The sequence below is a fragment of the Comamonas odontotermitis genome (assembly GCF_014207855.1).
Taxonomy (GTDB): Bacteria; Pseudomonadota; Gammaproteobacteria; order Burkholderiales; family Burkholderiaceae_C; genus Comamonas; species Comamonas odontotermitis_A.
Genome location: NZ_JACHKZ010000031.1, coordinates 1 through 40,934 on the forward strand (window position 1 = coordinate 1; position 40,934 = coordinate 40,934).

A 40,934-nucleotide genomic window follows, 5' to 3' on the forward strand; every position below is an offset into this window, starting at 1 on the left:
CCGAGCTGGGCACGCCCCAAACGGTGGCCGTGGCATAACTACGTCTGGGGTTTGGGGAGACTCAGTCTCAAACCGATTTATGCAACAAAGCCTCTTTGGGTCACAAGCACATCTACGGACCATCCGTGAAAGTAAGTCGAGAAAAGTAAGTCGAGTGGAGAAGATCAATATGCACTGACCCAAGTCGATGTAACCTGGCACCTCGTCCTCAATTTCCTCCATGCCTGCCTCTGTACGTTCTTACGTGTTTAGCAGATAAATCTGGCGGCGCCGCGCACCAGCATCGACCACCAATTGACCGTACGAGGATCGATACCGTAGCCCTCGGCGTGTACAGCTTGCAGTCCATGAACGTCCAGCCGTCCCAGGCTTTGCCAGGCAGCTCGTCACCGCGGTGCAGGCGGATCAGCCGATACGCGGTGTACGGGATGTCATGCCTGCCGCTTTCCCAGTGATGCAAAGTGCGCTCGCTGACCTGAAAAAACTGCGCAGCCTGGGTGCGAGACATGCCAGCACTGCGGTACATGTCCCGAAATCGGGACGCAATGCGGGTGCGGGTGTCTGGGTCATGGCGGCGCAGGCCGTACTTCTTCTTTAATTGATACGATGTATATTATGTTAAGTTATGTGAAAGCAGAGACTATGCGACTGAGCGACCTTGTCGCCAAAAGGCTTGCCCGCAACGGATCGTATTTGGCGCCTTGCATCCGTGCCTCGACAGGTTTGGTGCAGACCCCCGCGCTGATCCAGGTCAGCCCATCTTGTCGATTCGGGGCGCATTCAGGGTTAACTCTGGGTAATTTGGTATTCCATGAAGAAGTTTTGCATCCACAATTTCCCTTTGGCTTATCCAAGGAGAAATCACACAATGCAAATCCCATCCCATCCTGCTTCTTCCGTATCGCCGCGCTACAGCTTGGTGGCGCTGGCGTCGATTGTATTGCTGTCCCTGGCGGGCTGCGGCAGTTCTGGCGGCAATGACGACAAGCTGGTCAGCACGGCCTGTGAGGCGACAACCAATGACGGCTCGGTGGTGGTGGGATCCGGCCTGCCGGGCGATCCATCCTTCCCCGAGCTTGCTTCCGGGTACCGCACCGGCAAGAAGGCGGTCGAAGGCAACAAGTACATGGTGGTCACCGCCAATCCGCTCGCGTCCAAGGCGGGCTGCGAGGTGCTCAAATCCGGCGGCTCTGCCGTGGATGCCGCCGTTGCCGTGCAGATGGTGCTGGGCTTGGTTGAGCCGCAGTCCAGTGGCATTGGCGGCGGCGCTTTCATGCTGTACTACGATGCTGCCAGCAAGAAAGTGACGGCCTATGATGGCCGCGAAACGGCGCCCGCCGCAGCCACCCCTGATTACCTGCGCTACAACAGCGACAGTGACAAGACCGTGCCCCAGCCCAGCGCCCGTGCCAGCGGCCGCGCTGTGGGAACACCGGGCGCCGTGCGCATGCTCGATCTTGCGCACAAGGACCACGGCAGCAAGCCCTGGAAGGATCTGATCCAGCCCGGTATTGATCTGGCCACCAATGGTTTCAAGATCAGTGGTCGCATGTCGGATGCGCTGGCGGGTGCCAAGACGGCACTGCAGGCCGATGCCGATGCGATTGCGCTGTATTTCAATGCAGATGGCACCACCAAGAGCCTGGGCCAGACGTTTACCAACCCGGCCTACGCTGCAACCTTGACCAAGATTGCCACCGGTGGCGCCGATGCGTTCTACACGGGTGCTGTGGCGCAAGGCATCGTGAACAAGATTGGCGTGACGCAGAACGTGACCACAGGCGCGCCCATTACCCCCGGCGTCACCACCATGGCCGATCTGGCGGGCTACCAGGCCAAGAAGCGCGATGCGGTCTGCACCACCTACCGCGCCAAGTACGTGATCTGCGGCATGCCCCCACCATCGTCCGGCGGCATTGCGGTAGCGCAAGCCATGGGCGTGCTGGAGAATTTTGATCTGGCGCCTCACAAGCCGACCGCGCTGGATCTGGAAGGCGGCAAGCCCACAGCCATGGGTGTGCATCTGGTCAGTGAGGCGGAGCGCCTGGCTTATGCCGACCGCGATGTGTATGTGGCAGACACCGATTTCACCCCCCTGCCCGGTCCCCTGGGCTCTACCCTGCTCGACAAGGGTTACCTCAAGAGCCGCGCGGCACTCGTCTCCACCAAGCAGAGCATGGGCACCGCTACCGCAGGCCAGTTTGGCAATACGCGCCTGGGGGTGAGCAAGGTGGCTGAAAACGGCACCACCCATATGACGATTGTCGATGCCAAGGGCAACGTTGTGAGCATGACGACGACGGTGGAAGCCGGCATGGGGTCGTACCACATCACGCAGGGTTTTGTGCTGAACAACCAGTTGACCGATTTCTCGGCCACGCCCACCTCGGCGGATGGCCTGCCGATTGCCAACAAGCTGGAGGCTGGCAAACGCCCCCGCAGCTCGATGGCGCCGACGCTGGTGTTTGACGCCAATGCAGACGGCACGCCTGGCGCCTTCAAGATGGCAACCGGCTCGCCGGGCGGCAGCACCATTATCCAGTTTGTCACCAAGACTCTGGTGGGCGCGCTGGACTGGGGCCTGGATGCGCAGCAAGCCACCAATCTGGTGAACTTTGGCGCGGCCAACAGCAAGACCACCAACCTGGGCGGCGAGCACCCCAATATCATGGCAGCCAACAATGGCGATGCCGATCCGCTGGTGCAGGCGTTGCGCGCCATGGGCCATACCGTATCGGTGAATGCGCAGTCGAGCGGCGTGGGTACGGTGATCCGCACGGCCTCCAGCGCAGGCGAGGCGCGCCTGACTGGCGGCGCCGATCCCCGCCGCGAAGGTGTGGTTCTGGGCGATACCTACAAGGTCAAGCCCTAAGCCTTCAGCCGCACCAGCCTGTTAACCGCAAAAGCCGCTGCAGACGCGATCTGCAGCGGCTTTTTTGGGGATGAAAACCGAATCCAGCACTTACGCTGCGCGCGCTGGCAGCTCCTGTTTGTGAAGGTGTTCGTTGATCTGGGCAATCACGGGTGGCAGATCGGCCACGCTGTCGATCACAAAATGCGCGCCCGCTTGCTGCAACTGACGGGTGGCAGATGAGCGCACCGCCGCCTGCTCGGCGGGTGGCAGCGCCTGCCATTCGGGCAAAGACAGGCCATTGGCGTTGCCGCTGATGGCGACGCCCACCGTCCAGCAGCCCGCGTTCAGGCCTTCAGCAATGCCGACGCCGGTGTCGTCCACCTTCACCACGGTGGATGCGGGCCACACCCCCAGGTCGGCAAAGCAGCGGTACATCATCAAGGGGCTGGGGCGGCCTGCGGCCAGATCGCCAGCGCAGACGATGTTGTCTGGCGCATAGCCTGCCTTGGCGGCGATGGGCTGCAGTACGTCCATGATCGGGCGGTTGTAGCCGGTGGTGCTGCCGATCTTGATGCCGTCGGCGCGCAGCCGAGCCACCACGTCGAGCGCGCCGGGGATGAAATCGGCAAAATCGCCCACCACGCGGGCATTCATGGGCGTGAATACTTCGTACAGGTGGTCGATATCGCTGGTGGCCACGGGCTTGCCGTATTTGCGCTCCCACTGGGCGGCAACCTCAGGCAGGCTGCACAGCGCATGGATGTGGTCCCACTTGGCAGCGCCCATGGGGCCTCGCGCCTGCGCAATGGTGATATCAATGCCAAAGTCCTTGAACAACTGGACAAAGGCACCCATCGGGGCACGCGAGCCAAAGTCGACAATCGTACCGGCCCAGTCAAAGACAACGGCCTGTACGCGATCAGTATGGTGGAAATTCGTCATTTCAGATATCCAGAGTTTTTCTGCTCAATGCTTTCAGTGCTGGGGCGCTGCAGCAGCGCCGGTGCTTACCAGCGCTCGAAGGTGTCATGCGCCACACCAAAGCCGGTGCTGGCCCCGGTACCGCTGGTGACCACGGCGACGCGGGTGGCGTCGTCCGGGGCTTCGATGAAGCAGTCGGTGCCCGGCGCCGAGGGGTAGATGCCCACCCAGCGCTCGGTGACGGTGTAGTCGCCCAGATGCAGGGCTTCGCGCATATGGCGCAGCATCAGCTGGTCCACCGCGTCCGATGCAAAAGGCGCCACAGAGGCGCCATAGTGGTGCGAATCTCCCACTACCAGGCTGCCGTCGGCGCTTTGCACGGCAATCAGATGGATGCCGTGCGCGAGGCTCTCGCCCTCTTCCTGCTGCAGTTGCGCAAGCAGTGCCTGGGCCTGCGGCAGTTTGCTGTAGCCGTGGTAGCGCACCAGGCTCAGGTCGCCCATGACGGATGCCGTCAGCTTGAAGCCCGCCTGCGGCTGCACGCGCAGCATCTGCAACTGGCACAGCCGCACCTGGTGTTTGGCAAACAGCTGGTTGTAGAGCCCGTGGATGTCGGCATTGGTGCAGACCACCACGCGCTCTGCGTGCAGTGTTGCCTTGGCCGTCACCACCTTGGGCGTCGCCACTTCCAGCACGGCCTCGCCAAAGCGGAAAGTAACGTTGTGCTGCTCGGCCAGCCAGCGCGTGAGCTGGCCAATGGCCTGGCGCGATTCCACGCGCAGATCGATGGGGCTGTGCAGCACGGCCCGGGCGTCGCCCAGCTGCAGCTCGGGCGCGTGCCGTGCGGCCTGTGCGGGGCTCCATAGTTCGCAGCCCACGCTCTGGGCCATGTCGGTTGCCATGAAGGCGTTCAGCACATCCACAGCCTTGTCGCGGGTGGCCACCACATTCAGGCCTTGGTGCACCACCTGGATGCCCGCTTGCGGCGCGATGGCGGCCCACACGTCGCGGGCGTAGCGCGCGCGCCGCCAGGTGTCTCCCGCGCCCTGCCCGGTCACGGTCACAAACCCGAAATTGCGGATGGAGGCACTCACGCAGGCTGCGTCACGCTCCACCACGCACACTTTCAAGCCCTTGCGGGCGGCTTCATACGCATGGGCCAGGCCCACAATGCCAGCACCCACCACGATCACATCAAAACGGCTCACTGTTTTCCCTTTTGTCCAAAAAATCGCTGGCAGGGCGCTACTGAATTTGATAGCACTACCCTCTTTCACCGTGCCCTAACGCCCTGCTGTATTGGCAACTAGCGCCTGCGCCATGCCTGGGTCTTGCGCGTCAGCCACCAGCCTGCCACCTGGTAGAGCACGGTCACTACGCAGCTGATGGCGGCAATCATCACGGCCATGGCGGCGGCGGCGGCCATGTCGCCCGCTTCGTCCAGGTTCAGGATGGCGACGGCGCCCAGGCGCGTGTCTGGCGAGTACAGGAACACCACCGCCGAGATCGTGGTCATCGCCGCAACGAAGAAGTAGCGCGACACCTCCAGGAGTGCAGGCAGGCACATGGGCAAGGTTACCTTGAGCAAGGTGCGGTAGAAAGGCACTTTCAGCGACGCGCTCACGGCTTCGAACTCACCATCAATGGCCTTGAGCGCGGTCACCAGGGTCATGTGGCCGGTGGTGTAGTAGTGCATTACCGTGCACAGCACCATGAGCGGCATGGTCTGGTACAGAACATTGAGCGGATTGCCCGGCGCATTGAAGAAAAAGATATAGCCCAGGCCCAGCACCAGCCCGGGCACGGCCATGGGCACCATGGCCAGAAGGCGCAGCACCGGGCGCACGGCGTTCATGCCCTTGGTCTTTTCCAGCAGGTAGGCGCCGGCAAACACCACAACCGGGCCCACAATCGCAGCGCTTACCGCCATGGTGAGGCTGTTGAAGATGGCGGTGTCGACACCGGCATCTACCAGCCCGCTGGTGTAGTGCGACAAAGTCAGGCCCAGCTGGTACGGCCAGAACTGCACGAGCGATGCAAAGATGGCCATGCCGAACATGGCCAGCATCAGCGCTGCCATACCCCAGGCAAGCACTGCGCAGGTGCGGTCGGTGGCCGCGTGCCTGGTGGGCTGCAGCACCACGGCGCGCGCCGTCAGCACCGAGGTCTGCTTTTTCTGCACCTGGCGGTCAATCAGATAGGTGATGACGGCAGGCAGCAGCAGCAGCAAGGCCACCACGGCACCGCGCTGAAAATCCTGTTGGCCGATCACGAGCTTGAAGACATCGGTAGCCAGCATGTTGAAATTGCCGCCGATCACTTTCGGAATACCGAAATCGGTGATCACCAGGGTGAACACCACCAGCGCCGCCGACACCACGCCATAGCGCGCAGCAGGCAGGGTAACGGTGAAAAACTGGCGCGTGCGGCTCGCCCCCAGAGCGGTGGCGGCCTCGTAGAGGCGCTGGTCGCCCACGGCCAGCGCAGTCACCATGATCATCAGCGCATGGGGAAAGGTGGCAAAACACTGGGCCAGCACAATGCCGGGCGCGCCGTAGATGCTGTCAAAGCCGAGCGTCTGCACCACGCCCTTGAAGACGCCCTGGTTGCCAAACCAGTAGATAAGCGAGATGGCCGAGAGAAGCGAAGGCGCAAGCAGCGGCAGCAGGCTGATGCTGCGCAGCACGCCCTTGCCGCGAATACCCGAGCGCGTGATGGCATAGGCAAATCCAAAAGCCAGCGGAACCACGAACACGGTCACCAGCAGCGACACCCAGACGCTGTTCCACAGGCTGCGCAGCAAGGCTGGAGACTGGAAATAGCGAATAAACCGGGCCAGGCCCGCGCCCTCCCCATTCTGCCCAGGGGCAAATGCGTGGCTGAGCAAGGCTGCCAGCGGTGCCAGCAACCCGACGACCAGCAGCGCCGTGAGAAGGAACAGCCCCAGGTGCGCCATGCGGTCGGCGGGGGCCGTGCGAATACCCGCGCTGCGCATGCCCGAAGGAGCTGCGCCACTGTTCAGGGTGGTGGTGGAAGAAGTCATAGAACTCCGAAAGCCTGCTGTCGCCTGTCACTGGATGGCCTGAGCGCGGGAGGGCCGTGGTTGCTTGCATGCGGCACGATTTCTAGTGAAATCAGGCGCTGGCAACCGTCCATCAAGCACGGGCAGCTATCAATATTTCTGCGCAAAGATTTTCAACTGCGTGGCATTGACCGAAAACTGCAACCAGCGACCGGGTTGCACATCGAGCTGGGCCCACTGGGCGGGCGAGAGTTGCAGCTGAATGCGTTGCTCCGGCAGGCGTGGCACATCGGCATGCACGATGCAGGTGGCGCCAAGAAATTCCAGGTGTTCGACGCGGGCCGTCCACACGGGAGCACCCGTGGCAGGCGGCACGCTCGCAGCCGGGGGCATCGCCGTGCAGTTGTGCACGCTGCAGTCTTCGGGGCGCAGGTACACATCGAGCGCCTGCCCCTTGGCCAGCTGCGGCGCCTGCGGACAGAACAGTTTGTGGCCACCCAGGGTGATGCCGCCGTCGCCCACCGCAATGGCCTGCAACTTGTTGGCCTTGCCAATGAATTCGGCCACAAAGGGTGTGGCGGGCCGCTGGTAGATCTCCATCGGCGTGCCCACCTGCTCCACTACGCCATGGTTCATCACCACCACACGGTCGGCAATCGCCATGGCTTCTTCCTGGTCGTGGGTGACCATGATGGTCGTCACGTACAGGCGCTGCTGCAGGGCACGGATTTCGTTGCGCAGATGCACGCGCACTGTGGCATCCAGTGCTGACAGAGGCTCGTCCAGCAGCAACAGGCCGGGCGACATGGCCAGCGCCCGGGCCAATGCCACGCGCTGCTGCTGTCCGCCCGAGAGCTGCGCCGGGTACTTGGGGCCGCTGCCCGACAGGCCTACCGTCTCCAACAAGGCGTGTACCTTCTGCGCCACCAGGCCCTTGGGTTGGCGCTGGCTGACAAGGCCATAGGCCACGTTGTCCGCCACCGTCAGATTGGGAAACAGCGCATATGACTGGAACACGATGCCATAGTCGCGCTGGGCGGCGGGCAGTTCGGAGATGTTTTTGCCGTCCTGCCAGATCTCGCCACTGGTTTGCGCTTCCAGCCCGGCGATTGCACGCAGCAAGGTGGTCTTTCCGCAGCCAGAAGGCCCCAGAAAGCACACCAACTCGCCGCGCTGGATCTGCAGGCTGACCGATTGCAGCGCCGTAAAGCTGCCGTAGCGCTTGTGCAGATGACGAATGTCAAGGTACGGGACACCCGTATCCTGCGGGCGCACTGTGGGCGCGCCCTGGGGCTCAAACGCATACGAGGTATCGCGCAACGGCAAGGGGACCGTTGCGGAGGCGCTCTGTCCGGTCAGTTCTGCATTCATGGGCACGGCGTGACGTTCGCTCACTTCTTGGCTTCGCTCTTGGCGTCGTAGCGCTTGGTCCACTCGGCCAGCACACGTTCGCGGCTATCGGCCATCTTGCCGAAATCCAGCGGAATCAGGCGCGATTCGTAGTCGGCAGGGATGTTGGCCAGCTTGGGGGCCACACCGGGCATGGCGGTGACGGCAAAGTTCTTGCCATACAGCTCCATGGCATCCTTGCTCACGGCCCAGTCCACCAGCTTCTGGGCGGCCTGCTCATGCTTGGTGCCCTTGTAGATGCTGATGCCTTCCAGATCCCAGCCCAGGCCTTCCTTGGGGAAGACGAGGTCGATCGGCACGCCCTTGGCCTTGTTGGCGTGGCCGCGGTATTCGAACGAGATGCCGGCAACGTACTCGCCCTGGGCCGCCATGTTGCAGGGCTTGGAGCCCGAATGGGTGTACTGGGCAATGTTCTCGTGCAGCGCATCCATGTACTTCCAGCCGCCGCCCTTGCCACTGTCGTCGCCAAACAGCTGCAACCAGGCAGCCACATCAAAGTACCCGGTGCCGCTCGATGCGGGGTTGGGCATCACGATCTGGCCCTTGAATTCGGGCTTGGTCAGGTCCTGCCAGCTGGTGGGCACGGGAATGTTGCGCTTTTTCGCTTCGACCGTGTTGAAGCAGATGGTGGCGCCGAACACGTCCATGCCAACCCAGTGCGGTGGGTTCTTGCTATCGCGGTACTTGGCGGTGATGGCTTCCAGGCCTTTGGGCGCGTAGCCTTGCAGCATGTCGTTCTTGTCGAAAATGGCCAGGCTCGATGCCGCCACGCCCATGATCACGTCGGCCTTGGGGTTGGCTTTTTCGGCCAGCAGCTTGGCAGTGATGACACCCGTCGAATCGCGCACCCACTTGATGGCGATGTCTGGATTGCTCTTGGTGAAGGCGGTTTCGTAGGCCTTGAGCTGGTCGATTTCCAGCGCGGTATAGACCGTCAGCTCGGTCTTTTGGGCATATGCCGCACCTGCGGCCACCATTGCGGCTGCGACCGCCACGAGCTTCTTCCAGTTTTGCATTCCGAACTTTCCTGCGTTGTTGGGGATGGATCGGCAGGCAGTATCTGAATGTTCTGTGACTTGGCCGTGGCATATCGGTGAAGTTTTTATGACTGCGATCTGCCAGCGGGTTGCTCAATCCCTGACGGCAAGGCACAGGAGTGTGCGCATGGCGCGGGCGACCGACTGCTATGCTGTCCCCATGCAATCCAACCTATGGACCGTCCATGTCGACGGCAGCGCCCTGCCCAACCCCGGGCGCATGCGCATTGGCGGTGCGGCCCTGGCGCCAGATGGGCAAAGCCACAGCTTCAGCCTGCCCCTGCCCGGCACGGGCTGCAACAACGAGGCCGAGGCGCGCGCCGCCATCCATGCGCTGCAGTGGCTGTGGCAACTGGGCGCGCGCGAAGTATTGCTCTATACCGACAACAGCATTCTTGCCGAGCAACTGGCACAACCCGCCCCCAAGCCTATCGCACGGCTGGCAGAGATTTATGACAAGGCCCGCGCGGCGCAGTCAGCGTTCGACCGCGTGCAAGTTCAGTGGATTCCCAGACACAGGAATGCTGTGGCGGATAGTTTGGCCAGAGGTGATGGCGGACAGGACGCAGGCTTTAAAGACAGTTAGCGCCTGCGTGTGTGCGAAAGCTCTGGGCAGCTACTAGATGCACTTCTCCCCTGTTGTCATACAGTCCATCATCGACTCAGCGCCTGATGCGGGATGCGCTCCCTCGGGCTTTGCTGCCTAAGCGCGCCGCCCGGGCAGATTGGGCAAGGCTGCGCGAACCGCGTGCGCGCCCTAGCCCACGTTCTTGCACTGCACCTGCTCCAGCGGCCTGTGCACTACCCACCGCGTCTGCGCGGCCCTTGACAGCATCCGTCCGCATGCGCTCAATGTCCCGCTGCAGCAGGCTTTTCTGCGCATTGAACTGCTGCTCCATCAATGCAATCTGGTGCGCATGCTGGCTCATCATGGCCTGCAGGTCTTGCTGCAACTGCTGAGTGCGGGTTTGTGATTGGCTCCATTGCGTCTCAATCTCTGCCACCTGCAACTGCAAGGCCTTGCGCTCGGCGTGCCAGTCCACCTCCAGCTTGGCCAGCTTTTCCTGCTCGGCCCGCTGGGCGGCCATCCACTGCTTGGCTTCCTGCCGGGCGCGGTCAATCTCCTGCAGCGCCCGGTGCTGCTGCGCCTGGGCGGCTGCATTCTGCTCGCGCAGATGCTCCGCATGGGCTCTGTCTGCTTCGTCGCGTGCCTTACGGCTGGCGAACAGCTCCTGCTCCAGCGCCTGCAGGCGCTGCTGCTGCTGGGCGGCAAACTGATCCTTCTGGCGGGCTCCCTGCTCCAGCTCGGCCAGACGCGCGCCCTGCATCTTGATCTGCGCATGGGCCACGGCCAGCGATTGCTCCAGCGATGCCCGTTGCTGCGCCATGGCGGCCTGCTCCTGCACCAAGGCGTTCTTTTCGGCGTCCAGCGTCTGCCGGGCGGCCTGCAACTCTTCACGCTCTTGCGCCAGCTGCGCCTGGGCCGCATCCACCGCCTGGTGCATCGCCGCATCCCATAAGGCCTGCGCAGCTTGCAGAACCGGCGCTGGTGCCGACGTGCCCCTGCCCTCCTCTGCGACCGCCCCCGCGCCGCTGCCCTTGAGTTGCGCCATGCGTGGCCCCAAGGTGGCAAACCATTCTTCCAGCATGGGGCTGACGGTATTGGGCGAGCCGCGCCCAATTTTCTGGCGCACCCGCTCGATGGTCGGGCGTTTGCCTTCCAGCAGCAATGCATCGGCCGCGGCCCAGACATCGTCGCGCTGAATGGCACGCGGGCTACGCAAATTTTCCATGGTTCACCTGCTTTTCTGATTTACTATCGATAAGAGGTATTTATCGATACTTTCTTAGATATGTATTGTAATACATCATACATTAGATGTAATATTTAATCAATATGAAATCCAACATACCACGCCAAGGCGTTTTGCAGCCGCTTTTGGCGACGCTGCCCGCTACCGATGTGCCACCCCTACAGGCCGACGCCTTGTCGCAGGCTGCGCGCGCTGCCCTGGATGCGCTGCGGCTGGAGGCTGAATCTGCCAACACCACGCACAGCTACCAAGGTGCCTTGCGCTATTGGGCTGCGTGGTACTGGCTGCGCTACGGGCAAGCCATCGCCCTGCCCTTGCCAACAACTGTGGTGCTGCAGTTCATTGCCGACCATGGCGAGCGTGTAGCGGAAAGCGGGCTGGTCTGCGATCTGCCCGCCTCCATCGATGCGCAGCTGGTGCAGGCCGGCTTCAAGGGGAAGATGGGCGCCCTGGCGCATTCCACACTGGTGCACCGGATCGCCGTGCTCTCCAAGGCGCACAGCCGAAAGGCACTTCTCAACCCTTGCCACGATGCGCATGTGCGCGAAGCCCTCTCCCATTTGCGCAAGGCCTATGCGCGCCGGGGTGCGCTCGTACAGAAAAAGGCCGCGCTGACACGGCTTCCCTTGGAGCAACTGCTGGCAACCTGTGACGACAGCCTCAAAGGCCTGCGCGACCGCGCCCTGCTGCTGTTTGCCTGGGCAAGCGGCGGCAGGCGCCGGTCAGAAGTGGCGGAGGCCCGCATGGAGTGGCTGCAGGCCTTGGGGCCAGACCAATACCTGTACGACCTGCGCCTGTCCAAGACCAATCAATCCGGGGTGGATCGCCCAGAAAACTTGAAGCCTGTTGTGGGCCCTGCAGGCGCGGCACTGGCACAGTGGCTACAGGCCGCGGGCATCAGCGAGGGGCCCATCTTTCGGCGGGTCTTCAGGAACGGGCGGGTGGGCGATGCGGCGCTGACGCCACTGTCCGTGAACAACATCGTCAAGGAGCGCTGCGCTCTGGCGGGCATTGAAGGCAATTTTTCGGCGCATTCGCTGCGCTCGGGCTTTGTGACCGAAGCTGGTCGCCAGAGCATGGCCCTGGTCGACACGATGGCCATGACGGGCCACCAGAGCGCCTCCACCGTCCTGGGCTACTTCCGCGCCGAAGCGCCGCTGGCCAACAAGGCGGCTCGCCTACTGGAAGACCCCGGCACGGAGAAGTGACACAAAGGCAGCATTAGTGCCGCAATTGCAATAGCGGCATCAGCAGCATCAGGCCGCCCAGCAACACCAGCTGGTGCAGCATGTAATAAGGCAGGCTGTGCCGCCCCAGCCAGGCCAGCAGGCGCATGGCGCGTGCATGGGCCGCACGCGACCACCATGCCCGCATACCGCTGGCTGGTTGCGCAAACCATTGCCGGCCCGCCACAAAAGCGATGAGCATGACGCCCAGCCAAGGCAGCAGTGGAACATAGTCTTCGGTGCGCGGCTTGGCGGTGATCAAGCCCAGCACACTGCCTGCCCTGCCATTGAGCCACTGCACCCAGTCGGGCGGCAGGTCCGCTGCCATGTGCCGATAGACGGGTGGCAGTGCAATGGCGATGGCGGCCACCACCAGCAAAAGCCATGCAGGCGCACCGCGCCATGCGCGCACCAGCAGCAGCATGACCGCCATGCCGTGCAGCACCCCAAAATAGATATAGCTGCGCGGAAACACCAGGTACGAGCCCACGCTGACGGCCAGTGCGCAGGCTGCAACCACACCCCAGCGGCGCAAAAAACGCACCCAGGGCACGTCTTGCGCCAGGGCCGCCGCCTGGCCCAGGCCCGCGCAGAAGAGGAACAGGCTCACGATGGCCGTGCGTTGCCAGACCCAGAACGGGTCGCGGTAAAAATCCTGGGGCCACAGACCCAGGTAGGCCAGATCGAAGCAAAAATGAAACCCCGTCATCCACAGCATGGCGAGGCCACGCAGCGCATCCAACCGGTTCAGGCGACCGGAGGTTTGAAAGGCAGCAGTTTTCGGGGTTGCGCTCATGCAGAAAGTGGATTGGGCAGGCAATGCCGCACTATAGCGGTGCCGCAGAACCAATTCGGGGGCTGGCAATCCATGGGCGGACCGCGCACGGACAAAGAAAAACCCGCTGCAATGGCTTGCAGCGGGTGTTCAATAATGGTCGGAGCGGCGGGATTCGAACTCGCGACCCTCTGCTCCCAAAGCAGATGCGCTACCAGACTGCGCTACGCTCCGACAAGCTGGCATTATAGCCCGGTTTTTGCGCTGTTTTCAAGTGGATTGCGCATTCGGGTAGAAAATGCCGCTACCAGGGGTAGACGTATGCCTTCTGGCTGAGGCAGGCCCGCCCGCGCCAACGGATGCCGCTCCCCGGATGCATGGCTCAGACAATGCCTCCATTGGCGCGAATCGTCTGGCCGTTGATCCAGGCACCATCGGGGCCCGCAAGTACGGAAACCAGTGCGGCAATGTCTTCGGGGCGGCCCAGGCGTTCCAGCGGCGCCATCTTTGACATGCGCTCGATCTGCTCGGCCGTCTTTCCATCCAGAAACAGGGCCGTGGCCGTTGGTCCCGGCGCCACGGCATTGACGGTGATGTCTCTGCCACGCAGCTCCTTGGCCAGGATATGGGTCATGGTCTCCAGCGCCGCCTTGGTGGCCGCATAGACAGAGTAGCCGGGCAAGCCCAGGCCGACCACGCTGGTCGAAAAATTGACGATGCGGCCGCCCGGCCCCATGCGGCGTGCCGCCTCACGCATGGTGTTGAAGCTCCCCTTCAGGTTGACCGACAGCAATCGGTCGAAGGTGGCGTCGTCGGTATCGGCCAGGTGAGGCAGCGTGGGCGGCATGATGCCTGCGTTGTTGACCAGCACGCTGACCTTGCCCCATTGCGCTTCCACGGTGTCAAACATGTCGCGGACCGCCCCCGGATCGGACACATCGGCCTGTATGGCAAATGCGCGACCGCCCTCCGCGATGATGGAATCGGTAACCAACTGCGCTTCTGCATGGTTGCCTGCGTAGTTGACGGCTATGGCGTGGCCGTCTGCTGCAAGACGCCGTGCAATGGCAGCACCAATGCCACGCGACGCGCCGGTAACCAACGCAATGGATAGAGGTGTGTGGGAAGTGTTCATGAGAAAACTCTGTTGTCTTGGTAGCCAGTGCTGCCAGGGTTGCCTGGTTCACTGGAGAGATGGCATCGGGATGCCATACGCTGACTTTATTGTTTTTGCGAAAATGAATAAATTCTGAGATTTGGCATGACAATCCATAAAATCTAAACAATAAGAGTCGCCCTCCCCCTCCTATGGATCGTCTGGATGCGATGCACCTGTTTGTGCGCATTGTGGATCTGGCCAGCTTCACGAAGGCTGCCGATGAGCTGCAACTGCCGCGCGCCTCCGTGAGCCTTGCCGTGCAGCAGCTGGAGGCGCGCCTGGGTGTGCGGCTACTGCAGCGCACAACGCGCCACGTCAGCCCGACGGTGGATGGCCAGTCCTACTATCTGCGCTGCCAGCAGATCCTGCAAGACGTGGAGGAGGCCGAAGGTGCCTGTGGCGGTGGCATGCTGAAGCCGCGCGGGAAGATACGGGTGGATCTGCAAGGAACGCAGGCGCTGCACTTCATCCTGCCCCATCTGGGCGAATTCCATGCCCGCTACCCGGATATCGAGCTTGAAATTGGCTTGGGCGACCGATTCATCGACCTTGTGCGGGAAGGGATCGATTGTGTGCTCCGCTCAGGCGAGCCCAAGGATTCTTCACTGGTGGGCCGGCGTGTCGCCCTGCTGGCCCAGGTTACCTGTGCCAGCAAAGCGTACCTGCGCCGACGCGGCCAGCCTCACACGCTCGATGAATTCAAGACACATGACGCGGTGAACTACCTGGGTGCGAATGGCCGCAGCCTGCCCTTCGAGTTTCTTGTACAAGGCCAGAAACGGGCAGTTCAGCTGCGGGGGCCGGTTTCCGTGAACAGCGCCTATGCCTATACGGCCTGCTGCCTTGCGGGCATGGGCTTCGTCCAGGTGCCGCGCTACCACGTGCAGGCCCATCTGCACAGCGGCGAGCTGTGCGAAGTCTTTCCAGAATGGGCGCCCGCTCCCATGCCTGTTTGGGTGCTTTACCCCCACGCACGCCATCTATCGCCAAGAACCCGGGTGTTCATCGACTGGGTGGCCGAGTGCATGGGCCGCGCTGCCTGAAACGGGGCCGGTGAGCGGTTTGAACGCATTCACCGGCGCACAGCATCAGCCCCACTTCATCTCGCCCTTGGCAACCTTTGCGCTCAGGGCAAGACCTTCGAGTCCGCCCAGACCTGGGAAGCGCTGTTGCATGGCTGCAATCAGCTCGGCAGAGTTCTTGGCCTTGGCAGCCTCTTCATCAAAGGCGCGGATGTAGTCGGCGGTGAAGTCCACGGCTGCGATGCCCTGCGGCATTGGCCCCGCAAAATGGCCCGGAATGACGACTGCCGGGGCCAGGGCCTTGATGCGCTCAAGCATGGCCAGCCAATCGGTGTGGGACTGCGGAGTCTGGGTGTCTGCCATCCAGACATGCTCGCCAGCCAGCACAGGAATGCCGCCTGCCACGGTCTTGATCGACGGAATCCATACCACGGTACGGTCTGGCGTCGGGCCATCAAGCCCGATCACCTTCAACTCCTGCCCGTCGACTGTCAGGGTGTCGCCTTGCAAGGGTTGAGGCACGATGATCTGCTTGGGCGCATTCGCTCCCAGCTGCGGCCCCCAAACCTTGAGCTTGTCGTCCTTGGTGGCCTCGATATGTGCAATGGTTTGCGCTGTAGCCAGAATCTTGGCATCGGGGAAGGCCGCGTGGAGACTGTCCAGCCCAAAATAGAAATCCGGGTCGCCGTGGCTGATGTAGATAGTGGTGAGGCGCTTGCCGGTGGCCTTGATCTTGTCGGCCAGTTTGCGAGCCTGTTCTGCCGAGAACTGTGCGTCGATCAGCACCACCTCGCTCTTGCCATGCACCAGCACAGACGACACAGCAAAGATCGCCTGCTCGCCCGGATTGAAGACCTCGGTGCCCAGTGCAGCCTGCGCGGGCTCGGCGGGCGCCGAGGCAGCGGGTGCGCTGGCAGGCGCTGCCGATGGCGCCGTTGCCTTGTCTGCCTTGTCGCAGCCAGCCAGCATGGCAGCCGCCACTATTGCGCAGGCAGACAGGGTGTAGATTGATCGCTTCATACTCTTTCCTTCCAAAATGAAAAATGTGGCTCAGTTGTTCTGCGGTGCGTCTGCTTGCAGCGCGGCGCGCAGCAGCGCCATCTCTTCGTCAAAGCTGACGCGCTGGCGAAAACGCCTGCCTGCGCGGTCATACCAGTTTTCGGCGTCTTCCAGATCGCCTTCCTGCAAATGCACCAGGCCGTGCAGCCAGGCTGCAAGCAGGCCGTTGTGGCGCTGTACGCCATCGTGTGCAACCTGCCAGTTGCCAGCCTGCAACTGCACAAGCAGGGCCAGCAGTTGCTGCTGCTCAAAGGCGTGTTCCATGGCGCATCAAGCCTTCATGGCCTGCTGCACCAGGTGGCTGTCCACCACCTGCTCCATGCGGACGATGAGGCCGTCCCTGAGCTCATACAGATGCGAGAAACCGGCCGTCATGTGCCTGCCGGTCTTGCGGTAAGTGCCCGAATAGGTACCAAACGCCGCTACCCGGTTGCCATCTGCCATGTAGGTGTGAACCTTGGCGGCAAAACCTTCCCATTCACTGCCCAGACGCTGAAAGACTCCGGCCACGATCTGCGTGGCTCCCACATAGGTGCCGGCATAGGGAAAGCCAGGCGCCTCAGTCCAGCGTACATCCGCAGCCAATGCCGCGAGCAGATGCCTGCTGTTGTCCTGTGGCGAGCCTTCGTAGGTCGCCCGAATGATGTCCAGATTGCTTGTCATCGTCTCTCCCGTGCAGAATCAAGCGGCCAGCACTTGCTCCAGAAAGCCATGCGGATCGGAAAATGCGGCGCTGGAGGGCAACAGCCGTGACTGGCCGTTCACTTGCAGAACAAAGCTGGGAACGCCTCGTGCGCCCAATTGCTGCATCAGTTGCCGGGCCTGTCCGATGCGGCGGATGTTGGCCTCCTCCAGCTGTGCATCCGGCCGGGCCAGGCGTGCGGCAGCACCTGTAAGACACAGGCGGCCAAGAATGGCTTGCAGGCTGTCGATGTCGGTGATGTCGACAGCGTCCACGTAGCGAGCGTGCTGCAGGGCCTTGAGCGCCTCCACTTCCCGTAAAGGCTCGGTAAGCGCCACGGCAGTCAGTGCAAAAGTGGCCGGGCCGCTGTCGAACATCTGCTGGTGGTTGGTCAGTACTTCCGAGCGATAGCGCTCACTGAAAGGCTGACCCGTCAGGCGTTCAATACGCTGGTCATTGCTCCACGCATAGGCGGCAAACTCCGCATTCATGGGACGTGCGCCCTCGCCCGCAAACAAGCCGCTGGGCAACAGGTGCAACCGCACACCGGCGTGTTCAGCCAATGCTGTGACAGCCGGCCCGGCGCCGTAGCACCAGCCGCACAGCGGATCGAAGATGTAATACAAATCTTTCATGCCCGTTCATTCCATGTCTTGTTGAATGCTTCCATGGTAAGTGCCTTGAATTGACAAATAAATACCGATGTAATACATAGACTGTATGCCAATAGCACACAATCAAGACGATGCCTCGGGAGGCAATTTTGCCAACTTGAAGCGGCTGGCGTATTTCGCGGCCGTCGTAGAAACTGGCAGCTTCACCGCTGCTGCCGAACGCCTGAGCATCACCAAAGCCGTGGTCAGCCAACAGGTTGCGCGGCTGGAAGCAGAGTTCAAAACCAGCCTCTTGACACGCACCACGCGCAAGGTGGCGCCCACCGATGCGGGCCGGGCCTTCTACCAGCGCTGCGCGCTGATCCTCAAGGAAGCGGGCGATGCGTTTGATGAACTGGCCGAGGTTGCCCAAACGCCTTCGGGCACGCTGCGCCTGACCGCCCCTCTGGATTACGGCATTACCGCCATCGTGCCGGTGATCACCGATTTCTGCCGCCGCTACCCCCAATGCAAGGTGGATGCCGCACTCAGCGACCAGTCGCTGGACTTGATGAGCGGCCAGGTGGAGCTGGCTATCCGTGTTGGCTGGCTCACCGATCTGCATTTGCAGGCCCGGCAGATCGGCACTTTCCGGCAATTGTTGGTGGCCTCACCGGCCTGGGGCAAGCAGTTGGCGGGTATCGCACAGCCACAGCAGATCGCCACCCTGCCCTTCATTGCCAATACGGCCTTGCGTGCACCGCTCGAATGGAGCTTTACGCCTGGCGAGGCAAAGCGCCAGCGCGTAGATGTGACCATGCAGTCTGCCGTATCGCTGGACGCCACGCTGGCTGTGCGCGAGGCGGTGCGCCAGGGGGCGGGGCTTTCGGTACTGCCCGACTATGCCGTCAAGCAGGACCTGCAGGAAGGTCACCTCGTGGAAGTGTTGCCGCGCTGGACATTGCCTTCGGGCGGAATCCACGCCGTATTTCCGGCTGCACGTTTTCGCCCGGTGAAGGTACGGGCCTTTGTGGATCTGCTGCAGGAGCACCTGTCTGCCCAGCCTCAGCAGTAGTGTTGGCGCAGGCGCACCAAGCATCGGAGAGATAGAGACAGGCTGCTGCCGCCTCCTCCGAATCTCCAGGAAACCTCTGCAGAGCCTTCGCAGTGAGATGGACGCGAATCGGGATGAGCAGCAAGGCGGTTTTTGAAGACAGTAGCCGTCGCTATTGGCGAAGCAGACAATGCAGCGGATTGGCAGAGACCGCGTTCAGACTATGGCAGAGAGTTTTGCTGAGGGCCCCTAGTTTTGCAATGCCCTCTCGTACTCGCTGCGGAATGTTTGCAGCGAGCTCCTCAGAACCGTTGCAGCACCATCGACAAGCCCGCATCGCCCGGAACCCGGCAACAACCGCGCAAGGTTCTCGAGTGCGGCCAGATCAGTCTGTCGCGCTGCACCAGCTTCGATACGTTCGAGGATGCGCGAGACTTGGTAGGTACCGATTTTGCAAGACGGACACTGTCCGCAGGAGTTCGCAGCAAAGAAACCGACGTACTCGGCCGTCTTGCGCAAAATACTGGTTCCCATGCCAACCACAATCATGGCGCCAGTGCCGAGCCTTGATCCGCAGGCATACAAACTGTCAAAGTCCAGGGCAACATCCAGCTCCTGCTCCGTGAGCAATGTGTTCGACGGGCCGCCGGTGAACACAGCCTTGAATTGCTTGCCAGCCAGAATGCCGCAGCCATGCTCAAAAACCAACTCGCGCAAGGTCGTTCCCATTGGTAGTTCATGCAAACCCGGGCGCAGAACATCTCCAGACAGAGAATAGAGTTTTGTTCCCACTGCCTCGCCAATACCTAGCGCCCGGTACCACGAGGGCCCATGCCGCAGGATGTGCGTGACATGCGCGAAGGTTTCCACATTGTTCAGCAAGGTTGGTGCACCATATACACCCTTTTCGGCCGGAAATGGCGGCTTGAGTGAGGGGAAGGGAAACTTTCCCATGACGCTTGAGATCGCTGCTGTCTCCTCGCCCCCGACATAAAGGCCGGAGCTGGGGCAGACCTGCAGTTGCACCGGCGCGCCCACCTCCTGAGCCACCCGCGCAAGAATCGGATGCCCACGCCATGCATCCATGGCAGCGTGAAGGGCTGGCAGCATTTTCGCTTCATGGGCGTTGACATACAGGGCGATCTGGTTGGCTTTTACTGCCACAGCGCCAATCAAAGCACCCTCGATCACCTGATGCGGCGTGCTGGAGAGTAGAAAGCGATCTTTGAATGTGCCTGGCTCATCCTCATTGCCGTTGCAGACGAGCCATTTGCCACCCCCTTCGGGGCGTGGCGGTTGGGCAGCCACTGCAGCCCATTTTTTCCAGGTTGGAAAACCAGCCCCACCGAGACCGCGCAGACCGGCAGATTCCAGACAGGAAATAATGCCCGCCGGGTCAGCCAGGGCTTGCTCCAACCCCTGCCCTCCGCCCGCGTCAAACCAGGCGGCCAGATCAGGACCGACTTGTACAGATTTTGCGGTCAGCACCTTCATTGTGTTGCCCCCCTTCGACAGCTGGTGGCATCGAAATTGCCATAAGGCGGAAAGAGAAGCGGTGCTTTTTTCTCCAGCGACAGTGAATGCGCGACCAAGCTGCGGCGCCAGTTGGCGAGGTGAGACAGCCCGATGTTGCGCGGCAGACCAGTCCGAGCCTGCGCCGCAGCGGCGGCCCCAGCGCGCCGACCGAACACCACCAGCTCCAGCAACGCATTCCCCATCATTCGGTTGAGACCATGCAGTCCACCCGTCATCTCTCCGGCGCAGAGCAAGCCAGGAACGCTGGTGTGTCCAGTTGCATCGATCGCAACGCCACCATTTTGATAATGCAGCGTGGGCCGAATCAGCAACGGTTCGCGGGCGGGGTCGTTGCCGCAGCGCTGTGCCAGATGCGAGAGTGTCACCAGGCTTTCTTTCAGAATACCGGGGTGACTGCGCTCCAGGACTGGTGTGTCGAGAAAGACACCAAGTTTGCCATCGCGTTCAATGCCACGCCCTTCGGCAATTTCACGCAGAATGGCCGAGGCGACGATATCGCGCGGCTGCAGTTCATCGACAAAGCGCTCGCCCTTGCCATTGACCAGAAAGGCACCCGTCGAGCGTGCAGCCTCGCTCACCAAAGCTCCCACCAGGTGCTGGGGCCAGGCAATACCCGTCGGATGGTACTGAAAACTGTCCATCTCCCGCAGCCTGGCACCGAGCCTGTAGGCCATGACCAGTCCATCGGCCATTGCCCCAAAGTGGTTCGAGGTGGGGAACCCACCCAGATGAAGCCTTCCTGCGCCGCCGGTGGCCAAGAGTGTGGCACTTGCGCGCGCCAATATTGAGCGGCCCCGCGCCAGGTCGTGCAAAACCGCGCCGGCGCAGCGCCCTCGGTCGTCTGCCAGCAATTCCAGCGCGGGGTGCCGATCCAGTACCGTGATACCTGATTGCAGCAGTACCGCTTCGCGGAGCGTTCGCATCAGCTCCAGACCCGTGAAGTCCTTGTAGGAGAGTAACCGTGGCGCCGAGGCCCCACCCGGAGTCTTGCGCAAAAGCGTTCCGCCCATATGCGGGCTATCTTTGGTCAGGTCAAAGCTCATGCCTTCCTGAATCAGCCAGCGAATTGCGGCCGGCCCTTCAGACACCAGCGCTGCCACCAATGCCTTGTCGGCAGCAAAGTGCCCTGCGCGCAATGTGTCCTCAAAATGCCGCTGCAGACTGTCTTCTGCCCCGACCGCGGCCTGGATGCCTCCTTCGGCCATCACCGTGTTGCTGTCACCGATTCGCAGCTTGGTTGCCAATAACACCCGCGCTCCAGCGCGCGCAGCAGTCAAGGCGGCAACGCATCCCGCCCCGCCCCCACCAATGACCAGTACATCGGCGTCTAAAGCTGAACTGCCTGCGATGTCCACATCTTCCAGCAAGGAATCGGCTTGCAGCAATTGAGCCAAAGCGGAAGGGCACCGCTCTCCCGCACTGACACCTACACGCAAAGTCTCCATGACTCCTGCCTGGTGATCGGGATGGTAGCGCGCTAGCAGCTCTGGCACGGGCAGGTTCAGTGCCTTGGGAACGGCCGGAAAAGCCGTACGCCAGGCTTGCAGCGCTTGCAGAATAGGAATTCCAACCTCTTTCAAGGAAGTATCTCCTTCGCCAAGGGGGGATTCGCTCCCTCCGCATCGAAATGGATGGGTTGAAGTCCCGCTTCAATTTCATGAATGCGCATGATCAGGTCTGATGGGCGCAAGGCAAGCGCGGCATTCATTCGCCGCACAAATTGCCCCAGATGGGCGGGGTCGATATGCTCTGGACAAGCGGCTACACATAGATTGCACATCACGCATTGTTCAAATAGCGCTCCAGCCGCACTGGCCTGGCCTGCGGAAGCCAAATTCACCATGCGCTGCACCTCTATCCCTTTCGGGCACGCACGGTCGCAGCCACCGCAATGCCTGCAATGCTGCGCTTCCGGGAAGGCGGTATTGATCTGGCGGATGGCTTCCCAGCTATCCGTCATGGCGTGCAGATCGTACCCATGCTGACGACGTGCGGGAAAATGGTCAATGAATGCAACCTGCATCCCATCCTCGGCAAGCGTTGTGCAGGCAAGTGCTGTCGTTGCAAGCCGCCTGCCAGGTCGGCTGACCAGCACGCGGCATGCTCCACACACGCCCTGCCCCAGGCAGCCAACGTTCTCAGTCAGCGGCAATCCGGCAGCCATCCAGGCCTCAAGCAACGAGGCTCCCTTGTTCGCCCGGATGTGATGGCCATCGAAATGCAATCCGATCAGGTCGGATTGCGCAGTCTTGGTGCTCTTGTGGGCTTGCATGCTCGCTACCACCTCACCACAATCCGAGAAGCTTCCACCAGGAATTTTCCAGGATCGCATAAATTGCCAATTCGCCAATGCACATCAAAAAGCCGACGCGCCACCACAGACCCAGCGGCACATAGCCGCTCCCGAAAATAATGGGCGAGGTACCCGTCGCATAGTGTGTCAGAGTCATCATGATGGTGGATGCGGCCACCATCATCAGCAGGAGCGGCACCAGATACTCGGCCGGAACGAGCGCTGCCCCGACGGTGAGAAAGGCGAGCATCATGGCGCTGATATGCGCTGTGGTGCTGGCAAAGCAATAGTGCGAAAACACGAAAAGCAGCACCAAAAGCGACGCTGCCGCCTGCCAGCTCATGCCCGACGCCAAAAGACTATCGCGCAGCAAGTTGGAGAACCACGAGACAACGCCCGTCTTGTTCAGTTGCTCAGCCATCATGACCAGCGCGCCAAACCAGATCAAGGTATCCCAGGCGCTTTTCTCTGAAAGCACATCATCCCAGTCAATCGTGCCGGTGATGATCAATACAAAGAGGCCCACGAATGCGACCACCGTCGGGTCGAGCATGAATGCGGGGCCAAAAATCATGGCCGGCACATTGGCCCAGAGCAGCAGCAGCAAGGCAAAGGTGCCGATCATGACCTTTTCGCCGCCCGCCAACCGGCCCATGCGTTTGAGCTCGGTCTTCGCATAGTCGACTGCATGCGGCGTCACCTTGACCTCAGGTGGCGCGATCACGGCCAGAGCCAATGGCATGAGCAGCAGGCAGGCAAGGCCTGGAACAAGCATGTACAGCGCCCACGTAGTCCAGGAGAGATGGAAGCTCTGGTTCGTTACCTTGGCAAGGTAATCAACCACCAATGGATTGGGTGCGGTGGCTGTAAGAAACATACCCGAAGTGATGGTATTGGCATGCATGTTCACAAGCGACAGGTAGGTGCCCATCTTGCGCTCGGTACCACTTGCAGGATCGGAGTGGAACGCGGAGGCAATCGACTTCATGATCGGGTGAACAATCCCGCCACCGCGCGCCGTATTGCTTGGTGTGAAAGGTGCCAGAACGAGTTCGCATATCGCAATTCCATATCCGATACCGATGGTTCGTCGGCCAAGCAAAGAGATAAAAAGCAGTCCAATCCGGTTGCCAAGCCCCGTTTTCTTCAGCCCCCGCGAGATCAGGACGGCCACAACGATCAGCCAGATCAGCGGATTGGACAGACTGGCAAGTGCGTCACTGATGGCGCCTTTGGATGAGGTGGACGTTACCTGCGTCAACGCAACGATGGTCATTGCCATCATGGCCATCACACCGATTGGCATGACTTTGAGGATGATGGCGACGATGGTGGTCAGGAAGATTGCCAACAGCGCCCAAGCTTTGGTAGTCAGCCCATCTGGCGTTGGTATCAGAAGCAGTGTGACAAGAACTGCAGTGGTGATAAGGGCGGGCTTGATACGAAATGGCACAACCTGTTCAAAGTATCGGAACAGTGCGCTCGGTCGGCTCCATTGCATGTTGATGTTCTTCAATAAAAATTTCTGAGCCTTGCCTGATAAGGCAAGTTTGTATTTATGGGGCGCGCGGCAGGCTCACTATTGCTAATCGGCCAACGGCTGACGCCCGGGGGCATTCAGTCTTCCAGCGCACTGCGTACCAACAGCACAGGCTTGGTGGTCTTGCTGATCACACCCTCTGACACACTGCCCATGATCATTCGGCTCACACCACGACGACCATGGGTGCCCAAAACCAACAGGTCCGCGCCCCATGCATCTGCCTCGGCAACGATTACTTCATGGATTTGAATTGGCGAAATATTGCGTTCGTTCAATTGCGTCACATGGACAATGCCAGCGGCCTCAAGCAATTTGGCCGCATCAGCAAGCGTGCGCTGACCGGAACCAGGTATCTGCGGAATTCCGGCTGATGCATCTATATGCGCCATCAAGCCACCGGTCTCGCCGCTTGCGACAAACAGCACCTTGACTTCACTGCCTGTCGCCTTGGCCAGAATGATTGCCTGGGATAAGGCCAATTCAGAGGCATGACCGTCATCCATTGCTAGCAATATCTTTTGGTACATGGGGATTGCTCCGTTGTTTGATTTGCAGTCTTGACAGGCGTAAAACTGCCTGCGTCACTAACTGACTGTTGCATGGGAAAACACCAAACCCTGCCCCTCGGTTAGTGAATGAGAGACATGGTGTTGTTTCAGCAAAGATGATTTGATTGCACCCTACGCTTTGGGGCTTGCAGCTTTGGTAGGCAAACCTCAAAGCATCACCTCAACTGCAGTTACGCGACTTACCGGGTTGTGCAAGCAGGCTTGGGCGCGCACTAGATTTCAGCCAGACATTGATAGAGCCGCAAGATCTTCGGGCGCATCAGCTCTTGAGCCCGAAGGCATCAGAGGCCCGCTGGCTTCTGCATATCCAAAAGGAAAATTGATCCGAATGGTGTGCGGTTACGCCTCGCGCGTCTTGCGAAGGATCACATACAACTCGTCTTTGAGATGAAGTTTTTCTTTCTTCAAGGTCTCGACAACGCCATGGCCTACAGGAAGAAGACCTGCTTCGATATTTTTGATCTCTTGATCCAAGGTGTTGTGGCGATGGAAAAGGCGGGCGAAATGGGCGTCGTCGGTCTTGAGGCGAGAGATTTCGTCACGAAATTCTGGAAACATGTCAGCATCCTTTAGATGTTTTATCAGTCAATAGGTAGAAATACCATCGTGTTTGACCAATTTTCAGCGCTGACAGCCAAGCCCAATTTGATGTGAATCAGGGGGTGCGGTGAAACGGTGAAGCTTCGGTTATGAATAGCCGCCGACTATTCTCTCGGTTCAGGCTTGGGTCGGAAGGAGCGGCTCGGTTCCCAGGTAGAGTAAAAGGCTTCACAGTGAACAATAGCTGTTATATTTGAATACCTCCACTGGAATTGTTTTAAGCAATGATGAATCGGACTCTTCAGCATAGCTGTAACTTGGTTTTCTCGGCATTGTTCGTTTCAGCACTCGCTGGCTGTTCAAGCTTTGAGGTCGATCAAAAAACTGATGAGACCGCTTTGAACACTTCTGCGGAGAAGTCGGAAGCGATACCGAGCTTTAGCAAGGCTGACCAGAGCCCTGGTTTCTTTCGAATGAAGCTTGGCGAATACACCATCACTTCACTGTATGACGGATATGTAGAGTTGAACGGGAAGCTGTTTAAAGGGCGTTCAGCCTCCGCCATTACGAACCTACTCAAACAGTCCAGGCAATCACAGAGCATCTATACATCTATCAATGCTTTTTTACTGGACGATGGCAAGCAGCTTGTATTGATTGATGCAGGCGGTTCGGCAGCGTTGAGTGCATCGATGGGAAAGCTCCTCAGCAGCCTAAAAATGTCTGGGTATGATCCCGAGGATGTGTCCGTCATTCTCTTGACCCATTTGCATCCGGATCATATTGGCGCGCTGGCACAAGACGGAAAGATGACCTTCCCCAATGCCCATGTCTATGTTTCTGAAGCTGAGGCTGCTCATTGGCTTGCTCCCAGCAGAAGCAACGGAGAGCTGCCTTATTTCCAGGGAGCTCAGCAGGCCATTGCTCCATACCAGCAAGCGTCACAGTTCCACACACTGACATCGCAGCGCATTCCAGTTGCAGGAGTGCAAATGGTGAATCTCCCCGGCCACACTCCTGGCCACTTGGCCTACCGGGTCAACTCTGGTACAGAGTCACTTTTGTTTTGGGGAGATGTAGTGCACAATTTTGCGCTTCAATTCACCGACCCAGCCATTTATATTGATTTTGATCAGGAATCAAAGAAAGCCAGGGCCTCCAGAACAAAGATCCTGCAGGACGCGCAAAAATCTGGAGAGTGGATCGCGGGAGCGCATATGCCATTTCCGGGTATTGGACAGGTATTGGCTGCAGGAAAGAATAGCTACCGCTGGCTTCCAATTGACTATTCAAGAGCTTTGAATAGCAGCCCAAGAGAGACACTGCCAGAAAAGAAGTAAGAACAATCACAATCGTGCCTGACTGGTGGATCCAGCCAGGCAGTTTCTCGTGCTACCAGTTACTTGGCAGTTTTGGCTGCCTCAGCTTTGGCCTCTTGAAAGACCGGCCCCCACAATGGATGTCCCCTCTCCGCGCTTGACAAATCAAAGCCCGGTTCGAGCTTGAGAAGATCCAAAAATGTCTTCTTGCATTGCATGGCGTTACCATTGACGCAATAGCTGAATGCCAGGTACTTCATGGATCGATAACGCAGTTCTGGCCAGGCGCGATCAAATCCAGGATCTTTGAAGACTTTGATTGCTTCGGCAAAATTACCATCGTTGTATTTTGTCAATCCATCCGCAAACTTTCGCTCCACCGCTGTCAAATTCAGATCCGAGGGATCGACCTCATTCGTGATTTGGGCTGCGCGTGACTCCGCGGGTTTTGGCGGCGCGGGCTCCACGGGCGCAATGGTCACGGCAGGTTTGCCATCTCGATCTTTTTTTGCTTCATTGGTAGTGCACGCTGTGAGTGCAATTGCTGCACCCAAAAAAATCAGCTTTGGTGCCAAATTTCTGTATATCAACATAGATTAATTTCCATTTGAACTTATTGTTAGAACTTGTGCGCCAGCACAACGTCTTTTTTATCAAGGATTTTGATAGACCCCGCGAATTTGGGAAGGTCGCCGTTCTCAATAACCACCCGATGCTCTCCTTCGGGAAGCCAGATACGCACGAGCGGCGGTGAAATCCCTTTGTCCTGGCCGTCAATGACGATCCGCCCCCAGGGCTGTACCGACAGTTTGATGTAGGCACCTGGTTTCTCCTGCTTTGTTTCTGCGTTCGTTCTCTGCTCTCCTCCAGCTGGTGGATTTAGAGGAGGATTTTTCACTGTATTGGTGGCGCGCGTTCCAGACAGCAGCTCTGCCACCGCGTCCTTGTCCTTGGTCTTGGGATTTTCGGAGGGTTTGCTGGTGGGCGATGCGGCTCCTGAAACGCCAGTGCCTTCCGGAACCTTCGGTGCCGTTGTTGGCAATGCAATCTCTGGTGCCTTTACTGGCAGAGTCTTTTCAGAGTCGACCGGTTTTATCTGCGTCTGGGCGGGCTCTTTGCTTACTGCAGTTGCTGCCGGCGATTGACTACCCACCGCTCCAGCCTGCACCGCTGCCATTGGCGCACCACCCGTATCTTTTGAAGTGGGAGGACTTGCATTTGCCGTGCTTGCTGTGAGAGTGCCGCTTGTACCCTGTGGACCCGCTGCATCACTGGGGCTTTCAGGGGCTGTCACGGAGGGAGTTTCAGGAATGGTTGGCTGCCGACTCACGTCCGGCTTCGCCTCAGCCACCTGCTCATTTCTATCCGTCGCATGTGTGGCATCAGAAGGCGTTGTAGAAGCATCTCCTTTCACCGTCCACCAGGACACAAGAGCGCCCAGCACCAAAAGTCCGCCAACAGCGGTAGCGACCAAAGGCCAGCGGCGGGCCTGTTTGACGGCTACTCGATCCGTTCCTGCTACTTGGTGTTCGACCGAAGGCTGAGGGGCCTGCTCGGTCTGCGGCACCGATATCTGCTCATCCGACAGAGGCTCCGCGGCTACCGAATCCACAGGTGCGTGAGAGCTCGCATTGATTGGGGTAATTGCTTCTGCAATGCCCACCGCCGATACACCCCCTGTGCCGGCAACCTCAGAGTCCGAGCCAGTTTCGAGCTCAGGAGTGCGACTTTCAACGGGTGCTTCTGCCAGCGGGTCTGCCGATGGAGACAGTTCTATCTGAAAATCGTCGATGGATTGCGGGCGGTCATTAGGGAATACCGCCAGCGAGTGGTCAATGGCCTGAGCGAACGATGGCGAAATCGCATACTCGGCTGATTGCTGGAGCTTTTTCAACGGATCTTTCACCAGCCGGGCCACAGAGGCAACAGGTGCCTTACCCGTCACCACAAAATACAGGACCGCTCCAACCCCGTAAATATCGGTCCACGGGCCCTGGCGCATGGATTCATCGTCCGCGTATTGCTCAATCGGGGCGAATCCCGGTTTAAGAATGACGGTCAGCGCCTGCGTCATGTCTCCAATCACCTGTCTCGCAGCGCCAAAATCGAGCAGCATTGGAGCGCCCGTATCGAGCACCATGATGTTGTCGGGCGAAAGATCGCGGTGATAGTAATTTTTGCTATGCAAAAGGCGCAAGGCATCTAGCACAGGGGCGATCACCTGCTGCTTTATCCATTGCTCTTGGGCACGCCGGTCAGGTTCGTCTTGCAGTACTTTGCGCAACGTCCTTCCCTTGCAGTACTGCATCACCATGTACGCGGTACCGTTCTGCTCCCAGAAGCGGTGGATACGGATCAGCGCCGGGTGCTCGAATTGTGCAAGTATCCGCGCCTCATTGAGAAAACTCTGCAAGCCCGTCTTGAATGTTCCTTCGTATTTTTCGAAACGGGGGCGCACGATACCTTCCCCGTCGCGAAAGGCAATCGCACCTGGCAAGTACTCCTTGATCGCCACTGTTCTCTGCAAGGAATGGTCATATGCAAGGTAGACGATGGAGAATCCGCCTTCACCAATGATGCTGAGAAGCTCGAACTCACTCAGCCGCGTTCCGACAGGGAGGCTCATCGCCATACCTGCTGTAGGGGAGCCTTCGGGCGTTTCTTGTTTCATATTCTTAAAGTCAAGGTTCGTATATCGAGCGCAGCCTGATCAGCGGGCATTGCGGCCAAACAGCCAGGTCATCAGGGTTCCGTCCAGTCCCGACTCATAAGAGAATGCTTTCAGGCGGGCGCCTCCTGCAGGATGTGTCCACCAAAATGAAGGACAGTCTTTCTCCAGAAGCGAGCGGGCAATGTCCGGCCACGGGTACGATGCTCCGCGCACTACCGGGCGAGTTCTCTGCTCTTCACTCTCCATGCTGGAGCCGCGCCCCAAAATATCCAGAATATCGGAGCCAACGGGCGACTGGGCGTCTCCGGAAGCCATGAATATGGAGCTCCATTGCGCCATTACATTCTTCCAGATGTCATCAATACCGCTTCGAGGCAAGGAGCGTTGAATGGCCGAATGAATGTGGTGCCCTGTCATATTCAGCAAAGAAGGAAGCTCCATCAGTACCGCCGTGGAAGTCAGGACAACGGCCTCAGGAAGCGCATAACCGACAAAAAACGGATACCGACGCCCTACCCGGTCCATACTTGGAGCAACACAACCCACCAGGATTCGGTCGCCACCAGCAATTCTGCTGGGCAACAACATATTCCATATAGGCGAGTGGGCCAGCTGATCACCCCAGGCGTCTCCGAACTGAGAGCGGCCTTGCAGCATTCCTATCTGCAGCCATTCTTCCAGCGCCACTCTGGCGCCATCCCTTCGGTTGCTCCATACAAAATCACCATGGCTCGGGAGCTTTCCTCCCCAAACCACGTCTATAGGCGCTAATCCCATGAAGTTCACGTTTCTGCACTCCTCAGGCTTCAGAAGGTTGCTCAAAACTGACTCGGGCAGCCGAACGTCTGCATCTGAGTGAGCCTGAACGGGTTTTGCACGCTGCTGGTATGCACTTCAAACATGACCTTTTTTCCATTTACCACCGCCGTAGCGGTGAAGGAATCTGGCCTCACTCCCGAGGCCAGCGTCAGCTTGTCGAAAAACCGGTGCAAAGCCCAGCTGCCATCCGTACTCATGGCGCTCTGGCTTCCTGATTTATCCGAAATCTGCAATGAAACCTGCTGCCTTCCGCGAGGGCCAGGCCAGACGACGTTCTGGCTCATCTGAGGCCCATGGGCATAGCGAATCACCGTACCATCCACGTCGAGCGCCATGCTCGAGATAGCAGGATCCATTTCCACCACCTTCATCTCCAGCCGAAGCTTGGGGATGGAATCACCATTTCCAAAAAATACGCTTCTGATGACACTGGCTTTTTGAAAGGCGCTGAGCGAACCATGCCCACCAGTCTGGCTTCCATCAATATTTTTCTTGAAGGTCCAGGTGGTGGTATCAACCATCGGAGCAAGAGTCCTGTTAAAAAAGTCGTCCATCAATCCCCCAGGCCCGAACAGCCTGGCGAAGTCTTGCGGAGTCACATCTTCCGAAGCGCCGGGGTTGATGGGGTAGCGCCCCGCAACAGCTTTGCGACAGAAATCACCCACGGTCGCATTCAGGTTTGCGCCAATCTGGCTGCGCACCAGACTCGTGGTCTGCTGGCTGCTTGCGGTAGCAATGCTGCCAATCATCTGGCCCAGCGGAGCTGGCAGACGGGATGCTTCGGTCTTCAGGCGAATTGCGGCATCTGGCGGCGGCGGAGTGCCTCCTGAGCGCACGGCTGCATCGGTCGCCACCAATGTTCCGTAGTACTCATCCAGGGTTTTCATGATCGCGTCAATAGGCATGGAGCCAGGGTTCTGCGTTCCGGGCGCGCCTACCAGACGGCGTAATGGTTCAAAATAACTGTCGACGATCAACTCGTCCTTGTCTTCCTTGCGGGTGTGCGCCGCTGCCACCGGGCCAATCACGCGCTCTATATCGTCACGGGTGTTTTTGATGCTTTTCGTGACCTTGTCGACGACGGTCTGCTGCCCTTTGTCCGGTTCACGCAGCAATGTGGTTTCCCGAACTACGCCCCGCAGAAAAAGAGGCAGCGGAGAATCCGGCGCAGACAACACACTCAAGCGCTGAATCGATGCCTGTAACGAACCACTGGGAATCAGCTGTACATCCTGAATGTACTGCGCCCATGTCTGCTGGTATTCACGCAGATACAGCATGCGCACTTCTCGAACCAGCTTGCCCTGGGCCGCATCTCCCAACTGCGTTTTTATGCTTTGCGCAGGCAGACCGAGAACCCATCCCTCGTCGTCAGCCACTTCTGTAACGACACTCCCAGCCGATTTGTCAAACAAATCCCAATAACCCTGGTACGTAAAAAGGCCCGGTACACCGCGGTTCAACGGCTGGCCGCCCTTGCGAATAAAAACATTGGCTGCCTGCGGACCGGCAACATCAAGCAAATTGAATTCCCTCAGATCATTGTGCTGGAGACGGCTGCGCAGGCGGTAGTAGGCGCGCTGTGCGGTGGAAAGCGTTGAGAGCCTGTTACGCACCTGGCTTACCAGCGCATCGTTCATGGGATATGGCGAGCTGACCACTTTCTCGCTGGAGAACAGCGTGTTCAAATGCCGGTCTATGCTGGCGGCGGTCTTGGGGTCGGCGTCGGGCAGCACAAAACGCTTGAAGTCGCTGCTCATCCATTGGCGCAGAAAGCTGGGCGAATAATGTGCGCTTTGCTGCAACATCAAGTAGGCCTTCAGCGCCTCATACAGATACTCCAGATTGTCTACCGGTGGACGCTGGAGCTGCGCTTCCACGCGCTTGGCCACAAAGGGCAATAACCCGTTCTCCAGCATGCGTTGGTAGGCCAGGTTCGATGCAGCTTCTACTTTTTCGCCTTGAAAAAGACCGTAGCGATAATCCATTGGCGGGTTCGTGATCGGGAAGTCAGGCATGTCGCCTATTTCCTTTACTTGCCCCAGTAGCGCCATCAATCCAGCCAGATCTCCAGCATTGCTGTTGTACGCATCGACCGATTTCGAGACATCGTTCGCATTGTCACTGACATGATCCATATAGCCGTTGTTGTTGTTGTAACTGATGAGCCATGCAGACAGTGCCCCAATCAACAACAGAATGGATAGCGCATATCCCAGATACGTAAAAAACTTGGTGCGGCGCTCCCAGATCAGGTTTCGCCCAGCCAGATGAGACTCGGCAAAAATCACCTTCACCAGAAGGTCATACAGAAAATAGCTTTTGCCCCCCTCCTGGGCCCGGGCTACAGGCACGCTCCCAGCTGTTGCGAACGCCTTTCGCAAACTGCCAAGCACCCGATCAAAGACGGTTCCTTCCTGGGTTCCACTGCTGAAATACACACCGCGCAGCAGTGGCTGATGCATGATGCGCGACTCCGCAAACACAAAATCAACGGCCTTGGCAACTCTTGCCCGCAATCCTGCAAATTGCTGCGGAAACGCATAGATGTAGTTGCGCCTGCGCTGATCCATTTCTTGCGCAAGATGTGCATCTTGAACGCTGAACAGCGTTTTCTCCAAAGTTGCCCATTCTTCGGCAAACAGCGATGGCGTAGGCCGGTTGCTCTTTGATTTTTCGGAGTACGGAAAGGTGAAGCCCCAGACCTGATTGCGCTGCTCCCTGCTGTATCCCCCAAAGAACTCGTTGAATCCAGCCAGCAAATCGACCTTGGTCACCCATAGGTATACCGGCAACTCGATGGACAGAGCCTTTTGCAACTCATTCAAGCGCTCGCGCAATGCGGTCAGGTGGCTCACCATTTCGTCATCAGAATAGGTGAGCAGGTCCGAAGCGCTCAAAGTCAGCATCACACCATTGATCGGCTGCCGTGGGCGGTATTTCTTCAACAGTCCAAGAAAACCCTCCCATTCGGTTTTATCGACGGTCTCATTACTGTCCTGGGTGGTATAGCGCCCTGCCGTATCAATCACCACAGCCTGGTCAGTAAACCACCAGTCGCAATTGCGCGTGCCACCAACGCCCTGCAGCGCGGCTTTTCCATACTGGCCGGCAAGAGGAAAATCGAGGCCGGAATTGATCAAGGCCGTTGTCTTGCCCGAGCCTGGCGCTCCGACAATGACATACCAAGGCAGTTCGTAGATGAATTTGCGGCCTAAACCGCTGCGCGACTGGCCCTCAACCCGCAAGGACTTGAGCGTTTTTGCGGCTTCCGAAAAACGGCCCTGCAACTCAAGCACTTCTTCGCTGACGTCGCCATTTTTGCGCTGGGCGTCCACGGATTCGCGCATCTGGCCAATACGCTCAAACAGCAGCCTGTTGATGCTGCGCCGGCGCCAGAAAGACACAACCAGCCACAGTACATAAAGTGCAGCGAAGGTACCAATGCACCACCAGCGTATGCGTTCTGGCTCTAGAGGCCGATAGTCCGCGAAGGCAAACAACGGGCCCGCAAACCAGGTAAACAACGACAGGGCAATAACGCCAACCAGCACCCAGAACGCGCGGCTTGCAAAAAAGCTGAAGAAACGTCGAATCCAGTACATCATTTGTTGTCGCCCGCAGTTGGTGCAGCAAAAAGAACGACCTCTACCCGTCGATTGCGGGCGCGCCCTTCTGCGGTCTTGTTGTCAGCAACGGGTTGCGCGTCACCCATGCCTTGGGCCTGTATACGCTGGGGCGTTACGCCACGGCTGCGCAGGATGGCGGCAACCTGTTCTGCCCGGTCTCTGGAAAGCTCAAAGTTGGATGGATAGCGTGCAGTGCGAATGGGGACATTGTCTGTATAGCCACTCACCATCACATTTCCCCGCTCGGCAACCAAGGCATCAGCCACTCGCTGCAAGACGGGCAAATAAGCAGGAAGCACCGTATTGGCGCCCGAGGCAAACAATCCATCGCCCCGCAGAATGATCGTGCTGCGGTCAGCCTCGTCATGCACCGTGACCAAACCTTCGCGGATCTCCGGCTCCAGGAATTTGCTGAATCGCGCTGGCCGCGGCCTGGGAACCGAAGCAACGGGCCGGTTCAACTGCAAACCACTGATCTTGTTGAAAAGCGCATCGGAGCGCCCTGCCAGAGAAAATGAAAACCAGAGGTAGCATCCCAATCCGATCAGAGCCGCAAGGCATGCGACCACCCAGACTGGCAGCAACCTCCAACCCTGGGCGCCCCCACCCACTGCGCCTCGCCAATGGGGCGACAATTGATCGTCACTTCCCACGCCCAAGTCGCGCAGAATGGTCCAGAGGCGTTGGCGCAACGTCTCCAACTGCGAACGGCCATTGTCCACCACCCGAAAACGCCCCTCCAGCCCCAGCGAGATGCAGTAATACATCAGCTCCAGAAGATCTCGGTACTGTTGCGGGTTCTGTGCGAGTTTGGATAGCAACTGAAAAAATTTCTCACCGCCCCAGGTCTCGTTGTGAAAGGTGACCAACAGGCTATGGCGCGACCAGACGCCGGAGCCGCCCCAAGGCGTTTGCGCGGCAGATTCATCGACCAGCGTGCAAAGACAATAGCGCGCACCGACGATGGTCTCAGGCGGAACGCCAAGCTCCCTGGCTTTGCGTTCGAACTCATGAATTTTCCCGATCAGAAACTCGCGCAGACTCCCTGCATCGGTCAGTTGCACCGTGCTTCTGATCTGGGGCACCAGATTGAGCACAGGGTTGGCGGCTACAACCAATGGGTTGGAGCCACTGACAACGTCGGGCAAATCCAGCACTTGTGGGGCGGCGCCAGCGAGAGGGTTGTGCGCAGATGGCGCGCCACCTGCCCCCTCCCCGGCGGGAAACATGTCTGTGATCATTGTCGACGTTGGATTGGACACAGCTTCTCTTAGTTAAATGCTTGGCAAACAGGCAGGCAGCTTCGCCGCGAAGGCCTGTTTTGCAGACGATCAGGGCTTGATGGCCCAAAACTCCATACGCAACCCTGGAAAATCACCTGCCACGTGCATGGCCACACCGCCTGAGCGCTCCAACTGCTCCCAAAGCTCATTGGTAGTGTCGAGCTGGAAATAGTTGTAATTTGCGTGGTACGGTAACTCTCGCGGCGCAATGGGCATGGGATTGATGCGCACCCCCGGCAGGTGCAGATTGACCAGATCGCGGATCTTCTCCACCGGGCCAATCTTGACTTGTGTAGGAAAGCGGGCCCGCACCACATCTGTGGGCAACTCTGCAAACACTGCCAAAACAAAATTTGCCTGCTTGACCAAGCCAAGGTCTGGAATAACCCCAACCCGTACCCCATACTGGCGCTCGTGCAGCTCGATCGGAATGGCGTTCTGCTCCAACACCATCGACAGCGAACGGCGAATGTCGTTCACCACAGTGGTAAATGGTGGACTCGGTTCATCATGGTTGTATACCGGATAGGCAATCGGCCTGCGGTCATCCCGAGTGAACGTCGACAATTCACCGGCCAACTCTAGAAGGTGGCCGTAAATCCGTTCGGGATGCAATATCTTGTGATCACGCAAATGGGTAATTTTGGGCTGCCAGCGATTGATGATGTTCAGCATCATGAAATCACCCACCTCCGCGATCCCGCCCCGTCCGGGTTGCAACACACGCATGGCCAACGCTTCTCCCCGCTGCTGCAACAGGCCCGCAATATCGTCCACCATGGCATGCAGCAATCTGCTCTGGCCATAGTTAATGGACGGCTGGATGAAGCGTTCATCCAGCACCACGGTGCCGTCATTGCGCCTCTCCGAGACATGCACAACGCCCAGACGCAACCAACTGTCTGAAATATCAGACTCGGAAATCAACCGAGCACGCATATGCGCCACTTGTGCGAGCGCAGGCTCACCCGCGCCCTCATTCGAATCGGCCAGCTCTGCGTCCTCAGCCACATAACGGGCGAGTGCCTCATGATCCGCAAAGCTCAGCTCTGTAGCAAGCGCACGGCGCATCGGAAGCGCCAGATAAATACGCTCGTCCTTGCATGCCCTGTCAATCTCCAACGGCTCTACCATCGAGTCCTGGCCAGGAAAACTAAAAGGCGTGCCATCAGGAAACACCCCCACGGCCTTCAGCAACGCAAGCTTGCCCAAGGCCAGCGCCTCTACATCCAGCACCAACTCACGAAACCCCCAGAAATAGGGTTCTGCAGCCAACGCTCTTGCATGCGAAAAGAACTCGAGATACCGCTCCTGCTGCTGAAAATGCTGAGGGCGCAAAAACATGCCCTCCGACCACACGACCTTGCGCGTAAACATCTTGTGATCCCCTCACCTTGTCAAAACGGCAGCCGCATGCCGCCAGGCAGACTAGGCATGCTTGGCATGCCACCACCTGTGGGTACCGGTACTTCGGTAACGTTTGAACTCACCGATACCTTGTTGGGCCCCACATAAACCTTCACGTAAGACGATTCGAATGACGGATTGAACACCGAGAAACGCCCCATCTCCTTGGGCGCCGGCAGCGGTGCAATCCCCCGCCATACCGCCGTATCCAGATCGCGATAAGCCACAAACACGCCGAGCACACGCTCATCCACGGAGGCCTTTCCAAGCACCACCTTCGCTTCGCCGGGCTGCAAAATGAAGCTTTCCTTCGACACCAGTTCAGATGCCAAAATCTGGTCATCCTTCTCATACATGGTGAAGAAATCGCTGCTGTTGAAAGCTGTGACGCCCTTCAAGCGGTAAATCTTTACCTGCACTGGCGTGGGCTTCCCATTTCGGTCGGGGTTGAGCTTGTCATCGGCAGTGATCACCACCGTATAGGGCGCAGGCATCACAGGCCCTTGGCCTGCACAACCAGCCAACACCACACTCGCCAAAATCGCAATCAGACTTTTCATAGCAGACACTTCTATGAATGAAGTTTTACCAATAGACAATCATTATTCTGCCAGAGCAATGTGCCGTCGGGGCGCTATCTGTATGAATAGAGCGATTTGTTGTCGGAATTCAACCCATGGCGGGCATGCGGCCTTCCTCTCAAAACGCCCTCTCAGCCACAAAGACAAGGCGCTCTTGCTCTTGGCGTTCTCAGCTGTCAGGTAGCTGTAAGGTGGCAGGCAATGGCCGGGGGATTGGCCATGCGCAGATGGGATTTGCTATAAAAAAGGAAGAACGGTGAGGGAGGCGCCAGGTGCTATCGGCTTATCGTATTGCCGCCTTGGCAGCAAGTCCCTGATTTAATGCAGGCGGGCTGAACGCTCACATCGAGAGAATTCAAATATTTAACGTCTGGAAAACTGTCGCCACGAACTTCAACCTCATAGGCGATGGGAGCCTTGCCGATATTCAAGCGCTCGAAAATCCGCGCGACATTGTGAAGCCGCTCATCCGCGATGCCCTTCTGGGATTTGACGGCAGGCGCAACAACAATCAGTGACTCAATACCCAAGCCGTCACGCCACTGCAGAAACCACTCGGCCAGAACACGCGCGTTCTGCGCGCCCAACTCTGCGCTACGGGGCTCCAGCTGAATGGTCAATTGGCGGTCACTGAGACTGCATGCCTGCGCATCATGCCCGAGCCCCAAAAGAAAGCCTAGAGCCATCGTCGAAACTGCGGCGAGCAAACGCATCATCGACTCCTGTTATTTGACTGTGATCCCCAAAACATAAGCAGCCAGCGAATCCGCATTGACCTTTGCCTGTTCCGTCTTATCGGATACTGATTTTGCATTGCGAATGCCATAGTAGGCATCGTTGGAACTGGCAACATCGTTGAAATGCGTAATCTCATGAATCAGGATCGACAGTTGCGAGTCTCTGGGCAGGAACTCCTTGGTACCGTAGACGCGGTTGAAGGCATCTCTCTTGAAAAACTTGGCCGCCAAAAGAATCCGATGCCCTTGCGTATCGGTGGGGCAAGCTGCTGCATCCGCATTCTGATCCACCTGGGGCGAGCATCCCACCGACTGAGTGCTTTCGCTGTTGTAGGGCAAAAAGCTCTTGGGGCTCAAGCCCCGCAGCACCCGCAGAAGGGAATTCATGATCGGCAGCAGATGGGCCTTTATCGCATCATCCGAAGCACCAAACCAGTATTGGGTTAGCTTCTTTGCATCTGCATCCCAGCGCGTCAAACTGGCTTGGCGAACCTCTGCCAACGCAATTGCCTCTTTGACCAACCCCATGATGTGCTCGGCAAAACGTTCGTCCGACAAACTTTCGCTGACAAGATCTGGCGTCTCTGGTGCAGCTTCTTGTGGCCACTCTTTGGTTCCAGATCGCTTGTTGGCAACATCCGGGGCATCCAGATTACTGCGGCTGAGCAGATGATCATGCCAACCCAAACCTGGCGCCTGGTGCCAGACCGGCGATCTAGCGCCATTGACACTACCGCCGCTGGAGAACTTTCTCATTGGCGCGATTCCATTCACTGGCCCGGGAACTTTGAAAAACGGCACAAGACACCTCTCGCTCAACATTCAAGCTTGCTAGTTTCTCCCAACATAAGTACTGCCACACTTCGATAGATAAAATTCATAAAAAGAATCGAGAACGACGGCTCATGGTGACTGCATCGGTGCCCTGCTGATTGCGCTTCTAATTCTTTGTAGCTGGCCTGCCAGACCACCTGCCCTTGGGCATTGGTCAGCTCTTGCGGCATGCCTACCTGGTCGGTGTGGAAGTAGTAGACCTTGCATAGCTGGGCTTGGCATGCATTTGCCGCCAGCCTCTCTGTGCCTGTACTCGCAGCATTTCCCCAGTCCTGGATTTGCAGCGCTTGCGCCTTTTGCCGCGCCGTTTCGTTCAGCGATGCCCAGTAACGGCTTTCTGCGTCGTTGGCCGCAGACTTTGAATGACTTTGGGCTCTTGCGTTTTCAGGGAGCGCACTGGATGCTATTGTTTTTGATGCAGTACTGTTACCTGCCCCCTCGCCCCAGCCCTCTCCCGCCTGCGGGAGAGGGAGCAAGGCTGCATCGGCCTTGGTGCCCCAGCCCGCCTTGGTCTGTTTTCTCTCCGTCTGCATCCAGCCTTGCCAGTGGTACGTAGCTGCCGGGCTCGTACACGTAGCTGATGGTGTTGCCACCCCGCCTCTCTTCGATCAGCCGCATGCCTTCCCAGATGAAGGTGGTGGTGCCAAAGCTGTCGTGTTTGGCGACTCTGCGCCCTATGGCGTCATAGCCAAACCGTGTGGTTTGTGTTACCTGGCGTTCGGTGCCAGGGCGCATTATTGAATAGGACAATGAATCAGTTCGTGTATTGATGGAGAACTTCCATAATGTATCAAAATCGGATGTTTATTGATCATCAATTAAATCTTATTTTTTTTCCGTTACATGAAACCCCATTCTCGAATGCAAAACTAATGGCAGCAGCAGAGGATTTTAAAATAAACTCCTCCATTGTTGAATATTTTTCAAAATTTGGCTTCAATGAATAAAAATTAGCTGTTAATGGCGTTAGTGAATAATTCTTTATTTTACTCAACCCATATATAGCCTGTGATTCATTTGGGATTGGGATAGATATCGATAATTGAAATTCTTTATCCGAGGGGTATCTGGTTATTCTTTTGAAAACCCCTATTTCATCTGTAACCCTATAAAGTATATTTATTAAAATTCTCCAATCCTTTATATCTTGAAGATTCAGCCTTGGCGCAATCTCCTGAATAAATTCATTAATTTTAGCTTCCACTTCGTCAAAATCAATATCATCTTGAAAATTTGGTATTTGACTTGGGGTTAAAGCTCTAATCTTATTTTTTAATTCATTGCTCATTATTTGCATCCTTTTTTTCCAGAATCATCATCATAATCTGGTCGGTATTTTTTGTCATTTTCACGATTGTGAGGAAGGGCCTCACCCTGACGTCTTAGATCGCGGACACGTTTGGCTTCAATTTCTTTCATTTCTTTCTTAGTGATTCCCGGGTGTTTACTCACCTCTGTAGGACGTGCATTGGGGAAATTCGGATCCCTTCTCACTCGCCGTGCGCTAGCATTTGCACGAGCGTTTGTGCCATCCGCCATCTTCCGCTCTTCTTGACCAATACCTACTTTGGCTTTGCCTCCATGCGAGTCATCAACGTCATATAAAACCCAATCACCCACAGTATCGTTTGAATTCTTGTTCCACCCCCAAGGATCAATCCACATCAGCGGATTAGGCGAATAGCTTCCTAAATTAATCCCCCCAGCCAACCCAATCGGATCAGGGCAGATGAACCGCCCTACATCCGGGTCATAGTACCGGAATGTGTTGTAGTGCAGCCCGGTGTCGCGGTCAAGGTACTGGCCTTGGAAGCGCAGGTTTTGCTGTTGATCGGCTTTGGCAGGGCTGTCGCCTTCGTCGAGTTTGTGAATCGGGCTGCCTGCAAGTGTCTTGACTTCCCACTCTTCGGCAACCGTTGATCCCCAGGTTTTGTAGCTGGCCTGCCAGATCACCTGCCCTTGGGCATTGGCCAGCTCTTGCGGCATGCCTACCTGGTCGGTGTGGAAGTAGTAGACCTTGCTTGGCCTGCATTTGCCGCCAGCCCCTCTGTGCCTTTACTCGCTGCATTTCCCCAGTCTTGGATTTGCAGCGCTTGCGCTTTTTGCCGCGCCGTTTCGTTCAGCGATGCCCAGTAACGGCTTTCCGCATCGTTGGCCGCTGACTTTGAATGACTTTGGGCTCTTGTGTTTTCAGGGGGCGCACTGGATGCTATTGTTTTTGATGCAGTACTGTTACCTGCCCCCTCGCCCCAGCCCTCTCCCGCCTGCGGGAGAGGGGGCAAGGCTGCATCGCCCTTGGTGCCCAGCCCGCCTTGGTCTGTTCTCTCTCCGTCTGCATCCAGCCTTGCCAGTGGCACGTAGCTGCCGGGCTCGTACACGTAGCTGATGGTGTTGCCACCCCGCCTCTCTTCGATCAGCCGCATGCCTTCCCAGATGAAGATGGTGGTGCCAAAGGGCTTTGTTGCATAAATCGGTTTGAGACTGAGTCTCCCCAAACCCCAGACGTAGTTATGCCACGGCCACCGTTTGGGGCGTGCCCAGCTCG

General features: G+C 58.4%; 37 protein-coding genes and 1 tRNA gene. 6 read left to right on the plus strand and 32 right to left on the minus strand.

The window, feature by feature from the left end; translation table 11 throughout:
- Positions 1-868: 868 nt before the first annotated feature.
- Complete coding sequence (gene ggt, locus HNP33_RS17730; RefSeq protein WP_184710975.1) at positions 869-2,872, plus strand: gamma-glutamyltransferase; 2,004 nt, start codon at positions 869-871, stop codon at positions 2,870-2,872.
- Positions 2,873-2,962: 90 nt separating this feature from the next.
- Here ggt and phnX read toward each other — a convergent pair whose 3' ends face one another.
- The 5 genes from phnX to HNP33_RS17755 all read right to left on the minus strand — a co-directional run bounded on the left by phnX (position 2,963) and on the right by HNP33_RS17755 (position 9,223).
- Entirely contained in the window at positions 2,963-3,796 is an 834-nt protein-coding gene (gene phnX / locus HNP33_RS17735) for a phosphonoacetaldehyde hydrolase (RefSeq protein ID WP_184710973.1), read from the minus strand.
- A gap of 65 nt (positions 3,797-3,861) precedes the next feature.
- Positions 3,862-4,983, minus strand: a complete 1,122-nt coding sequence (locus HNP33_RS17740; protein ID WP_184710971.1) for a TIGR03364 family FAD-dependent oxidoreductase — start codon at positions 4,981-4,983, stop codon at positions 3,862-3,864.
- Between the two features lie 98 nt (positions 4,984-5,081).
- The gene (locus HNP33_RS17745) at positions 5,082-6,818 is read right to left on the minus strand and encodes a putative 2-aminoethylphosphonate ABC transporter permease subunit (RefSeq protein WP_184710969.1); all 1,737 of its coding nucleotides are present in this window, start codon (positions 6,816-6,818) and stop codon (positions 5,082-5,084) included.
- A 129-nt stretch (positions 6,819-6,947) separates the two neighbouring features.
- Positions 6,948-8,192, minus strand: a complete 1,245-nt coding sequence (locus HNP33_RS17750) for a putative 2-aminoethylphosphonate ABC transporter ATP-binding protein (protein ID WP_325064952.1) — start codon at positions 8,190-8,192, stop codon at positions 6,948-6,950.
- Positions 8,189-9,223: a putative 2-aminoethylphosphonate ABC transporter substrate-binding protein gene (locus HNP33_RS17755; protein ID WP_184710967.1), complete on the minus strand. Its 1,035-nt coding sequence runs from the start codon at positions 9,221-9,223 to the stop codon at positions 8,189-8,191. The genes HNP33_RS17750 and HNP33_RS17755 overlap by 4 nt, the downstream gene beginning before the upstream one ends.
- Positions 9,224-9,404: 181 nt before the next feature.
- Between HNP33_RS17755 and HNP33_RS17760 the strand changes: the two genes are divergently transcribed.
- Positions 9,405-9,830, plus strand: a complete 426-nt coding sequence (locus tag HNP33_RS17760; RefSeq protein WP_184710965.1) for a ribonuclease HI family protein — start codon at positions 9,405-9,407, stop codon at positions 9,828-9,830.
- Positions 9,831-9,906: 76 nt separating this feature from the next.
- Here the strand turns inward: HNP33_RS17760 and HNP33_RS17765 are convergent, their stop codons facing one another.
- The gene (locus HNP33_RS17765) at positions 9,907-11,037 is read right to left on the minus strand and encodes a DNA-binding protein (RefSeq protein WP_184710964.1); all 1,131 of its coding nucleotides are present in this window, start codon (positions 11,035-11,037) and stop codon (positions 9,907-9,909) included.
- A 104-nt stretch (positions 11,038-11,141) separates the two neighbouring features.
- Between HNP33_RS17765 and HNP33_RS17770 the strand changes: the two genes are divergently transcribed.
- Entirely contained in the window at positions 11,142-12,266 is a 1,125-nt protein-coding gene (locus HNP33_RS17770; RefSeq protein ID WP_184710962.1) for a site-specific integrase, read from the plus strand.
- Between the two features lie 13 nt (positions 12,267-12,279).
- Here the strand turns inward: HNP33_RS17770 and HNP33_RS17775 are convergent, their stop codons facing one another.
- The 3 genes from HNP33_RS17775 to HNP33_RS17785 all read right to left on the minus strand — a co-directional run bounded on the left by HNP33_RS17775 (position 12,280) and on the right by HNP33_RS17785 (position 14,194).
- Positions 12,280-13,080 (minus strand): heparan-alpha-glucosaminide N-acetyltransferase, encoded by an 801-nt coding sequence (locus HNP33_RS17775; protein ID WP_184710960.1) that lies wholly within the window; start codon positions 13,078-13,080, stop codon positions 12,280-12,282.
- 136 nt (positions 13,081-13,216) lie between these two features.
- Positions 13,217-13,293: transfer RNA gene (locus tag HNP33_RS17780), tRNA-Pro, on the minus strand.
- Between the two features lie 148 nt (positions 13,294-13,441).
- A complete protein-coding gene (locus tag HNP33_RS17785) occupies positions 13,442-14,194 on the minus strand; it encodes an SDR family oxidoreductase (protein WP_184710958.1) in 753 nt (250 codons plus the stop codon).
- A 173-nt stretch (positions 14,195-14,367) separates the two neighbouring features.
- On the opposite strand from HNP33_RS17785, the gene HNP33_RS17790 reads away from it, so the two are divergent.
- On the plus strand, positions 14,368-15,261 hold the full coding sequence (locus tag HNP33_RS17790) for a LysR family transcriptional regulator (RefSeq protein WP_184710956.1): 894 nt from the start codon (positions 14,368-14,370) through the stop codon (positions 15,259-15,261).
- Between the two features lie 45 nt (positions 15,262-15,306).
- Here HNP33_RS17790 and HNP33_RS17795 read toward each other — a convergent pair whose 3' ends face one another.
- From HNP33_RS17795 to HNP33_RS17810, 4 genes are read right to left on the minus strand one after another with little or no spacing between them, the layout of a single operon-like run.
- Positions 15,307-16,260 (minus strand): MBL fold metallo-hydrolase, encoded by a 954-nt coding sequence (locus HNP33_RS17795; protein WP_184710953.1) that lies wholly within the window; start codon positions 16,258-16,260, stop codon positions 15,307-15,309.
- Positions 16,261-16,290: 30 nt separating this feature from the next.
- Complete coding sequence (locus HNP33_RS17800; RefSeq protein WP_184710952.1) at positions 16,291-16,563, minus strand: hypothetical protein; 273 nt, start codon at positions 16,561-16,563, stop codon at positions 16,291-16,293.
- Positions 16,564-16,569: 6 nt separating this feature from the next.
- Entirely contained in the window at positions 16,570-16,962 is a 393-nt protein-coding gene (locus HNP33_RS17805) for a nuclear transport factor 2 family protein (protein WP_184710950.1), read from the minus strand.
- Positions 16,963-16,980: 18 nt separating this feature from the next.
- Positions 16,981-17,616 (minus strand): DsbA family protein, encoded by a 636-nt coding sequence (locus tag HNP33_RS17810; RefSeq protein ID WP_184710948.1) that lies wholly within the window; start codon positions 17,614-17,616, stop codon positions 16,981-16,983.
- 85 nt (positions 17,617-17,701) lie between these two features.
- Here HNP33_RS17810 and HNP33_RS17815 point away from each other — a divergent pair, with 85 nt between their 5' ends.
- Positions 17,702-18,649: a LysR family transcriptional regulator gene (locus HNP33_RS17815; protein WP_184710946.1), complete on the plus strand. Its 948-nt coding sequence runs from the start codon at positions 17,702-17,704 to the stop codon at positions 18,647-18,649.
- A gap of 228 nt (positions 18,650-18,877) precedes the next feature.
- Here the strand turns inward: HNP33_RS17815 and HNP33_RS17820 are convergent, their stop codons facing one another.
- The 6 genes from HNP33_RS17820 to HNP33_RS17845 all read right to left on the minus strand — a co-directional run bounded on the left by HNP33_RS17820 (position 18,878) and on the right by HNP33_RS17845 (position 25,127).
- On the minus strand, positions 18,878-20,122 hold the full coding sequence (locus HNP33_RS17820) for a complex I 51 kDa subunit family protein (RefSeq protein WP_184710944.1): 1,245 nt from the start codon (positions 20,120-20,122) through the stop codon (positions 18,878-18,880).
- Complete coding sequence (locus HNP33_RS17825; protein ID WP_418903858.1) at positions 20,119-21,711, minus strand: FAD-dependent oxidoreductase; 1,593 nt, start codon at positions 21,709-21,711, stop codon at positions 20,119-20,121. The genes HNP33_RS17820 and HNP33_RS17825 overlap by 4 nt, the downstream gene beginning before the upstream one ends.
- 29 nt (positions 21,712-21,740) lie before the next feature.
- A complete protein-coding gene (locus HNP33_RS17830) occupies positions 21,741-22,436 on the minus strand; it encodes a 4Fe-4S dicluster domain-containing protein (protein ID WP_184710940.1) in 696 nt (231 codons plus the stop codon).
- A gap of 13 nt (positions 22,437-22,449) precedes the next feature.
- Entirely contained in the window at positions 22,450-23,958 is a 1,509-nt protein-coding gene (locus HNP33_RS17835) for a DASS family sodium-coupled anion symporter (RefSeq protein WP_184710979.1), read from the minus strand.
- A gap of 116 nt (positions 23,959-24,074) precedes the next feature.
- Positions 24,075-24,527 (minus strand): universal stress protein, encoded by a 453-nt coding sequence (locus HNP33_RS17840; protein ID WP_184710938.1) that lies wholly within the window; start codon positions 24,525-24,527, stop codon positions 24,075-24,077.
- Positions 24,528-24,908: 381 nt separating this feature from the next.
- Positions 24,909-25,127 carry a YdcH family protein gene (locus tag HNP33_RS17845; protein ID WP_184710936.1) on the minus strand — a complete coding sequence of 73 codons (219 nt, stop codon included), beginning with the start codon at positions 25,125-25,127 and terminating at the stop codon, positions 24,909-24,911.
- 299 nt (positions 25,128-25,426) lie between these two features.
- Here HNP33_RS17845 and HNP33_RS17850 point away from each other — a divergent pair, with 299 nt between their 5' ends.
- Positions 25,427-26,449: an MBL fold metallo-hydrolase gene (locus tag HNP33_RS17850; protein ID WP_221452121.1), complete on the plus strand. Its 1,023-nt coding sequence runs from the start codon at positions 25,427-25,429 to the stop codon at positions 26,447-26,449.
- Between the two features lie 59 nt (positions 26,450-26,508).
- Here the strand turns inward: HNP33_RS17850 and HNP33_RS17855 are convergent, their stop codons facing one another.
- From HNP33_RS17855 to HNP33_RS20905, 13 genes are all read right to left on the minus strand, one after another.
- Entirely contained in the window at positions 26,509-27,021 is a 513-nt protein-coding gene (locus HNP33_RS17855; protein WP_184710932.1) for a TssQ family T6SS-associated lipoprotein, read from the minus strand.
- Between the two features lie 26 nt (positions 27,022-27,047).
- Complete coding sequence (locus HNP33_RS17860; protein ID WP_184710930.1) at positions 27,048-29,099, minus strand: serine/threonine-protein kinase; 2,052 nt, start codon at positions 29,097-29,099, stop codon at positions 27,048-27,050.
- A gap of 39 nt (positions 29,100-29,138) precedes the next feature.
- Positions 29,139-29,876: a type VI secretion system-associated protein TagF gene (gene tagF / locus HNP33_RS17865; RefSeq protein ID WP_233464590.1), complete on the minus strand. Its 738-nt coding sequence runs from the start codon at positions 29,874-29,876 to the stop codon at positions 29,139-29,141.
- A gap of 41 nt (positions 29,877-29,917) precedes the next feature.
- On the minus strand, positions 29,918-33,526 hold the full coding sequence (gene tssM, locus HNP33_RS17870) for a type VI secretion system membrane subunit TssM (RefSeq protein WP_184749488.1): 3,609 nt from the start codon (positions 33,524-33,526) through the stop codon (positions 29,918-29,920).
- Entirely contained in the window at positions 33,523-34,776 is a 1,254-nt protein-coding gene (locus tag HNP33_RS17875; protein ID WP_184710977.1) for a DotU family type VI secretion system protein, read from the minus strand. Before HNP33_RS17875 ends, tssM begins: the two co-directional genes overlap by 4 nt.
- 102 nt (positions 34,777-34,878) lie before the next feature.
- Positions 34,879-36,207: a type VI secretion system baseplate subunit TssK gene (gene tssK / locus HNP33_RS17880; RefSeq protein WP_184710924.1), complete on the minus strand. Its 1,329-nt coding sequence runs from the start codon at positions 36,205-36,207 to the stop codon at positions 34,879-34,881.
- 20 nt (positions 36,208-36,227) lie between these two features.
- A complete protein-coding gene (gene tssJ / locus HNP33_RS17885; protein ID WP_184710922.1) occupies positions 36,228-36,797 on the minus strand; it encodes a type VI secretion system lipoprotein TssJ in 570 nt (189 codons plus the stop codon).
- 296 nt (positions 36,798-37,093) lie between these two features.
- Complete coding sequence (locus HNP33_RS17890; RefSeq protein WP_184710920.1) at positions 37,094-37,531, minus strand: hypothetical protein; 438 nt, start codon at positions 37,529-37,531, stop codon at positions 37,094-37,096.
- 12 nt (positions 37,532-37,543) lie between these two features.
- The gene (locus HNP33_RS17895) at positions 37,544-38,311 is read right to left on the minus strand and encodes a M35 family metallo-endopeptidase (RefSeq protein ID WP_184710918.1); all 768 of its coding nucleotides are present in this window, start codon (positions 38,309-38,311) and stop codon (positions 37,544-37,546) included.
- A 59-nt stretch (positions 38,312-38,370) separates the two neighbouring features.
- Complete coding sequence (locus HNP33_RS17900; protein WP_184710916.1) at positions 38,371-38,922, minus strand: RHS domain-containing protein; 552 nt, start codon at positions 38,920-38,922, stop codon at positions 38,371-38,373.
- 281 nt (positions 38,923-39,203) lie between these two features.
- Positions 39,204-39,677, minus strand: a complete 474-nt coding sequence (gene imm9, locus HNP33_RS17905; protein ID WP_184710914.1) for an Imm9 family immunity protein — start codon at positions 39,675-39,677, stop codon at positions 39,204-39,206.
- A complete protein-coding gene (locus HNP33_RS17910; protein ID WP_184710912.1) occupies positions 39,677-40,375 on the minus strand; it encodes an RHS repeat domain-containing protein in 699 nt (232 codons plus the stop codon). Before HNP33_RS17910 ends, imm9 begins: the two co-directional genes overlap by 1 nt.
- Before the next feature lie 2 nt (positions 40,376-40,377).
- Positions 40,378-40,934 (minus strand): hypothetical protein (locus tag HNP33_RS20905; protein WP_221452122.1); only part of this gene is annotated, 557 nt, incomplete at its 5' end.

Coding starts and splice junctions, on each gene's coding strand:
- HNP33_RS17760 (WP_184710965.1), top strand. CDS start 9,405: ATGCAATCCAACCTATGGACCGTCCATGTCGACGGCAGCGCCCTGCCC.
- HNP33_RS17845 (WP_184710936.1), bottom strand. CDS start 25,127: ATGTTTCCAGAATTTCGTGACGAAATCTCTCGCCTCAAGACCGACGAC.
- HNP33_RS17765 (WP_184710964.1), bottom strand. CDS start 11,037: ATGGAAAATTTGCGTAGCCCGCGTGCCATTCAGCGCGACGATGTCTGG.
- HNP33_RS17900 (WP_184710916.1), bottom strand. CDS start 38,922: ATGCAGACGGAGAGAAAACAGACCAAGGCGGGCTGGGGCACCAAGGCC.
- HNP33_RS17785 (WP_184710958.1), bottom strand. CDS start 14,194: ATGAACACTTCCCACACACCTCTATCCATTGCGTTGGTTACCGGCGCG.
- ggt (WP_184710975.1), top strand. CDS start 869: ATGCAAATCCCATCCCATCCTGCTTCTTCCGTATCGCCGCGCTACAGC.
- HNP33_RS17755 (WP_184710967.1), bottom strand. CDS start 9,223: ATGCAAAACTGGAAGAAGCTCGTGGCGGTCGCAGCCGCAATGGTGGCC.
- HNP33_RS17745 (WP_184710969.1), bottom strand. CDS start 6,818: ATGACTTCTTCCACCACCACCCTGAACAGTGGCGCAGCTCCTTCGGGC.
- HNP33_RS17815 (WP_184710946.1), top strand. CDS start 17,702: ATGCCAATAGCACACAATCAAGACGATGCCTCGGGAGGCAATTTTGCC.
- tssK (WP_184710924.1), bottom strand. CDS start 36,207: ATGTTTACGCGCAAGGTCGTGTGGTCGGAGGGCATGTTTTTGCGCCCT.
- HNP33_RS17805 (WP_184710950.1), bottom strand. CDS start 16,962: ATGACAAGCAATCTGGACATCATTCGGGCGACCTACGAAGGCTCGCCA.
- HNP33_RS17840 (WP_184710938.1), bottom strand. CDS start 24,527: ATGTACCAAAAGATATTGCTAGCAATGGATGACGGTCATGCCTCTGAA.
- imm9 (WP_184710914.1), bottom strand. CDS start 39,677: ATGAGCAATGAATTAAAAAATAAGATTAGAGCTTTAACCCCAAGTCAA.
- HNP33_RS17770 (WP_184710962.1), top strand. CDS start 11,142: ATGAAATCCAACATACCACGCCAAGGCGTTTTGCAGCCGCTTTTGGCG.
- HNP33_RS17795 (WP_184710953.1), bottom strand. CDS start 16,260: ATGAAGCGATCAATCTACACCCTGTCTGCCTGCGCAATAGTGGCGGCT.
- HNP33_RS17890 (WP_184710920.1), bottom strand. CDS start 37,531: ATGCGTTTGCTCGCCGCAGTTTCGACGATGGCTCTAGGCTTTCTTTTG.
- tssM (WP_184749488.1), bottom strand. CDS start 33,526: ATGATGTACTGGATTCGACGTTTCTTCAGCTTTTTTGCAAGCCGCGCG.
- HNP33_RS17790 (WP_184710956.1), top strand. CDS start 14,368: ATGGATCGTCTGGATGCGATGCACCTGTTTGTGCGCATTGTGGATCTG.
- HNP33_RS17835 (WP_184710979.1), bottom strand. CDS start 23,958: ATGCAATGGAGCCGACCGAGCGCACTGTTCCGATACTTTGAACAGGTT.
- HNP33_RS17810 (WP_184710948.1), bottom strand. CDS start 17,616: ATGAAAGATTTGTATTACATCTTCGATCCGCTGTGCGGCTGGTGCTAC.
- tssJ (WP_184710922.1), bottom strand. CDS start 36,797: ATGAAAAGTCTGATTGCGATTTTGGCGAGTGTGGTGTTGGCTGGTTGT.
- HNP33_RS17800 (WP_184710952.1), bottom strand. CDS start 16,563: ATGGAACACGCCTTTGAGCAGCAGCAACTGCTGGCCCTGCTTGTGCAG.
- HNP33_RS17895 (WP_184710918.1), bottom strand. CDS start 38,311: ATGAGAAAGTTCTCCAGCGGCGGTAGTGTCAATGGCGCTAGATCGCCG.
- HNP33_RS17860 (WP_184710930.1), bottom strand. CDS start 29,099: ATGAAACAAGAAACGCCCGAAGGCTCCCCTACAGCAGGTATGGCGATG.
- tagF (WP_233464590.1), bottom strand. CDS start 29,876: ATGGGATTAGCGCCTATAGACGTGGTTTGGGGAGGAAAGCTCCCGAGC.
- HNP33_RS17875 (WP_184710977.1), bottom strand. CDS start 34,776: ATGTTTCCCGCCGGGGAGGGGGCAGGTGGCGCGCCATCTGCGCACAAC.
- HNP33_RS17830 (WP_184710940.1), bottom strand. CDS start 22,436: ATGCAAGCCCACAAGAGCACCAAGACTGCGCAATCCGACCTGATCGGA.
- HNP33_RS17910 (WP_184710912.1), bottom strand. CDS start 40,375: ATGCCGCAAGAGCTGGCCAATGCCCAAGGGCAGGTGATCTGGCAGGCC.
- HNP33_RS17775 (WP_184710960.1), bottom strand. CDS start 13,080: ATGAGCGCAACCCCGAAAACTGCTGCCTTTCAAACCTCCGGTCGCCTG.
- HNP33_RS17820 (WP_184710944.1), bottom strand. CDS start 20,122: ATGAAGGTGCTGACCGCAAAATCTGTACAAGTCGGTCCTGATCTGGCC.
- phnX (WP_184710973.1), bottom strand. CDS start 3,796: ATGACGAATTTCCACCATACTGATCGCGTACAGGCCGTTGTCTTTGAC.
- HNP33_RS17855 (WP_184710932.1), bottom strand. CDS start 27,021: ATGTTGATATACAGAAATTTGGCACCAAAGCTGATTTTTTTGGGTGCA.